Genomic DNA, 57,168 nt, shown 5'->3' on the forward strand with positions numbered 1-57,168 from the left:
TGTGTATTCAGGGCAGCGCTCTGTTGGAGAATTACAGATATTGGGACAGCTTTTTCTGTACCGCATGCAGGTACTTGAATAATGCTTATCAAAAAACATTGACATACATGCAAATTGTATGATACTATATACGTGCAAAATACATGTATAAGGGGGTGAGCTTTTGCCACGAAATAAGTATCCAGAAGAAACAGTTCAAAAAATATTGGACGCTTCTTTAAAATTATTTTTAGAAAAAGGATATGAAGAAACAACTGTATTAGACATTATAAGTGAAATGGGCGGTCTGACGAGAGGAGCTTTTTATCATCATTTTAAGTCAAAGGAAGAAGTATTTGACGCTTTATGTGAAAAACTTTTTTATGAAAGCAATCCCTTTGAAAAAGCAAAAAGGCACAAAGAACTGAATGGATTAGAAAAGTTAAAGTGCGTATTAAGAACATCTTTTGATGAAACAGAACATCATCAGTTAAGTATGGCGTCCATGCAACTTATGGGAAGTCCAGCTTTTCTAAAAAAACTGATTGAAAGTAATCAAGAACTAGCACCTATGTATCAAGAATTGATAGAGGAAGGAATACAAGACGGTTCTATTCAGTCTGAACAGCCAAAATTATTAGCAGATTTATTTGTTCTTTTAACGAACTTCTGGTCGATACCTACTATATATCCCATGACTGCTGATGAAACATGGCAGAAATTTTTAATGATTAAATCAATTATGGATAATTTAGGTCTTCCAGTAATTGATGACGAAATCGCCAAATTATGCAAAGAAAACGCATAAAGTCGCACATGAAGATAAAATTGTCGAAAGGCAATTTTATTTTAAGCAAAATACATACACGCAACATGTATAATAGGAGGTTATTATGAGCATCTATATTAGGAAAAACAAGTTATTATTTATCTTAACAATTTTAACCAGCATAATCGCTTCTTTGGGTTATGTTTTTATAGCTGTCCTGCTTCAGCAACTATTAGATATAGCTATTGATAAAAATTTCCAGCAATTTTTAAGATTGGTTGTATTTTCGATTATCTATTTTGTAGTATTGGGATTTTCTCTTTATCTTCAATCTCTGCTCAGCAAAAAAGTAATATGCAAGATTATGTTTCAAATCCGTTCAGATGTTTTTCGGGGAACAATCAATCATAACATAGAAGATTTTGAAAAGAAAAATACCGCTGATTACATATCTGTCGTTACAAATGATGTGAAAATGTTGGAGGACAATTTTTTACTTCCTCTTTTTGAAGTAATACAATACACAGTTATTTTTATATCGTCTTTCGTGCTGATGATTTATTTTGATATCATTGTTACAATTTGCGTAGTAGCCGCGATTGCAGTTATGATCCTTGTTCCAAGCCTGCTCGGTGGAACACTGGAAAAAAAACAGAATATGTTTTCTTCAAAGCTGGCAGATTTCACAGCCAACTTAAAAGACATTCTGTCTGGATTTGAAATTATTAAATCATATTCCATGGTAAAAAGCGTAATACAGCGATTTGATAAAGTAAATACTGAAACAATCAATTCTAAATATAGTGTTGATAGATTATTTGCACTAAATGAGGGGCTCTCTGCTTTTCTAGCCCTTATGGTCCAGATTGTGGTTTTATTTTTATCTGCTTATTTTATTATCACGGGACGCATAACTGTGGGGACTTTATTAGGAATGGTACAAGTAAGCAGTAATCTGGCAAACCCTCTTATTATGATATTTACAAATGTTCCTAAAATGAAAAGTGTCCGACCTATTGTAGAAAAGTTGGAAAATATATCAAAACATTCCTTAACGCCACCCAAAAAAGAGAATATAGCCACATATAAATCTCATATATGCGCAAAGGATTTGTCCTTTTCCTATGACGGGAAAAAAGAGGCATTAAGCGGAATAGACTGTCTTATTGAAAAAGGTAAAAAATACGTTATTGTTGGAAAAAGCGGTTGCGGAAAAAGTACACTGATTAAACTCTTATCTGGTTACTACTCCACATACACCGGAGAAATATTGTATGACGATACGGAATATCATATGCTGGATAAAGATAACGTGGTTCAGTTGTCCTCAATAATTCATCAGAATATCTATATGTTTGATGAAACCATATACGACAATATCTGTTTGCATGAACATTATCCAAAAGAACGAATTGAAAAAGTTATAGCGGACAGCGGATTGACCGAATTTATATCAGAACTTCCACCTGGCTTGCAATATCAGGTGGGAGAAAATGGATCTAATCTATCTGGTGGACAAAAACAAAGAATTGCAGTTGCACGCGCCTTAATCAGAAATAAACCTATTCTGATATTAGACGAGGGTACATCCGCTATTGATATGCAAACAGCATATGATATTGAAAATAGATTATTAAAAATGGAGGATTTAACACTCATAACGATTACTCATCATCTAGAACCGAACTTGTTGGATAAGTATGATGAACTTTTTTATATGCAAAATGGCCGAATAAAAGAAAAGGGACGTTTTAAACACCTTATCAATACATCTTCTTGTTTTTCAGAATATTTTCATCTAAAGAAATAGAGGACAATATAGCGGATTTCAAAAGCCCATGCAAATATTTCTTTGCATGGGCTTTTTCTACTCTCCGTGTATAAACAGAAATCTTTCATATCTCATAAATCTATATCCTCTAATACTTCCGCAAAGCTTCTATATCTCTTTGTATTCGGGTCTCCGCTAGTACGCTTTGCTTCCTCCATTGCTTCAAGCACTTCTGGCTTATATCGCGGAATTCCAACACTAAAGGAAGTCATCTAATAGTTGCTGTTGCAATACATACAATTATGCCAATTACAATAGCATGTCTCTTCCAGGTCAGCTGAAGATATCCTACAAATTCACGAATCAAAGCATTCAATGTAAAATACCATTTCGTCTTTGCGCCAAACCCTACACATTTTATTCCTTGCTGTTTCGCTAGAATTAAGGCTCTGAAAACATGATAAGCAGTCGTAACTATAACTATTTTAGCATTCTCCTTATCTATCAACTCCTTTGAAAACATCAGATTTTCCTCAGTTGATACCGATTTTTGCTCTGTTATGATTCTTTTGTCATCCACTCCTTGATCGACCGCATAAGCCGCCATAGCCTCACTTTCCGGAATATCTTCGCCTGGCCCCTGCCCTCCGGACATGATCAGTACTGCATTTTGATTGCAGCGCAAAAGCTCTATCCCTCGATTAATTCGGTCCGCAAGCAGCGGCGTGACCTTAGTTCCAATAATACCGGAACCCAGTACAATAATATAGTCCGCATTCCTCTTCTTTTTCAGGTGAATAAGATTAAGAATTGCAGATAGTGAATACATTGCCATCAATGACAATACATATATTGCAGAAAAGCTAATAATTACGTAGAGTATTGTACTAAATTTTCCTTTTTCCAGACTCCCGATCACCGGCCAGGCAACAAGATATACAGACAGCAAGATTGAAAATAGCATAGATAATAAATTAGACGGTTTCATTCCCTCATGACTGATGATTTTTATACCTTCTATAAAGAACGTGACAATCAAAACCGCAGGAAATGCAATCACACTGACTACCGTCAAAATAAACAGAAAAACCAGGATTCCGATGATTGCGTCATGTGCCGCGAGCCATTCTGAATATTCGGATAATATAAAAAACAAAAAAACAGCCAGACATGTCATCATCCAGAAAAAGGAGACGCCGCTCCATAATGTCCTGGGATCACATAACATAATTCTCGCAAATATACAAAATGGTATTAAAAAAAGAATGAATGAAATCTGCCACATACCTGTATTACCCCTTTATCATACGATGTATTTTACTACAAATCAAAAAGAAAATCCTCATAATCTTTTACATAGTACCGGATATTCGTTCTTCCTTTTTGAATGATTGTATGGCCCTCTGTCTCCAGTTTTGATTTCTGCGCCTGCACACCGCCTGGATATTTGGGATTTAACTCCCCTTTTGCTTTCAGTGTCCGCCAGTAAGGCGTCTCATCCTTTGTTCTCTGATGGCTCGCCCATGCCGCAATAGAAACGAAAATACCTGCTGTAATAGGCTCCGTAAAATCTGCGCCACTTAACTTAGCAAAATGTACACGAATCTCTCCTACAGTGGTCACCTTCCCGTAAGGAATCTTCTTCATAATTTTATCATACTCAATTGGCGGCGCAAAATACATTCTGTCCCCACCATATTTTTTAATACTTTTCTGATCCGTAATCACTTGAATCTTCGGCATATCCTTACTTTCATGTAACATTGCATTAAAATCTTTTTTATCTTCATTCGCCATATTTCATACCTCCTGTCTAAATCATAGTACAATTCCTTTCCCTATGCAATGAGACAGTTTTAAAAATTATGTTTAAAATAAACTGTCTCATTGCAGAATGAAAAATATTCAAGTATGCTTATAAAACACGTGGTCGATCACTTTTTATTATTTTAACGCAAGGAGAAAAGAATTATGATATATTCATTTGAAATCAAAAAAAATGCCCCCATCCAAGCCGTTTCCATATCTTTTAAAGGCCAATACTGTGATATGGGGAAATATATAGGAACTCTTTATAAAGCTATAAGAGGACGTGCAACAGGCGCACCCTTTTGCTGTTATTATGAGCCTGGAAATCTGGAAAATACAGAAATTGAGTTATGTGTTCCTTTTATCGGTACTATTGCAGGCAATGACGTTACTGTTAAACAATTTCCTTCCACCAACACATTATGTACCCGACATATCGGAAGCTACGAAACACTAAACCAGGCATACCAGCAAATCCTTAAGTATGCAAAAGAAAATGGATATAAACTGCTGTCTCCTTCAAGGGAAATCTATGTAAAAGGACCTGGCAGATTTCTGAAAGGAAATCCCCAAAATTATATAACGGATATCGTTATTCCCATTTCGTAAGTCTACATTCCACATATAGAGACAAATTATTTCTGCCAGACAACATTTGTACCCCTGTTGCCTGGCAGATACGCACTGACTTTCCTTATTCTATTGTCTCAATAGAATCCACGATACTCATTTTCGCAATCCGCCTCAATGGTATGCACGTTGCAATCAGGCAGGCAAGCACAGACATTACAGCAGCCTCTGCCATGGAAACTGCAGGAATTGAAACAAGCTGGATGGTATCCGTACGCGCGGCTTCCACAAAAATAGTACAGATATAACCCGTCACACATCCGATAAGGGCAGCAATGATTCCATAATATGCCCCTTCCCACAGGAAGGTCTGATAAAGCACCTCATGACTCATACCGATCGCCCTCTGCATCCCAATCTCCGTTACCCGTGTATGGATATTCGTATAGACCGTATTCACAATATTCAAAAGGCCGATCAACCCGACAAAAAGGATCAATCCCCATGCCAGCATCCGTATCTGTTCATAGCTTTCCGCCAGCTGACGGTCCGTATCTTCATAGGAAAGATATGTGGTGCCCGGAATTTCCCGGCAAAGCGCTTCTACCGTCAGGTCAAACTGCTCCCTGTCCGCCTCCCTTTTCAAAACAGGACATATCTCCTGATATTCTTTTCTCCCTGTTAGTTCCGGGTAAAGCCGGTCAGACACAATTACCTGGATTCCGTTCGTGAACCCCTGATTCCCCACACTAGCAAATCCGTCTGTCCCGTCAAATGCCTCTATCACCGGCAGCTCTCTTCCATTTATAGAAACCGTTTCGCCTGCCCGGAATTCCGAATGCTCTAACTCTTTCCCTTCATAAACAATGGGGAACGGATTCTTTATAACGCAGCCTTCTCCTGCGTTGAGGCGCTTCATATCTTCTTTTGAAATTCTCCCCTGGGTATAATAATCCATATATGCTTCATTGAGGCCGACAACCTGGAGAGTTTCCCCCGGCTTTAATTCAAATCCCGGCGACATTCCGGAAATCAGTTCTTCCGTATCATAAAGGGAAAACTGAATGGCTGCTGCCGAATCCACCGCTTCGTTCCCCAGTAAGTTCTCTAAATCCGCACTGGTAAAGCCTGCCGTCTCATTTATAATGGAGTAATCCCCCAGCCGCATTTCTTCCATTAACTCCGCGGCATTTAAAAGGGCCGTAAAACTCTGCGTGGCAACAAATACAGTAATACTCATCACAAGGGACAAAATGGTGATAGCCGTCCGGCCGCGGCTGCGTTTCAGGTTCAGCCGGGCATAATATGCCGCGAAGTTTCGAATCTTTTTTGTTCTGCGGTTTCTGCGCCTGATTTTTGTGTCCCTTCCGGACATGGCCACAGTCGGCGCCACTTTTCCGGCATACCGGACAGCCGGAACAGCCGCGGCAAATGCAAAGAACAGGGTAAAAAGCGCCCCCACAGCGAGTAACAACGGTTTTCCAGAACTGTTCTCCTGTATCAGTTCCTGTAATCCTGCCGCATCCTGCACCATGAAAATCTCTGGAGATACAAGTCCTGTCGCCATCGAAAAGATCGTTTTTGCCGATAAAAACCCAATCAGCATCCCGATTGGAATCCCAATCAGGCATAGAAACAGAATCTGTAGGGAAACAATCCCGTAAAGCTGCCCTTTCTCGCCTCCAATGGCCCGCAGCACCCCGTATTCTTTCATACGTTTCGATACTGAAATCTTCAGCACATTGTAAATCACAAGGCCCGATGCCAAAAGAACGAGACCGCCGACCATAATACCGGCCAGTTGAAGAAACGAAACATCCATTCCGCTCTCCCCGGTTTCTTCCGTATCATCATACGGAATTCCTGCAGCAGACAGATAAACTATGTTATAAGTCACATCCAGCTCCGGAATCTGCAATCTTTCCGCCACATCCTCTACTGTACTCTGCATACTTTTTTTATCTGCCGTCCGAAAATTCACTACATAATACACCTGCCCGGACGGGAACAATCTTTCTGCCGTCCCCTCTCCCACTATCCCTGGAAGCATGCCGTAAGTATACGCCACATAATTACTCTTCGTAATTCCTGTCAGGATAAATTCCTCCGTATAATCCACTGCGGGCAGAATCCCATGCCGCCATGCTTTCGAAGCCGTCAGGGAAATCTTATCCCCGACTTTTCCCTGAAAGCCAAGAAATTTTAGCACATCCTCTGACAGCGCAATCTCCATCGGGCGTTCTGGAAGCCGTCCTTCCAAGAGTTCTGTAAAAGCCGGATACATCTCATAACTATGATCCAAATATTCTACAAGGCTAAGTCTAAGCTGGCTGTTCAGCTCTATCGTCCCCAGGTCAATCGCCGCGCCAATATAGGAAAAACGGGAATCAGATTTTATTGCGGCAAGCTGTTCTTCTGTGAGCTGCACAAAGGAACCGTACTTTTCCCCTGCAAGGGCAATTGCCTGTTGTTCCTTCATTGCATTTAAAATGCCGATGGACTGCCCGATTACAGTTGTTATGATCGTAGAGAGAATCACAGCAATCAGGATTAATATGGAAGTAACTTTCTGGGCAAGCAGTTCTTTCCACGCCAAAACACGATATGATTTCATGCTGCCACCTCCGAGAGAATACCATCTACGATTACAAACTGCCTGTCAGCCATCTTTGCAATCCGGTTATCATGGGTAATGACCACCAGTGTCTTATCCATCTTTCTTTGGACGTTCTTAAGGAGTTCCATGACCTCGCTCCCGCTTTTGCTGTCAAGATTCCCTGTCGGCTCGTCTGCAAAAATGATGTCGGGCTGCGCCGCCAGGGCACGGGCAATGGCAACACGCTGCTGCTGCCCTCCTGAAAGCTCATGGGGAAGATGGGCCAGGCGTTCCTGAATTCCAAGCAGTCCCGTAAGCTGGTCCAGATAGGTCTCTTCCGGCTGCTTCTTATCCAGAAGAATCGGCATGATAATATTTTCCCTTGCCGTCAGGACAGGCAGGAGGTTAAACTGCTGAAAAATAAAACCAATCCGTCTGCGTCGGAACGCAGAAAGTTCCTTATCATGAAAGCTATAAATATCCTTTCCATCATAAGTCAGGCTCCCAGACGTAGGCCGATCCAATCCTGACAGCAAATGTAACAATGTACTCTTCCCACTGCCGGAAGGCCCTATTATTGAAATAAAATCTCCCTGTCCAATCTTAAGTCCTGCCTTATCAAGCGCTACTACACGGTTCTCGCCACTGCCATAAATCTTCGATAGTTCTTTTGCTTCAATAACCATAAAAACACTCTCCTTATCAATGATAAGATGAGTATAATGGACAATTCTCAAGAAACGCTCAAGATTATGAAATGAATAAAATCAATTTATCCGAAATATTGCCGTTGCTGATGCCCCGCCGCCTGCCGGATTCTTTAATTCCAGTGAGCCTCTATGTTTCAGGCATAGTATCCGGGCGCTGTATAACCCCATCCCAAAATGCTCCGTTTCCTCACTCATCTTGCCAAAAGGCCTGGGGCCATCCCGAAGCAGCTTTTCCGGATAGCCAGGTCCATCATCTGCTACCGTCAGAAGAAGACAGCCTTCCCGAGCCTCCAGATAAACAGACAGGTTATTCTGGGCAAACCGGGCCCCATTTCTGATCAGGTTCTCAGCAACATTTAAAAATATTCCATGATCTAGCTTCACGTGCCCTGTCTCCGGTACAATTACCGACGTTTCCATTGCTGGCGCCAAAAATTTCACCGTATCCAATAATTCTGCATGAAGCTGGGAATATGCACATTCCCTTTCTTGGAACGGAAGCTGCTCCAATCTCTGGATTCCACTCATTGCCTCCACATAGTTCTCAATACGAAGCACATAATCCTCCAATCTTTCAAAAGCTTGTCCGTCCTCTTTGCCTTGCCGTATAAGCTTAATGGTTCCCTTTAATACGGTAACCGGATTGCGCAGGTCATGGGAAAATGCCGCATTCAACCGCTTCCTCTCCTCTGCCTGCTCCCATAACTCCTGATTTGCCTTAAGAAGCTCTGCACGCATAGTCTCAAAACCTCTGCAGATCTGTCCCAGTTCATCTTTTGAAACCTCTGGAACTGAAAAATCCAGATCATGGTTCAGGATACGTTCCGTCCCCTTTTGTAAAACAGCGATTGGCATCTTCAGCTTTATGTGGTAAAACAAAACCCCCGCTGCTCCCAATCCTCCGGCCGGGAGCAGGATACAGGCCAATAACTGAAGCACATCTATTATCTTTAAAATCCTTTGCTGGTCTTTTGTCGGCCCCTCCAGCATTATCGTTGTTCCATCCGACCGGATCTCGATTCCTCCGGCAGGATAACTGTCACGGATATTTCCACAGAATACGAGGAGCAGCAAAAGAATCAACAGGGAAACCATGATACAACAGACCGACAACACAAAAAATGCTTTTTTTAAATCCATATTTTTCAGGCGTTCCATTTATATCCACACCCCCAAACAGTTTCAATATAGCTGTGAAATGTGTATCCGGCCAGTTTTGCCCGAATCTTTCGGATGTGCTCCATCACCGTGCCACTGTTTCCGTCACCGTCAATTCCCCATATTGCTTCATAGATCCGTTCCCGGTCAAAAACCTGCCCTGCATTCATAGAAAGAAGTTCCAAAATGTCAAACTCTCTTTTTGTCAGCGAAACTGGCTGTCCACTTACTGATACGGCTCGGTTTCCATAGTCAATGGCCAGCTCACCAAAAAAGCGGACGGTCCGATTCTCCATCGAACGCTGTTCTCTCCGCAGGTGCGCCGCAACCCGTGCCCCAAGCTCATCTAAGTCAAAAGGCTTTACAATATAATCATCTGCCCCTGCCCGAAAACCTATGATCTTATCAGCTGATTCAACGCGTGCCGTAAGAAACAGAATCGGACTCGAAACAAACTGCCGAATCTTCTTGCAGACCTCCAGACCATCCATCTCCGGCATATTGATATCCAAAAGAATCAAGTCCGGCTTCCCTGCCAGCTTTTGGAGCGCTTCCCTGCCACTATAAGCTGTAAGCACATCATATTCTGACGCAAAATAGCTTTTTATCATATCAGTAATTCCAGGTTCGTCATCCACAATCAAAAGAGTATACCGCCGCATCCATCTATCCTCCACACATTTAATAAACCCATTATAACCAGCAAATTCCAAGAAATGCTCAAGAAGTGACATACAGCTGTTATTTTTGTGGATAATATCTGCCGCAAGGCATTTTCTATACACTTTATACATTCTCATATTTGACGGACTGCCGTCCTCACGGAATCCGAATCTCCACCTCTGTCCCCTCCCCCGGCGTGCTGCTGTATTTCAGACCATATTCCATACCGTACATGAGCTGCAGACGCCGATGGGTATTGTACACCGCAATATTGGTCCCAGAGCTTCCCTCCGCAATCTTTTTCTCAGCCAGAATGTTCTCCAGTATATCCGGCTGGATCCCCACCCCATCGTCCGAGATCAGGATCACAATCCCATGCTCTTCCTCCCAACCGGTAAGCACGATGGTTCCCTCCTTCTCCTCCTTTTCCATGATGCCGTGGAGGATGGAGTTCTCCACCACCGGCTGGAAGGTCAGCTTCGGGATCGGGCGTTCCATCAGGCTGTCCGGCATATCCACAATAAAATCAATGTTATCCGCAAACCGCATGTTCAGCAGTTCCACATAGATCGACACATGCTCCAGCTCATCCTGGATGGTGCTTAAGGACTGCTTCCGGCTCAGCGTCAGCTTGTAGAACCGGGACAGCTTCTGCACGGCCATGGTCACCTCCTGGGAACGTCCCTGCTGTGACAGCCAGTTGATCATATCCATCGTATTATACAGGAAATGCGGATTCATCTGTGCCTGCAGGGAATTGAACTCCGCGATCCGCAGGTCCTCCGCCGCCTTTGCCTGCTCCTCCACCAGGTCATGGATGATATGGGTCATATAGTTGTAGGAATCCACCAGTTCCCCAATCTCGTCCTGGGCATCCGAATCCGGCAGCGCCGCCGGAAGCCCCAGACGGCACTTTGACATCTGGTCGATCACTGCCGACAGGCGATTCGTCAAAGACCTGGACAAAAGCGTGGCGATCATAAAGGACGCCAGGATGCACCCCAGATAGACCAGCCCGAACAGTCCGATAAAGATCCGGCTCTTTTGGATCAGCGGTTCCGATGGGACCGCCACCACCATAAACCAGTCCGTATTGCGGATCCGGTTAAACCCGGCATACACATCCTCACCCAGAATGTTTTTGGAGATGAAATTGTTCGAGGACATGACCGATTCCTGCACCACATCGTAGCTGAAATGGTACGTCCCTGACAGTGCGATATCCGTCGTGGCAACCATGCTGTCCCGATTATTGATGATATAGGCCACACTGCTGTTGGAGCTCATATTATTTTTCAAAAGCTCGTCCAAGTGCTCCTGTGAAAAATAAACGGCAAGATAAAACGTGATCCATCTTCCTTCGTAGACTGTCCGACCTCTGGTAATATAGGCAATATCCCCGTATACACTCTTCTCATAGGTACCCAGATAAAAGGACGGGCAGAACAGCTTGCTGGTGGAAGGCTCTCCCGCAAAGATCCCGTACCAGTAAGTCCTACGCACCCGGTCCATGGGTTCCGCCAGAGGCCCCAGGGCGCTTTCCGAAAAAAACTCTCCGCCGTCAGGGATATCCACATAAAGGCGGATATCTCTGATCATTCCCCCCGTTGCCAGGCCCTCCGCTTCCTTTCTGAACGCTTCTGCTTCTTTCGAATCTACAAAGGACTCCAGATCTTCCGTTCGTGCCGGATTGACCAGTTTATTGTAAAATTCATGCTCTGTAAGCTGTCCATTGGCAGCTAGGATATCCGCCACTGTCTCCTCGATCAAAGGCGCGGTCTGAATGGCTGCCTCCTGCTCCTTCCGCACGGTATCGGCAACGATCATGTCATAGAGCTGTGTAAAAAACAGCACCGGTATTGCCACCATCGGTATCGTAACAATGACAAGATGCGTGATCGTCAGCTTGGTCTGAAGCCGTAGATTCCTGTAAAAACGCGTGATTTTATGAAAAAGAATTCCCATTGTCCGGCCTCCCGATGCCCGTATCCATTTGTGATAATCACCCCAACATCTTTTCCCTGTATTTCGAAGGCGTCAGCCCTGTAAACTTTTTAAAGCTCTTGCTGAAATAATTTCCGTTGCTGTATCCCACCTTGGCGGAAATGTCCGCGATCTGGTTCCTGGCGTCCTCCAGCAGGCGCATCGCCTTTTCCATACGGTATTCGGTCAGATACTGGTTCAGCGTCTGCCCGGTCTGGTTCTTAAAATATGTACAGACATAGGATGCGGACAAATGCACATAATCGCTGATCTCCTTGATGGATAGCAGATCGCTGCCGTAATGCTTTGCGATATATTCTTTGATCAGAAAGATCACATTATCCTCCGGAACAGAAAGCTCCAGCCGCTGGAACATCAGCCTGGTCCGCTCCTCCAGAGTATGATGCAGTTCCTCGTAGGTAAAGCAATTTTCCAGATATTCGATGATGCTTTCGCTGGAATCCGTCCCTGCGGAATCTGCGGAAAGCTTCCACTTCTGCCGGCAGTCATTTAAAGCGTTGAACAGCCGGTAATATGCGTCCTTGATCTGATTCGGCAGCATTCCGTAGTTCTTATAGTATTTCTGATGCAGACCGTCCAGGAAGCTCTGGCATCGGTTCTGATCCTTTGCCTCCAGCGCCTCGGCAAAGCTTCCCGTATCATTTTCCAGCCCCGCCGGACCTTCCGCCGCAAATGTATATCCCCCTCCTGTATCCTCAGATGTCAGCAGTGTGCCTGCGTGAAAGAAAAAGCTGTTCTGGATGGCGACCACCGCCGAAGCATAGGAATGATATGCCCTTGCGATTCCATTCACCGTGTCTCCCCGGCTCATGACAAACAGTCCAAAGGGTCTGAACTGCTCTTTGAAGAAAAAGTCAATAGAAGACAGTACGGCCGCGGACGGCACTCCGCCCTCTCCAAACACATGGAACACATGATGCACCGCATGCATCCGGATATAAACCGAATTCATGTGGAAATTTTTCAGGAAACCCTTCAGATTCTCCCGGATTCCCTTGATCAGCACCGAGATAGGTTCCTCGGTCCGCAGCTTCACGATATACGTCACAAAGCCGCTTTCCGGCGACAGACGAAGGGAGAGTTCCCGCAAAAGAGCTTCGATCTCTCCGCAGTGATCCCTATAAGGCTTCGTCAGCAGAAGCGCGAGATTGGATTCCGTTTCCATGGACAGCAGATCCTCATTCTGCCTGGACCGCAGCACCTGCTGACGGCGGCGGATGGCCTCCGCCACCGTTTTTTGAACCTCCTCCGGGTTCAGCGGCTTTTCTACATAATCAATGGCTTTCAGCTTAATCGCGGCTTTCAGATATTCCTTATCTGAATAGCCGCTCATAAAAATAATGCTGGTGTCAGGCAGCAGCTCCGTCAGCTTTTCCACCAGCTCGATCCCGTTCATCCGCGGCATACGGATATCGGATAAAATGATATCCGGCTCCTGTAGCTTTGCGATATGTAAGGCACGCAGGCCGTCATCCGCCTGAAAGATCTGATAGATCCCCATGCTTTCCCAGTCGATTGAGGACGCCAGCCCCTCTCTTGTCAACAGTTCATCATCCGCAATTAACAGCTTCATTCTATTCCCGTCCCCTTTGCACACAAAAGCCCTTCCGGGCATTCCGCCAGCCAGTTCATTTTTTCATTTTAGCAAATCCTCCGGAAAATTGCCACAAAAAAAATTTACCCTTAATCGAAGAAAATTGCTGTTTTATGTCAATCCGCCTGCTGATAGAATAGACTCATACGGAAAGCCTGCCTCAATCAGTCTTTCCGCATATGTGAAGGCATACGGGAAATCTGCCGCCGGCAGCTTTTCCGCATCCTATGGGATCAAAAAGAAGGAGGGTAAAGCAGGTGTCGGATTATGTTTTGGAATTAAAAGGAATTACGAAAATATTTCCCGGCGTAAAGGCATTGAACAACGTGCAGTTCCAGTTAAAAAAGGGCGAAGTTCATGCGCTGATGGGTGAGAACGGTGCCGGAAAATCTACATTTATAAAAGTCATCACCGGCGTTCACAAAGCCGAAGAGGGCGAGATGTTCTTAGACGGCCAGAAAATAGATTTCAAAGGGCCCAGGGACGCGCAGGCCGCGGGAATCGCGGCCGTATACCAGCATCCCACATCCTATCCGGATCTGAGCGTCGCGGAGAATATATTCATGGGTCATGAGATCATCAAAAACGGCATGATCCAGTGGAAAAAAATGAACGAAGAAGCCGCCGCGCTTCTGGACCAGTTAAACGCGGATTTCAAATCCACGGATGAGATGGGGGCACTCAGCGTCGCTCAGCAGCAGATGGTAGAGATCGCCAAAGCGCTCTCCACCAATGCGAGGATCATCATCCTGGATGAGCCTACGGCCGCGCTGACCAAGAATGAATCGGAGGAGCTGTACCGGATCGTGGATAAGCTGCGGGACGACGGCGTGTCTATCATCTTCATCTCCCACCGTTTTGAAGATATGTACCGCCTGGCCACCAGAGTCACCGTATTCCGGGATTCCCAGTATATCGGAACCTATGACGTAGACGGGATCACCAACGCAGATCTGATCAAGGCCATGGTGGGCCGGGAGATCAAGGACCTGTTCCCGAAGCCGGAAGTCAAAATCGGCGCGGAGGTTTTGAAGGTCGAAGGTCTTTCCAGAATGGGGTATTATAAGAATGTCTCTTTCAGCGTCCATGCGGGCGAAATCATCGGGCTCACCGGACTGGTCGGAGCCGGACGTACAGAAGTGGTGGAGAGTGTATGCGGGATTACGAAACCGGACGAAGGAAAGGTGTATCTGGAAGGGAAGCCGATCCAGATCAAGCAGCCCTCCGACGCCATGAAGCAGGGCATCATCCTGCTTCCTGAGGACCGGCAGAAGGAAGGACTGATCATGAGCTGGGGGCTGGGAAGAAATGTAGTCCTCCCCACCATGGGCAAATATGCGAAGAACGGTTTCAACGATGAAAAAAAGGAACGCGAGATTTCCAAGCAGCTTCTGGAGGACGTAGATACCAAGGCTGTGACCATCTTTGACCCGGCCTCCTCCCTGTCCGGCGGGAACCAGCAGAAGGTAGCGGTCGCCAAGGCGCTGGGGCAGGAAATGAAAGTGGTCATCATGGACGAACCTACCAAGGGCGTCGATGTCGGCGCAAAGGCTGAGATCTACCAGATCATGGGCGACCTGGCGAAAAAAGGATATGCCATCATCCTGATCTCCTCCGAAATGCCGGAGATCTTAGGCATGAGCGACCGGATCATCGTCATGTGCAACGGAAGGGTAACCGGGGAATTGAGCAGAGGCGAGGCAACCCAGGAGGGCATCCTGGAGCTTGCCATGGAAAAATCAAAGTAAGGGGGAAACAGGGAAGATGAAAGAGAATAAATCAGTCTTAAAGAAGATTACCGATTCCCGTGAAGCGAGCCTGCTGATCGTACTGATCGTCCTTTGTATCGTGATCTCGCTGCGGAGTCCTTCTTTCATGACATTAAAATCCATTTCAGATATGTTGAAAAATAATGCGGTCATCATGATCATGACCCTGGGAATGCTGGGAGTACTGCTGATCGGCGGAATTGATATCTCCATCGCTTCCACGCTTGCATTTTCCGGTATGTCGGTGGGTATGCTGATGAAATACGGCATGGTGCAGAATACATTCGTATTATTCCTCATCGCCATCGGGATCGGCGCACTGTGCGGGCTGCTGATCGGGCTGATCATTTCCAGAGGAAAGGTACTGCCGATCATTGCCACAATGGGCTTTATGTATATATACCGGGGGCTTGCCTACATCATCGCCAACAGCCAGTGGGCCAGTGCGGAAAATCTGGGAACCTTTAAGGACTTTGCACTGGGAAGCGTACTCGGAGTGAACAACGTCATCATCGTTATGGTGATCTGCTATATCATTTTCTTCATTGTCATGAAGTGGACCAAGATCGGAAGAATGGTCTATGCGGTGGGAAGCAACCGGGAAGCGGCCCAGATCTCCGGTATCAATACGGCAAATGTGGAGCTGCTGGTCTATACGGTGATGGGTACGCTCTCCGGACTGTGCGGCGCGCTGGCGGTTTCCATTTACTCCTCTGCGCAGCCAAATATGCTGTACGGCAGAGAGATGGATGTCATCGCGGCCTGCGTCATCGGCGGCGTCAGCATGACCGGCGGCCGGGGAAGCGTAGCCGGAGCACTCTTAGGCTCCCTGATCCTGGCGATCATCGCAAAGGCGCTTCCGCTTGTAGGAATCGAAGCGATCGCGCAGAACACGGTAAAGGGCGTCATCATCTTGGTCGTGATCGTGCTCAATGTCATCACGCAGCGCATGATGGATAAGAACAATCTGAAAGGGAGGGAGATGTAACTATGGCTGGAAAATCCGGAAGAACGATTGCCAATGTCCCGGAGAAATCTCTGAAAAAGACATTATTCTGCTGGGAAGGCATGTTAGTCGTATTGTTTATCCTGATCAATATTTTTTGCGCAGGTATCTCCCAAAGCTATCAGTTCAGCAACGTTTTGAGAGAAATGCCGAAGTACCTGACAGAGATGTTCCTGCTGTTTCCGATGGCATTCATCCTGGTACTCGGTGAGATTGATATCTCCGTAGGCGCTACGGTCTGCCTGTCCGCTACGATGACCTGCATGGCCTCCAACAAGGGACTTCCCTTCGGGATGGTAATCCTGGTCGCGTTACTGGTAGGTACGGTGTGCGGCCTGGTGAACGGGCTGATCCTGACCAACTTTCAGGAGCTGCCGCCCATGATCGTAACGCTGGGAACCCAGATCGTATTCCGCGGGATCGCGGAGATCGCGCTGGGAAGTGGCGGATCCATTTCCCTGACCAATGCGGACGGCTTCCGCATGATCGCCGGGAAAGTCGGGATCATTCCCTACATTTTCTTTGTCGTGATCATCATGGCCGTATTGTTCAGCGTGGTCCTGGCAAAGACTACCTTCGGCCGGAGCGTATATGCCATCGGTTCCAATCGGCTGGCGGCATACTATTCCGGAATCCATGTGCAGACCATCCGGCTCATCATCTATACCGTGATGGGATTCATGGCCGGGCTGGCAGCACTGTTTTTGACTTCCGTCCTTTATGGGGCGAACACCACCACCGGAAACGGATTTGAGATGGATGCCATTGCGATGGCAGTATTCGGCGGGATCTCCACTTCCGGCGGAAAAGGAAGGCTGCTGGGCGGAATCATTTCCGGCTTTACCATCATCTGCCTGCGGATCGGCCTGGGCCAGATCAACATGAACCCACAGCTGATCCTGATCATACTGGGAATTCTGCTGATCCTGGCGGTACTGCTGCCGAACATCTCAGCAAAACTAAATGTAAAGAAGAAAGCATAAAGATCATCTGTTGTATTATTTGTTATATTGAAACCTTTTTATACCAGTTATTTCATGATACCAGGTATCCGGGCCTGATTCGGCGGATAAACTGCTTATATTCAGAAGTCCTTGCCAGAATACCCACAGGGAATCCTTTCATGCATACCCTGTGTGGCGGGCGGGCTTCATTCGATAAGGCAGATCTGCCGGACAGGGGATACTTTGTATAAAAAATCATATTCCAGGGAGGAAAGAAGCATGAAGAAAAAATTATTAAGCGCTTTATTGTGCACAGCTATGGTCGCTACATTGGCAGTCGGATGCGGCGGCGGAAACAACGACAGTGGGAATGCTGACAGCGGCAGCAGCAGCGAAGCTACTAACGATGCAGGCGACGACGCGGAAGAAGCCGGTGACGACGGCGGAGAAAGCGGCAGCGGTACATATGCGATCGTTACAAAATCCGCGGGAAACCCGTTCAATGAGAAGACAGCCGACGGTTTCCAGGAAGTCATCGAAGCAGCAGGCGGCACGGCAATCGTAAAGCATCCGGAAGCTCCGACAGCGGACGCGCAGGTTTCCGTAATCCAGTCCCTGATCTCCCAGGGTGTGGACTCCATCTGTATCGCAGCAAACGATGAGAACGCGCTGCAGGCAGCTTTGGAAGAAGCAATGGACGCAGGCATCAAGGTATGCTGTGAAGATTCCAAGACCAATCCGGACAGCCGCCAGGTATTTGTAAACCAAGCAGGTGTACAGGAGATCGGACAGGCTCTGATGGATGCCGTACTTGATATCTCCGGCGGAGAAGGACAGTGGGCAGTTCTGTCTGCTACATCACAGGCGGCAAACCAGAACGCATGGATCGACGCAATGAAGGAAGTTATGGAAAGCGATGACAAGTATTCCGGACTGGAGCTGGTAGAGGTTGCTTACGGCGATGACGAGCCGCAGAAATCCACCGACCAGACACAGGCTCTGCTTGCAAAATATCCGGATCTGAAAGTGATCTGTGCTCCGACTACCGTTGGTATCAATGCGGCAGCTAAGGTTCTTCAGGATGAAAAGTCTTCCGTGAAGCTGACCGGCCTCGGACTTCCGTCTGAAATGGCTGAGTACATCGGCGACGATGACGACCACTCCTGCCCGTATATGTATCTGTGGAATCCCATCGACCTTGGACGTCTTGGAGCTTATACTTCCATGGCACTGGTTGACGGAACCATCACAGGCGCAGAAGGCGACAAGTTCACCGCAGGCGACATGGGCGATTATGAGATTGTTGCGGCAGATGACGGCGGTACAGAAATGATCTTGGGCGCACCGTTCAAGTTCGACGCTGACAATATTGACGAGTGGAAAGACGTATATTAAAAAGCAGAGGTTTCAGGAACATTTCTGAGATATGAAACAGAACGAAGAACGCAGCGGTCATGCCTGCGTTCTTCGTTTTAATACCTGCCAATATGCGGATTACTGCCGTACATCCACAAGTCCGGTCTCTATCATATCCTCGCCAAATTCCATCATTCCGCCGGTTACACATACATTCAGATATATATCTTCCAGATCCGGCTCATTTACGATCCAGGCATGCCGGGTCTGAACAGATTCTCCCGGTTTTAATGCGGAAATATAATTACCGCCGTTCCCATAATCCGCATGGGGCGACCAATATTTCTGACTCCAGGCAGCTCCGCTCTGCACGATATCGTCGTATGCCTGGCCGGATTCCCCGCAGGTACCGCCTCCGGCAATGTCACAGAGTCCTTCCGTATCATAATAGGTATAGATGCGGTATTCACTGCCCTGCTCTCTCAGGAGCAGAAGGTTCCCCTGATAAAGTACGTTGTGCAGCTCCTGATCGCCGTTGTTGGTATACGTTGTTGTCACAAGCACCAGCTTCTGGCTGACCTCTTCGGTCCCCACAACTTCGTCCAGCGTATTCACCCCATCCCCCTTCTTGATATAGGATAACTGGTTTTTCATCAACTTTCCGTTCTCTCCGACTGCATCTTTCCATTCGTCCGGGATATATTCCGCTTCCAGAAGGGACAGGTCGTCCAGAACTTCTACAGAATCCACTTTAGCCGTGATCTCCATCCCCAGCTCCGAAGCCCATACGTGATTTCCATTTAGATCCTCGCCTGCCATATCCAGCGGAAAGGCGTTTCCAACCTTATGAAGCTTTAGATCTTTTTTCAAAACGGCAGTCATAATCTCGTCGGAATCTCCGACCGGGTTCTGCTGGCTGATATATTCGCTCCAGCTCCACACTTCGGATGTATCCAGCATTTCCCCTGTCTCCTGCAGCGTGATGCCGGAAGCCACCTTATATGCGTCTTCCCTGGATACTTCTTCGCTTATATAAAGGATCAGGATTCTGTACAGCTCCGGATAAAGCAGATAGATCCTTTGTGAAAAACCGGAGTCCATATTATAGCGCATATAAATTCCTTCATGTTCTCCAAATTCCTGCTTTTCCTTCTCCACAACATTCGTATCCGTGATGTTCAGCCCGTCGCTTTCTTCATCAAGCAGAAGTGTGCTAAATGTAATTCCGCCTGATCCCGGGCTTTCCTCAAAGTCCAGGTGGCTTTCGTCCCTCCAGCACATCCCCTTTGGAATGTAGTCCGCCTCAAGCCTGACATCCGCAATCTTTTCCGGCAGAGAAATGCTTTTCTCCTCGTCCGCGTCATGGATCACGCGGGTTTCAACACTGTATTTTCCTTTCTCTTCGATTTTCAGATGATACATACTCACCGCCGCAAACGCAGCCGTACCGATGATCATACAGGCCGCCAGCACCGCGGCTGCTGTCCGTCTGATCGTCCATGGGCGTTTTCTCTTTCTCCTGATTCCTGCTGTTTCTCCATGGTTTTCCGTATTACTTTTGATCTGTTTTTCTACCTCATTCAGGATCATCTGATGGATAAATTCCGGCGGCTCCGGATACTGCTGTTTTAAATCTTCCAATCTCACCATTCCACCTCCATATAATTGAGTGTATTTCTAAGCTTTACCCTTGCACGTGCCAGACGTTTCTGGACAGCGCCCTCTGATATTTCTAAAATTGCCGAAATTTCCCGGATACTAAATTCCTCCACATAATACAATGTGGTTACGATCCTCAGTTCCTCCTTCAAGCGTCTGAGCGCTTCGTACAGCGGGCCGTAATCCTTCCTCTCCGGCGCCTCCATGGCTGCTGCTTCCGGGCAAGCCTCCAGAGACACCTGCCTGCTTCCTTTGCGGAGAATATTGTAGCATTCGTTCATCAAGATCCTCATCAGCCATGTTCTGGCATACTTTTCCTGTTTCAAACCATCCACCTTTCCAAAAGCCTTGACAATTGCCTCCTGTATCGCGTCTGCGCAGTCTGCATCCTGTTTCAGGATGGACTTTGCCGTAGCATACATTTGTTTTTCAGAAGCAAGGATCAAGTTTCCCAATTGTTCCTTCGTCACGCATTTACATCTCCCTTCCGCCGGCCGGCCTCTCATTTGTATTACACCTATTAGACGTTTCCGTGACAAAAATATCCCCACTTAAATGAAAAAAGAGACCACTGGATTCAGCAGTCTCCGCTTTTCTTTTTTTATCTTTTTCAGGCAAGTCTCTCATTCTCCTGCCAGCGGCACAGTATCCCATTCATTCAGTCCCAACGCCTGCCTGTCTTTCGCCTGCTGCAGTGTAAGGACGGGAAGCTCCTCCGACAGATACTCCATCAACTCGTCAATCCCCTCTCTGGTCACGTTATTGATCAGAAAGATCCGTTCACACCCTGCATTAACCAGCCATTGCCTGACCATCGGAATATTGGCATAGGGCGAATCCACCTTCGTAATAATCCCTATGAGCGGACGCAGGATAAACGAACGGCCTCCAGGCCCGAACAGATTGTACGGCTCATCTGCCGCCTGAACCATCGCCACCACATCGGCCTCAAAGGAAAAGCAGGCAAGTCCTACGCTGAAGCACTTCGACTCCGCGTATTCCCCCGGAGAATCGATCGCGTCCTCGCTGGTATTGGTGTATTGTGTTTTTACATAATGAAGCTCTTCGCCCTTTAATGCCTGTGTCAGAGAGGTTTTTCCCGCTTCGCTCCTGCCCATCAAAAAAAGTTTTTTCATATTGACTTCCTGTTCCTGTCATCTTAATTTTTATGGACTTCGCAGATCCGAAAGCCCAGTTCTTCACCGAAAAATCTGACCACCTCTTCCACCGCGGTCTGAACCTGTGACAAACCTCCGGTGAGTATCAGAGAACCGCAGAAGCGATCCATAAATCCAACCTGCACATCCGCGCTTTTTACCGCTATATCCGCTGCAGCCACCACCGCTTCCCATGGGGTGAAACGAATCAGGCCGATGGATTCACCGGTATGGTCTTCCCCTTCATGGACGCCGATATGCAGGGCCAGATTCTGATAGATACATGTCTCGGACGGGCTGAGCACATGTGCCAGACAAACCTCCTTGCCCGGAACCCGCACACGCGTCATGCGCAGCCGCTTTCCCTTTAGATGTTCATAATCGTTATGGAACAGCTTTTCCAGCAGTTCCTCCTTTGTAATTCGAGCCATCGCGTCACTTCCTGTCCCGTAGCTGCCTTGTAGTTCACAGATACGCCCTTGATCCTGTTCTCAGTCATCAGAGACTTTTTTTGCCTCTGTCTTATCTCTTCGTAATGCCGCAGACTACATACCCCAGGGAATCCCGGAAATAGTCCACGATCTCCGTCATTGCGGAAAACACCTCCGAGATATCGCCTGTAATGATCAGCGTCCCGGTAAAACGGTCTGCGAAGCCGAGATAGACATTCCCGCTTTTCACCGCAATATCCGACGCAATGACTGCCGATTCCGGCGGTGTCATGTTCATAATCCCAATCGCAGATGAGCGGTAGTCCACCTGCGGATTTAATCCCAGTTTCTGATATATGATCGGAGCCGGGCTTCCCATCACATGGGCAAAGGTGATTTCCTTGCCGGCTACGGTTTCCTGCACGATCCTGATCTGTTCCTCATGAGTACTTGCCATTGATTTGTTCCTCGCTTTCAGAAATGAACTTTTTCTGTCGTATCCGTTGATTTTTCAGATACTTATCCTATTAAAAATGATACTCTCAGAGCAAAAATATGTCAAGCATAAGAGCGGGAAATCCAGGATAAACTTATAAAGCCTTGATCATATCAGATATCTGTTTAGGAAACATTTTTATAATTTTTTCAATATTTCCTTTTGTGATATAATTCGGATTGAGCTTTCTCTTACTATAAGCATATATTGTATTCTTTGTTAAATCTTCTAGCAAATGAGTAAAAAATCTTTCCCACGAGCTGTATTCCCCGCTTTCGATAAATTCTCCAGGCGCCTGCATAATTTCCCCCAATCCTTCTGCCTGTACAATCCCTGATTGTAAAATTAAGTATTCAAATGACTCTGGAGTCCAAACGTGGCTTCCCTGACATAATTCCAATGCATGTATTACACTTTGCATGTCAGCGCCAAATGCCGCACCGTCTATAATTGCAAATATCCGCTTTTGCCTATTGGCAAGAATGTACTTTGCGATATTCGATTTTCCTCCTGCGGAAACGCATCTCACTTTTTCCTCCCTGTAGATTGTTTCATACATTTCATAACCGGCATTGGAGTCTTCTGTCAGAACAACAGACGGTTCGATTCTCTCTGCCATACCCATCTCCGGATATACCTGATGCATGGAATTATACACCTGCCTGGTATTCTGATAATAACCGCTGTTCTTAAGGTAATAAATCTCATTCACACTATACGGCAGCATATTCAGCCCGTCTCTTGCAATAAACACAAAATAACAATTTGAATCTAACACAGTCTCTGCAAATACCTTCGAATACAAAAATCGTTCCTGTTCATCTACAAATACAACTGCATCCGCCAGTGCTTTCAACCGTATCACTGCACTCTCTGTATCTCCTGATAAGACAGCACATTTTTTGTCACATATCACTTCTGTTCCAGGTCCTGTCCTTCCGGATAAATAATCGCTTACAATCTGAACCAGAGTGGTCTTCCCTGTAGCGCTGTCTCCCTGAATCACCGTAATATTCCTGCGCAGATTTAACTCATAACGCAGCTTTTTGGTGGAGACAATCACTTTGATATTACCCTTCAAAAATCTCCACCTCCTGAAATTCTTTTAGAAAATCAACGTAGCTATGAACCACTTTCCCACTGTTTTTGATACAGATTTCAAAAGGCTCTTCAAACTCCATCTCATATCCGAGCCTGATGGTAATATCCTGTATTTTCCCAATCTCTAATATCCATTTTGCACAATTATTCCCGCAGGAAGAGGCGTTCACTATTAAAGACGGCTCTTTGTACATGATAATAAGGGCTTTCACACCGCCTGACAGTCTTTCCGGAGCGATCACCCCAAGAACTGGACTGTCAATTGCATGCGCAGATATTACCGATGAACTGTCTACGTCCAAAACCATTTTCTTCACCAGTTCATCCTCAAACCATTCTTCCTCATAGTTATATTTAAAATAGGTGTCCGGGCTAAACACATAATTCCTGTTTTCGATGTCCCTTGTGCCTCTGTTGAAAATGATGTTCAGCATAATTTCTGCCCTCCGAAAGTCATAACTCTCATAACCAACCGCATGATAAATACCTTCCCAGCATCTGTTTCACCTTCTCCAAAATCTCCTGCGCAGCGGCTTCACAGTACCTTTTCCCCAGCCCAGCCACTGTTCCCACTGCCAGGATTTCCCTGATTCCCGGAGAAGCCCCTTCTCCGTCCACGGTTGTGGTATGCTCACCATAATATGTCGTACTGTAAGTCAGATCGTATGCCGGACTCAGCCTCCAGCAATCTTTCTCTTCATCATAAAGAAACGAAAAATTTTTCGAATGGTCATCCCGGTTGTGGGCAAACACATTAAAACACATCCTGCGGAACATATTCTGCATATCTTCCTGGTTATTTCTTGTTAAAATTTTTGTCAGCTTCATCAGACTGTGATAATCCAGATCCAGGCCGCTCCCCTCCTCTGCCACCTGTATTTCCGGCTGATAGGTCAATACCCCCATTCCGGAACTCCCGACGATTGCCAGCCGATCCAGTATATCCATCTGATCCGCATTGATCCCCTTTTTCTTTAAAAGCCTGTTCAATAGAATATTTCCCCACGCATCCGGCAGGCTGTCCGCAAATACGCCGAACAGGCCGTGAAAATAGTCTTTTTGAGGGATGAATACCTGTTTTTTCAGAGGAAGGGAAAACGGACTGATGGAAAAACCGTCCTTCAGCCATTCGTCTGCATACTCGAATGCCGCCTTTTTCTCCGGTGTAAGGGCCAGTGTACCTGCCAGCCTGCCTTGATACAGCACCTTAAGATATCTATCTGCCTTCACGAATAACCTCCTCTATATTCCGATATGGAATCTGTGTAAACATATTTCGGATCTCATCCCCGCAGTCAAGCGCAACCGCAAGCTTTGTCAGGGAAAGCAGGGAAATCTTTCCTGTCGTTTCAAAACGCTTGATTGATCCAAAACTGACTCCGCTCATCTGGCTCAGCTTTTCCTGTGAAACTAAACGACGCTTCCGAATCCTTCGTATTCTCTGCGCCAGGAGCAGATCCATCTCTTCCGGCGTCTCCCATACATATTCTGCCGCCACCTTGCTACACCTCTCCTTTGCATATACAATTTCTTTTCAGTATAGATAATATATGATCTATTTTATGCATTTTTCCATAAAAACAGCTCATATATTATCTATTTTTATTATACACTTTTCCAATATTTTATTCAATGGCCCAGGCAAAATTCTTTTGTATAAGGTGTTTCCATCAAATCCAATGCAGCATTCTTTTGAATCATTTGTGAGTTTGCAAAAAGCCTGATATAATAAAGAAAAACAAATCACGAAAGAAGGAGCCGCCTGTGAAAATAAAAGAAGTAGAAAATCAAACTGGAATCACCAGTCATAATATTCGTTTTTATGAAAAAGAGCATCTGATCTTTCCGCAAAGAAATCCCATGAATGGTTACCGTGAATACACCGATGCTGATGTAAAGCTGCTAAATCGAATAAAACTGCTGAGAATACTGGACATTTCTGTTTCAGAGATTCGTGAATGTATACAAGGCAGAAAAAATTTATCAGATGTTCTGAGAATACATATGGATGACCTCAAAACCGAGGAGCAAAGAATCAGACAAAATCAACTCTTATGTGAACAGCTTGCCGATCTGGAATTAGATATAAACGAAGTGCCGGACAACCTGTTAAAACAAATATTTCATAATAAAGAGGCTTACTGCAGACAATTAGAGCAGCTAAAAAAGCAGGATCGCATAAAGAGTCTTATTTTTCTTTCCAGGCAGTCAATCTGCATTTTAGGATGGCTGTTTGTCATGATCCTGTGTTTGTATTTTTATTTCGAGCTTTTTACTGCTTATATGACTTTGCCGTTTCAGTTGATTGCACTTTCAATGATAACCGTTGTGTTCGTCTGCATGATCCGAACGATATATTACAATGAAAAGGCATAGTTCTTTAGATTATACAGAAAATCTTTCTTTTTTCTTGACCTTAAACCTTGTCTAAGGTGTAAGATCAAACAAAAAAGGGAGGAGTTACAATGCATGTTAAGGTAGAGAATATCAATTTTTCTTATACAGAATTGCCTGTCCTGCAAAATGTAAGTTTTCAAATTCAAAGTGGTACAATAACAGGTCTGATTGGTTCCAATGGTTCCGGCAAAACGACCATGCTGAAAATAATGTTCAAAAAATTAACACCATCCAGCGGAAATATTTTGGTAAACCAAAGCCCTGTATCCACTTTGTCAAATATGAATCATCCGTTTGCATTTGTGCCGGATACACCTGTATATTATGAAGAGCTTACCGTTTTGGAACATTTGCAGTTTGTAAAAGCGCTGTATCCGCAAAATCCTCTTTCCATTCAAGGTCTGATCAAACAATTAGAGTTACAGAAGCATCTGCACAAAATCCCCTGCGCCCTGTCAAAGGGGAATCTGCAAAAACTTATGATTGCACTTGCGTTGCTGCGTCAATATGAAATATTTTTGGCAGACGAACCCTTCACAGGGCTTGATCCCCGACAACTCCATATATTTAAGCAGATTCTGCAGAAATTAACGCATCAGCATAAAGCCATACTCATTTCAACTCACTTGCTGGATCTGGCAGAAGCCATCTGCGACAGATTTGTTTTTCTCCACAACGGGCAGGTTCTTGCGGAGGGCAGTAAAGAAGAAATCACTGCGCAGTACCATGTGAGCGATGCAGTTTCATTAGAAGAACTTTACCTGCACCTGACAGATCGCTGTACATCCGATACAGTCAAACCGTGATTCTGATAAAATGAAGGAGGCATGAAGCATGTATATCTATAAAATGTTGTGTCTGAACAGGCTGCGGGAGTGTAAAAGAATGATAAGCAATCTTTTATTCCCCTCTCTATTTTTCGTTTTCTTCACCGCTTACATCTTGTTCCTCTTTACTGCTTTCGCTGTTCCTGCAATCGGAGACATAGAGGGCTTCCGGCCTCAGATCTATGACGGCCTGATTTCCGCTCTGGCAGTATATTCTTTTTGCTGCTGTTTTTTCAGGGTTAAGCCTCTTATTATTGTAAAGCCCGCTTCTATTTCCCTGTTTTGTGAAAAAAGGCTGAAAAAACTGATCGGAATAAAATTTATCGGAATCGCGTGCAGGCAGTTTTTACAGGCCCTGTTCCTTGCATTGTGTATAAATGGGGTAAATTGGAACCGTGATTTTGCATACACCCTGTTTTCTGTTTTATATTTATTAAATTCCGTAGGATTGCTCCGATGGAAAATCTATCATAAAAACAGAAAAACCTTATTTGATTTTGGTATCTTGCTTTTATTATATTTATCTGTTTTTTTCGTCTGGATACATCCCTTCTTGTCCGGTATTGCTTTTTTACTGTGGTGTTTCATGCTGTACCGCTATTTGCTCACACTTCATCTAAATATGGAAAAGTACGAAGATGAAATGCAGTTTATTGAAAAAATACATACTGCACAAAACAATCATAATACGGTTTTATTAAATCAATACGCAAAAGAAAAAAAGCTCCGCAATCTTCCTGTTCGAAAAAATGCACCGAAACTGCTGGCCAGATTTCCCCTGGTCTGGAAAGCAGGAACCTCCATTTACAGATTAAGCAGGGAATTTATTTTAACCGGATTGCTCTTCTTTACATTCAGTCTGACCATCTGCCGGGTTGAACTATTTTGGACGATCCCGATTTTGGATCAGGAATCGACACGTCAGCTTCTGCTGACCGGAAGTATCTTTGCGGTATTTCAACTGACTCTTCGAAGTATGCTGCTGCAGTTGGACAGCATTCTTGAAAAAGCACAGGACGGCCTGTTGATTCCATTATCAGAAAAGCAGATCGCAGTACAGTTTGCCGTGATTCCAATGATCGTAATTGCAGGGGAGGGGATGCTGCTGTCCTTGATTCTGCATACCGATATATTCCGAATTTTGACCGTATGCATCATCCTGGCTGCAGCAACTGTTCTGATTTTTTGGTTTGATATCATGCATAAGGAACTATTATCAAAAGGATATTTTATTTTGAGTACTATATTTTTCATCTCTTCTCTGATGATTTCTTTATAAGCCGGTCAAGCCAATTAATTCAAAAAATATGAAACCTTTTCCCCCTTTATTTTATCTTAATATGTGTAATGCTGCAGCAGCAAAGACGAAAGGAGCGGTATACATGAACCATTCGCTGATTGAGCAGGCCCAGAGCGGCGACGGTGAGGCGCTGATCACGCTGATCGAAAACAACAAGCAGGAAATGTTCCGTATTGCGTTCGGAATTTTAAAAAACGCCCCAGACGCGGCCGATGCCATCCAGGACACGGCGCTGACCTGCTATGAAAAAATAAGCACATTGAAAAATCCTTCCGTATTCAAAGCCTGGATGTTTAAGATCCTCATAAACCACTGCCGCAGAATCCTCAAAGAACGGCATAAACTGGCATCAATCCAGGAACTGCGGGAGCACGATGAGAACCCCGGCCCGGAAAAAGAGGTGACAGACAATATTGAATTTTCCAGGCTGATGGAGCAGATCGACGCAAAATACCGGCTCGTACTGCTTTTATACTATGCGGAGGAATTTAGCGTCAAAGAGATCGCCGAGCTCCTGGGTCTGAACGAAAATACAATCAAAACCAGGCTTTCCAGGGGCAGGGATCTGTACAGAAGGCTTTATTTACAAGAAATGACCTATTCCGAATCCAGGCAGGCAATGCCCCGCAGATAACAGGCAGAAAGTCCATTTTCTATGCAAATTGGTTACAAAAATTTGGAGGTGTAATTAATGAATTTAGAACAAAAAATGAAACAGGAGCTTTGCCGGGAGCTGGTCATTCCCGATGCGGTAGATGAAAAGCTGAACGAAGCATATCGGCAGATTTTAAGCCGCAGGCCCCAAAAGGAACGTACCGTGAAGCAAAATACAGAGCAAATAAGTGCAGAACAAACAAACACAGCGCATACACGGCAGGGAAAGCGGCGGATGGCAGCATGGGCCGCAGCAGCTGCGGCAGCCGTGATTACAATAAGTGCCGGCGGTCTGCTTTTCAGCCAGCCGGCACTTGCAAGGGATCTTCCGATTATAGGAAATCTCTTTAAAAAAATCCAGGAAACCAACATCCGTACAGATCCAAAGGACAAAACCGCATATGAAGAGATTGAAAAATATTCGAAAAAAGCAGAAGCTCCGCAAAGTGATACAGACGGAAGCTCCGCAAAATCTGGCAGTGATACAGACACTGGTTCCGCAAAATCCGGAGTCAATGCAAACGGCAGCAGTACGGAGCCTGGAACCATTGCCGATGACAGCGGTGTAGAGGTTATGATTTCCGATGTATACTTTGACGGCTATGACCTGTACTATACACTTTCCATACGGACAGAAGACGAAGAATTGAACAGCTCTGAGTTCCTTACTCCGCTAAACTTTATAGAGGGAGATCCGCTTCCCTTCTTTGCTCCGGCCTTCATAAACGGAACAGAGGTGACATCTGTATTCATGCAGCCTCGGAAAAGCGATGACGGCTCTTTTGTCCAGCTTGTACGCATTTCCATGGATTCCGCGGGCCTCACTTCCGCGGATAGCCTGGAAGTCAGACTGGATTTTAACGCAGTCGGAGGCACAAGGCTGGAAGATATCGGCACCTATAAAGGGGCGTACCATGAGGCGATGGGGCATAAGACCATACGCGGAAACTGGAAGCTGGCCTTTCGTACATCCGCAGACCCGTCCGGCAGCAGAAGCTTGAGCAGTCCGTCAAAGAACCAGGGCTTCACCGTCACAAAGGCCGCTGCCACCCCCAGCAGTCTCCACCTTACAATCCTTGTCCCCTTCGGACGGGACACCCATGCGCTGGTTCCTCAGATTTTTGATTCCGCCGGCGCAAAGGTTGAATGGGAGCATATTTCTTACGCATCCGATGAGACAACCGGACAGCCCCTTTTGGAGATCACTGCAAATGCAGCGGAAGCTTCTCAATTTGTGGTAAAAATCGTGGATAAGACTGCCGGCACTGATGATGCGCCCCAAGTGATCGCGGAAATTCCGTTTGAACTGCAGTAATGTTTTTTCACGGGACTGACGGTCCATACCGTTTTTTCCCTGATTCCCAAGGAAAAGGGAATCCCTTGTACTTTATGCCTTTCTCAAAGTCCTGAAATACAAGGGGATTCTCTCTTTCCTCCGGATATCCGGCCGTTTCACACGGTTCACTTTATACTAAGTCCTTCCCGTCAAATATCTTTTTCGAAATTTCAAAAGAAATGATCCAAACTGCCAATCCGGCAGCAAACAATATCATAGCTGAAGTCCCCGTATTGGAATGGCGCAAATACCCGAAGCTTTCAAACAGCCGCATCTGTTTCATTACATCTACAGCAAAAGGATACAGATAAAACAAAAAGCATAAGTATCTTGTTTTTTCATAGCCAAGTTTGTACTGTATTGGCAGGAAAATTCCCATCCCAATCGCCTGAGAGAGAAAAACAAACGCCGCAGATTGAGCAAAGGATTCCACCCTGAGTTCCGGAATGAATTTCATTTCAGCGAACGACACAATACAGCAGAACAGATAGATTATAATGTATAAGATGTATTTTGCCGCAACCACCCTATTCCTCATATATGGGGTAGATGAAAGCAGAGCGGTCGCTTTCGGATATTGATTTTCCTTTCCCGAAACCGCCAGGTTAAAGGTTAGTGAGACAATCAAAGTCGCCATCAAAAGTCCTGTCATTCCGCCCATTTGCGGCTGCCTGTTTGCGATTATCAGAGGGATTCCGACTGCAATTGCAATTTCTGCCAAAGCATATCCTTTTATAATCATGATGTCTTTTTTTACCAATGTCATTATCATTTTGATTCACGCTCCTTTGAATCTGATTGTTGTATACCACACCCAACCTGCACAGATGCATCATTGCCTGTCTGCGAAAAATATGCCGGCTGTGCGGTTGGACAGGCGCCGTTTCCATGTCATTTACTTAAACGATTCTTTACGCTACTTTATATATGCAAGCATAATATTCTCTATTGCAGCTCTTTCGATCAGAACCTCCGGATATGCTGCTTTGATTTTTTCAGCTTTGTCCGTAATGCCGGTAAAACCATAATTACTTTTGTCAAAACTCAGCATGAAGGGCTGTATACCCGGCAGCAGTTTTACATCGCCTTTAACGATTCTGAATTTCTCCAGCAGCGCATCTTTGTTCTCTTCAAATAAAATAGTTCCTGCATGTATCATGATCAGCATATCCGCGGATTGATCTAAATCTGTCGTGTTGTGCGTGGAAGAAAAGACAGCCCTGCTTCCCGCCTCCATATATGTTTTCAAAATGCGGATAAACTGCTTCCGCATAAAGGGATCGAGTCCGCTTGTCGGCTCATCCATAATCAGCAGCTCTGCGTTGTGCGACAGAGCAAGTGCAAGAGCGTATTTCATTTTCATGCCTTTTGACAGCATTCCTATGATATGTTCCTTCTGCAGCGAAAACATATCTAAATACTCTTGATACGCACGCTGATTCCACTCAGAATATGAGGGCGCAATCAATGAGGTCATCTCCTGAATCGTCAGCTCATCATAAAAGCTGCTGCTGTCAAAAACAACACCGATTTTATCCTTGAACAGTCTTTCGTCTGCAGAAATATCTTTTCCGCGAAATGTGATCGTTCCTGCCTCTCTGCGGACCAGATTCAGCAGAGAATAAATGGTTGTGCTTTTTCCCGCGCCGTTTGCACCTATAAAGCCTGTGATACAGTCCTCCTGAATTGTAAAACTGATATCGTTCAGTTCAAAATTGCCGTAACTCTTTCTCAATCCGGAAACCTCTAAAATTGATGCCATGTAGTCATACCTCCTCATAAAGAATATCCATCATTGCATTCAGTTCTTCCTTAGTGATATCCAGTGCTTTTGCGGTCTGTATCATGTCCTGCATTTTCTGCTCTACAAGGCGGCGTCTGGAATCTCTGAGCAGTTCAATATTACTTGCAGATACAAAGGTCCCGATACCAACCTGGCTTATCACAAACCCTTCTTGTTCCAGTTCTTCATAGACCCGTCTTATCGTCAGGACACTGACTTTCAAATCATTGGCAAATGCACGGATCGAGGGAAGCGGATCATTTTCAACCAACTCTTCTTTCAGGATAGCATCCTTAATCTGGTCTTTGATCTGTTGATACAATGGGATGTCAGAAGTGTTCGAGATTAATATTTTCAATGGTCCTGTCTCCTCTTTTAATGTGATGCATCTATATACACACTATACACTATATACACTTATATGTCAATAGAATTTTCTATACATAAAAGCCGCAGACCTCTTTCATCAGAAATCTGCGGCTTTCAATACTATATTCTTGCTGTTCTAATTCCACACAGTCATTTAAAAGTTTGCTCACACCATAGGGATGTAAATATTTCGGACATATTTTAAAAGCTGCAGCCGCATCTGCTCACATACGAAGCAGACACGATTGCAGCTAAGCTTCACCACAATGCTTCATAAATTTTCATAATATCCGCCTTGCTCGGCACCCGCGGGTTGGTGGCGGTACAGCCGTCGGCCAGCGCGGCATCTGCCATACGGTCGATGGCGGCAAAATATTCTTCTTTGGATATCTTCTCCATCTGGGAGATGGACAGCGGGATATCCATTTCTTTCATCATGAACTGCACCCAGTTCACCAGGGAGCGCACGGTCATGATTTTATTATAGCTGCTCAGGCCCAGAATCTGCGCCACGGTGGAGTAACGCTTTACCGCAGGCAGATAGTCCGTCTGGCTTTTGCTGTGCTTATTGATATCACTGTTAAACTCAATGATATGCGGAAGCAGCATGGCATTGGCCCGCCCGTGGGGGATATGGAAGGCAGCGCCCAGTTGGTGCGCCATCCCGTGGTTCAGCCCCAATGATGCGGAGTTAAATGCCAGACCTGCCAGGCAGGAAGCCGAGTGCATCTTCTGTCTGGCGTGGGTATCGCTGCCGTCTAAGTATGCCCGAAGCAGGAACACGCCGCAGATCTCGATGGATTTTTCCGCCAGAGCCGTGGAAAAATCGTTCCGGTTCGTACTCACGCAGGCTTCCAGCGCATGGGTAAATACATCCATTCCCGTATCTGCCGTCACCGCAGGCGGCACGCTTTTCACCAGCTCCGCGTCCAGAATCGCCTCATCCGGCGTCATATCCCGGGATACCAGCGGATACTTTCTCTGTTCTTTCGGATCTGAAACCACCGCAAAGGAAGTCACTTCCGAGCCCGTCCCGCTGGTCGTTGGGATTGCGATCAGCCCAACCTCCCCATAGCGGTCAACCCGCAGCGCAAATTCCCGGATAGACTTGGAGGAGTCAATGGCAGAGCCGCCGCCCACCGCCACAATCACGTCGGGCCTGTATTCCAGCATTTTTTTCACGCCTTCGGAAATCTTTTCGATGGGCGGATCCGGAACCACATCCTGGAAAATCTCAAATTCCTTGCGGCCCTTTTTCAGAGGATCGGTTACCAGATTGATCATACTGCTCTGAGCCATGAACGGATCCGTGATGACCAGCACCCGCTGGTAGGGAATTTCCGAGAGCCGGTCCAGCGCCTGATCGCCGAAATATATTTTTGTCTTTATATCAAAACTTTTCATTTGACCGAATCATCCTGTCGCATTATTTACTCCGGATAGATGCATTCTGTCCCTGCAGCCTCCATCGCCTGCAGCCACTGCTCGTCGGGCTTTTCGTCTGTGACAACGGATGTGATCTCACCCAGCCCGGCAATGGTATTGAATGCCACCTTTCCAAATTTACTGCCGTCCACCACCAGGATTTTTTCTCTGGCGGATTCCAGCATGGTTCTTTTGTTGTCCGCATGAAGCTCATCGGAATCCGTGATCCCTGCCTGCAGGTCGATCCCCTTGCAGGAGATCACTGCCTTGTCCACATGGTACGACCTCAGCATCCGATCCGTCTGGGGGCCTACCAGGGCGAATGACCCTTCCCTGGACACGCCTCCGGTGGAAAGGATCTTCCAGTCCGGCACATCCAGCAGTTCTATGATGATCTCCACGGAATTGGTGATCACCGTCAGATTCTTTTTATCCTTCAATGCTTTCACGACATAGACAGCGGTGGAGCTGGCGTCCAGCATGATGCTGTCGCCGTCCTTCACCATCTTGTTAAACAGTCCGGCGATGCGCTGCTTGCCGATCACGTTATGGTTCTTCCGGACCTTAAAAGGCAGATCAATATTGGTGTTTTCATTGATCACCGCACCGCCGTAGCTCTTAATCGCATATCCGTCATTGACAAGCTTCTCCAGGTCACGCCGTATCGTCTCCTCCGATACCTTGTAGAACTGGCTCAATTCACTCACTACCACGCGGCGTTCTGCCTGTAGCTTTTCCAGTATCTCATTCCGTCTCTCAATCGCAAGCATCGTACCGCCTCCCAACTGTTTATAGTATCGCATTCCTGATCTGTGCGTCCGGATGTGCGATCACGGAGGAATCCAGGAACATCCCGTCCTTTGCAGTCACTGATTTTGCCCGTTCGATGGCTGCCTCTACGGCTGCCACCTCCCCGGTCAGCATCAGGTAGGATTTTCCGCACATTCCTCTTGCGATCCGAAGCTCCACAAGATCTACAATCGCTGTCTTAGCCGCTTCATCTGCTGCCACTATGATCGAAGTCGCATCGTATGTCTCCATGATTCCCAGGGCCGAAACCGCTTCTATCTCGGCTGCCCCGTAGATAGCCGGGAAAATAGATTCGTGCGGGTTTCCGAGTACAAAACTGTTGATCAGATGCATTCCATGCAATGTTTTTGCCGCTTCCACGGCTGCATTGACTGCGCTCAGATCTCCTGAAATGATGACGATATACTTTCCCGGACATACGGTCTGTGCTTCGATGATACTGACTTCAGAGGTCTTCACCATGGCGTCTGCCGCCACGACACCTGCTGAAACAGTCTTATATTCTACCATTCCAATTGCCTTACTCATTTCCCTGCACGTCCTTCCTGCGTCTCAATGATCACATATTTCTCACTTACTTCTTTTATCACACCGTCAATGGATGCATGGATACCCACGCTTAAGCCCTTGGCCGGTTCCGCGATCATCTGTCCCGCGGTGACGGTATCCCCCTGATTTACGATTGGGGAAGCCGGCGCGCCGATATGCTGGCTGAGCATGATCTTCACCCTGCGGACCGGTACCGCCGATTCATCCAGCGGTGCTTCCCTGTTGTACTTCGTCAGATCCAGTCTTGCCATGAGACGTTCCATCGGAACCTTGCGGTATTCCCGCTCTTCCCCTACCGGCTTGGGTACGACCTGCGGGGGCTTTAACCCATGGCTTCTTAAGCCTGCCTTATACTCTGCCATCAGCGTTCTCGGAGACAGTCCCTGGAAACAGGAATACATCTCACATAATCCGCAGGAACTGCAGAAAAACGTGTTGACAAAGATATCCGGCTTCTGCACATCCTTACAGGTCGCCGCACGCATGAACAGGTGGGGCTGGATCGGATGGCCCAGACGGTTTCGCGGACACAGATCCGTACACATGCTGCACTGGCAGCAGCATGCCGCCGCCCGTTTCAGGTCTATAGAAACTTTCTGCCGTTTCCTCTGGATGATATAGTGGGATTCCGGCAGCACCAGCACCGCATTGGTCGTCTTGGTCACCGGCTGGGAACCGCTTCCGATAAATCCCATCATCGGGCCGCCGATAAAATACACCGGGTTGGGTGTGGTCACTCCTCCGGCAAGGCGCACCGTCTCCTCAATGCTTGTACCAATCGGCACGCGCACGGTCATCGGATGCTCTACTTCCGCCACCACAGACACCAGCTTATCCATCACCGGGGTCTGCTGGTTCATGGCCCTGTATACATTGTAGACCGTCTCCACGTTGAACACGGCGACGCCGCATTCAATGGGAAGCCCGCCCGGCCTTACGACTTTTCCGGTCACCTCGTAGATCAGCACCACTTCGTCGCCGGCAGGATAGACTTCATCCAGGAGCCCTAACCGAACCTCCGGATAAGCGCCGATGACTGCATTGAGCGCCTCGATCGTCCTGGTATATGCTTTCTTGATTCCGATGATGACCTCTTTGGCCCCCACCGCCTCTCCGATCAGATGGAAGGTATCCACAATCTCCTGGGCATATTTTTCGAGTAATTGTCTATGTAATCTCAGTAGTGGTTCACATTCTGCGCAGTTCAGAATAATTGTTTCCGCATTCTCATTCAGCTTCGCATAGGTGGGAAAGCCCGCGCCGCCGGCGCCCACGATCCCGTTTTGCTGCATGAGCATGCTTAATTCTTTCATATCCATAATCTTTCACTACTCCAGTCCTGTTCCATCGTCAATAATTCCAACGATCGCCGCATCCACAGGGGCATCCGGCATGCCGCTTCCGATCCTGGCCGCGCTGCCCTGTGCCACCAGTACGTATTCTCCTACTCCGGCGCCGATCTTGTCAATGGCAATGAGCTGTTTTGCGCCGTTCTGCATATGCTCCAGAACATCTACGATCATGAATTTATTACCGACTAAATTTTCACTTTTCCGTGTTGAAACAACACTTCCTACTACTTTTCCGATTAGCATATGATCCTCACCGTGTCTCCTGTCGCAATTTTCGATGCATTTGCCTCGTCCGTATCAATATGCATCTCCAGTGTAAAGCTGTCGTCTACACGGATCTGCACATGGTTAAATACAGTACCGCGCTCATTGTCTGCTTTTACGGAAACAATATCGCCGTCATGTACTCCGGCTGCCATGGCATCCTTCGGCGCCATGTGGATATGTCTCTTCGCAATGATACATCCCTCGTTCAGATAGATCACGCCCTTCGGCCCCACAACCGCAACTGCCGCGGAGCCGGCGATATTGCCGGATTCCCGGATCGGCGCCTTCACACCGAGGCGGATGGCGTCTGTAGCGGATACCTCTACCTGGGATTTGCTTCTGACAGGTCCTAAGATCCGGACATTCTCAATGGCACGAAGCTTTAAGCCGACAATGGTCACTGTCTCGTTGGATGCGTACTGTCCGCCCATCAGCTCTTTTTTCTTCGTCAGCTGATAACCTTCCCCGAATAGAGCCTCCACATGCTCCTGAGTCAGATGGATGTGTCTTGCGGATACCCCGACTGGTACGAGGTAACCATTTTCCGCCGAAGCTTTCTGCTTTTCGATTGCTTCTAAGACCATTTTCGTAATTAATGCTACATTACTATTGTCCATATCAATTCTCCTCTTGGTGATGCAGGATTTATTGCTGTTCACACTTACGGTATCCGCAGCAGCAAATCCTGCATATCTTCTGAGGGACGCATCCTGACGGAATACCCCTCAGCTGGCATCGCTCGTACTTATTTGATTGCCGGAAGAATCTTCTCTACATCGCCGTGAGGTCTTGGGATCACGTGGGTCGCTACTAACTCACCGAGTCTTCCTGCCGCTTCCGCGCCGGACTCTACTGCTGATTTAACAGCACCTACGTCTCCGCGTACCATAACGGTTACAAGACCGGATCCGATCTTCTCTGTTCCTACCAGTACAACATTTGCTGCTTTGAGCATGGTATCTGCTGCTTCGATTGATGCTACCAGACCTCTAGTTTCCACCATTCCTAATGCTTCCTGTGACATTCTTTTTTCCTCCTTCTGGATTGTCTGCTCTACAATAACCTCTTCTGCCTGCCGCGCCGCCTGCTTCACTCTCTGAACTGTCTTGGCAGGCGCTTTGGCTGTTGTTTCTGCTTTCTTTGCGGACGCAGCTTTTGATCCTGCAGTTTTCTTTGCTCTGCCTTTTTTGGCCGCGCCTTCCGCTTTGGAAGAATCTACGTTCTTCTCCTCGCCTGTCGGCTTCTTCTCATCTGCCATGGTCACTGCCTCCTTAACTTACCCGGTTCGCGCTCTGGTTCACCATCTTGATGATCTCCTCGTGGGGACTTGCGATCACCGCGTATGCCGCCGGTTCTTTGATCCCGTTCGCGGCAGCGGTTTCGATCGCCTGTGTCACTGCGGACACATCCCCGCGGATGATGATGGTGACAAGACGCCCGCCCAGTTTTTTCTCCCATGTGACCAATTCCACCTGCGCCGTCTTGCACATCATATCAATGGCGACTACAGCTGCCGTCACACTCGGGATTTCAAAAAATCCATATGCCTGTCCCATGAGACTGCTCCTTTACTTATCAATCTGAGGGATTCTCCTGTTACGGCCCGCAGCCCTTTTTTTAATCCGGACCGCGGATCACAGCTTCTCTCAAATTAAACCGTAGGGAGAATCTTCTCTACGTCGTCATGCGGCCTCGGGATCACGTGTGTCGCAACCAGCTCTCCAAGTCTTGCCGCAGCGTCCGCTCCTGTCTCGACAGCCGCCTTCACAGCGCCTACGTCTCCGCGTACCAGAACAGTTACAAGACCGGATCCGATCTTCTCTGTTCCTACCAATGTAACCTCAGCCGCCTTTGTCATTGCGTCTGCTGCTTCGATTGCTGCTGTCAAACCTCTGGTTTCTACCATTCCTAATGCCTGCTGTGCCATTTTTATATCCTCCTAGACTTCTTTTAAATATTTTTTATTTGGTGTTCCTTTATCTAAGCCGCTCAGTTTGAGCATCTTCTCCGTATCCTCCGTGGGCCTTGCGATCTTGTATTCCGTTACGATTCCCGCAAGCTCTTTGGCCCTGGCGCTTGCCGCCTCTAACGCAGCCTGGACATCGGATACGCTTCCGCGAAATTTCACCATCACGATCAGCGGTACAGGTAATTCATCCGCATTCGCCGGTTTGTTTTTATCAAAGGTCTCCAGCCGGACATTGCCTGCCTTGCACCCGGCATCTGCCGCGGCGTAGGCGGTCGCCAGCCCGAATACCTCCAGCATTCCTACTGCTTCTCCCATAACCACTCTCCTTCGCAGGTAATTTCAAAGATCACGTCAATGTTCACGACGGCAGACCACAGAACCGTCCGCTGCCGTTCTGAATCATCACTACTGATTCACGATCGCGATCTTGAGGCCTTCCTGCTTCAGATTTGTTACATGTGCCTCGTTGATCTGCTCCAGCGGAAATTCATGTGTGATCAGGTCATCCATCGGAAGTCCGATCGCCTTCGCCCGTTTCAGGAAGTCAAATGTAGTCGCGTAATCTCTCAGGGTGTATACCCAAGAGCCGACCAGCGTGATCTCCTTGGAGCAAAGGTCAAAGTGCGGATTGATGGTCGCGTCTCCGCCGTTGATGAAGAATCCCAGCTCGCAGAGTCCGCCGCCGTTGCGGATGAACTTGTAGATATTCGCGTGAGCCACCGGAGATCCGGTACACTGGAACGCAAAATCCGCTTCGTATCCGCCGAATGCTTCCTTCACTGCGCCGCTGAGCGCTTCGATTCCCTTGTGGTTCATGAAGTTGACGGAATTGTCTGCTCCCATCCTCTTCGCGAAATCCAGCCTTTGCTGATTGCCGTCTACTGCCACAATATTTTCAATCCCCATGGTACGGAGGATCGCGATACAGATCAGTCCGATCGGTCCGCAGCCCTGAACCACAACCCTGCTGTTGAACCGCAGGATGCCGGTTGTCTTCGCCCTCTCAACCGCGTGGATCAGTACGGCGCAGGGTTCGATCAGGATACGGGACTTCAGATCCAGATCGCTGACATTGAATACGGTGGAACCCTTCCGGATCAATATGTAATCGGAAAACCATCCGTTCAGATGAATATCATCGTCCGGAAGCAGTCCATATACATCCGCGCCGCCCACATTCTGCTTGTTCAGGTCGAACATGGTAATATCCGGGTTATCCTTAAAGATCATACAGGTTACTACCTTGTCACCTACCTTCAATGGCTTTCCGGCACTGTCCGCCTTGACATCCTTACCCATCTTCACGATCTCGCCGGTGCCTTCATGTCCCAGCGCTACCGGAATCAGGCCGAACGGATCTCTCTTAAATTCATGAGCGTCTGTTCCGCAGACGCCGCAGCCTTCTACTTTTACAAGGATATCTCCGTCGCCGACCTCCGGCATCGGAAATTCCTTTACATCATAATGCTCCAGAGCCGTCAGCATCGCTACATGCGCGGTCTTCGGAATCGCCTGGCCTGCTGCCGGTGCAGCTGCCGGGGCCGAAACCGGCTGGCTCAACATGCTTTCCAGAACCTGCTTTACAACGGCTTCTACATTTGCAGAATTCATTTCCATTTTATATTGCCTCCTCAACTTACGACCAGCCTGCCTTTATACTGCCGCGGAACCAGTCTCATTTCCATGGCTGCCTGTTCCGCTGCAGGCTGATCTCCTGCTTTGCTTTTATCGAATACACAGGCTGTCGCACATTACGCAGCGTCTCCTCTTCGTAAATGCGCTTGCGCTTGTCAGTCCTTCTCCTGTCCGGCTGGCAATGGTAAAGGTACAGAAGCCCTCTCCGCCGAACCCGATCGCCGCATAGGACGGTCCGTTCTTTACAAGGATCGCTGTGTCGATCGCCTTTGCATATTTGGTGATATTGTCCACATTCTTGGAGTGGATGTGGGCAGAATGACGGTTGCCGTGCTCCAGCCATACGGCCTGCTCTACCGCATCGTCAAAATCCTTTGCCCTGACTACCCCCAGGATCGGCATCATCAGCTCCTCCGCGATCAGCGGATGCTCCTTCGGTCCTTCAAAGGTAATGCACCGGATATTGTCCGGTACGGTTACGCCGATCATGCCCAGCAGAGTCTTTGCGTCTCTTCCGACACATTTTCTGTTCAGGCGTCCGCCCTTTAATACCACCTCTGTCAGCGCATCCTGCTCTTCCTTGGAAGCCAGGTAGCAGCCCTGCTCGGTGATCATGTAATGCATCAGCTCATCCGCAATGGAATCCACCGCTACGATCTCCTTCTCCGCGATACAGGGAAGATTGTTGTCAAAGGTACATCCATTGACAATGTCCTCTGCCGCCTTGCGGATATCTGCTGTCTCATCCACCAGCGCAGGCGGGTTGCCTGCCCCTGCGCCGATACCTCTCTTGCCGGAGGACAGCACAGCCGTTACCACACCCGGGCCTCCGGTCGCGGCGATCAGCGGGATATCCTTGTGCTTCATCATAATGTTGCTGCTCTCCAGGGTCGGCTTCTCTACCGTACATGCAATATTGTCCGGGCCTCCGGCCTCCAGTGATGCTTCGTTTATCAGGTTGACGGCATAGATCGATGTTTTGATTGCTGCCGGATGGGGATTGAATACGACCGTATTGCCTCCTGCCAGCATACCGATTGTATTACACAGCACCGTCTCGCTTGGATTGGTACATGGAGTGATTGCGCCGATGACCCCGAAAGGTCCCATCTCGATCAGTGTCAGCCCTCTGTCTCCTGACCAGGCTGTTGTTTGAATATCTTCTGTTCCGGGTGTCTTCTCAGCTACAAGCTGATGCTTTAAGATCTTGTGTCCGACATTTCCCATGCCGGTCTCCTGTACTCCCATCCGCGCGAAGATCTCCGCATGCTCTTTGATCTTTCCGCGGATATTGGAAATAATCTTCTCTCTCTGGTCCATGGACATCCGGGCAACGATCTTCTGTGTTTTCTTGGCTGCCTCAATGGCAGTGTTCATATCCTGGAAAACACCGTGGTTGCCGGTCACGTCGGAAGCAATCTGCATCTTCGCCACCACTTCCTGCACAATGTCCTGAACCATCTGTTCATTTACAGACACGCTATTACCTCCTTAAATACTTCCCTGCCGTAGGCCGCAAGCTCGGTATCCTGCTCTGCGGTACCGCCGCTCACCCCCAGGGCTCCGATCATTTTCCCCTCTGCTTCCAGCACCTCTCCGCCTCCAAAGATGACGATCTTGCCGTCATTGGTAAACTGGATGCCGTACAAGGGCTGTCCCGGCTGGCTCAAATGGCTTAAAGCCTCCGTTGACATGTTCAGGCTTGCCGAGGTAAATGATTTATTTAACGCAATGTCAAAGCTTGCTATGTAGGCTCCGTCCATACTCTGGACCGACACGGGCCTTCCGGCCTGGTCTGCAACCGCCACCACCGCACGGACGCCCATCTCCGATGCCTTCGCCTTGACCTTCTCGATCAGGGCATTGGCTTTTTCCAGAGTCATCTTATGCTTTTTGCATGTGCAGACATGTCCGGCTCCATGTGCGAAACCCGTATTTTTCATTCTTTCCAGTACAGCCTGCACCACACCGGAAATCTCCTGTTCATTCATAGCAGTCCTCGTTTCTTTTCTGCCGGGCGCAGGCCCTTACGCCCCATACGCCCCGGCCCTCTGCGGTTTTTCTTACATTCCAAGCTGGCTCATGACCTTCTTGGTGATCTCTGCTACCAGGTCCGCGTCTGCCTTCGGAGCCGCTCCGCCGCTGCAGTTTCCACCGCATGTATGGCAGCTCGGCTTTCCAGCCTTTGCATTCGGGCATACGTTTGCAGGATGCTTTCCGGGAAGTCCGAACTGTCTTCTGATCTCATACAGCTTTTCCACCTGCTCTTTGTTCAGCTCCTGCGGTCCGCCGATCTGCATGGTCTGCCATAACAGACGCGCGTAGAACTCAACAGATTCCATCTTATGATATGCATTCAGCAGAGAATCGGAGTAGGTCAGCGCGCCGTGGTTCTCCAGCAATACAGCGTCAAAATACTGCAGATGCTCGGATACCGCGTCCGGAATCTCCATCGTGGAAGGTGTGCCGTACTTCGCGATCGGAACACATCCGAGAGCGATCACTGCTTCCGGCATGATCGGCTGTGTCAGCGGGATCCCTGCGATCGCAAATGTAGTTGCATACAGCGGATGCGCGTGTACTACGGAATTTACGTCCGGTCTCTCTTTGTAGACACGCATATGCATCTTGATCTCCGATGACGGTCTGAAGCCCTTATTTGCCTGAAGTACCCTGCCTTCCGCATCTACCTTGCAGATGTATTCCGGAGTCATGAAACCTTTGCTGACGCCGGTCGGTGTGCACAGAAATTCATTGTCATTGAGCTTTACGGAAAAGTTTCCGTCATTTGCCGCAACCATTCCGCGGTTGTAAACACGTTTGCCGATCTCACACATCTCTTTTTTGATTTCAAATTCGTTTTGCATCCTTTTTTCCTCCTTGGATTTATAATGATTCAGGTCCGCAGACCTTAATGCACCCATTTTATACTATATATTTCTCTCTATGTCTCTTTTATCTTACCCGCCGATCTGGCATTCGATCCCTGCTGTCTGCTCCGCAGCCGTGAGCAGCTCCCGCATTTTCTCGTTGGCCGGCGGCTTCACATCGCCCATCAGGTATTCTCTCCCAAGTCCGGCATATTTATCCTGCCCAAGTCTGTGATACGGCAGTAGATGGAGCCGCTTTACATTGCCGAGCGCTCTGGTATATGCGGCGATATCCCGGATCTCCTCCGGTGTGTCGTTAAAACCCGGAATCACCGGGACACGGATGCTCAGCTCTGTCATATGGGAAGCCGCGATCTTCTTTGCGTTTTCCAGCATCAGCTCATTGGACCTGCCGGTAAATTCCCTGTGCTTGTCCGGATTGCAGTGCTTGATATCCAGCAGATACTGATCCAGATAAGGAAGCACTCCTTCGATCACTTCCCACTTTGCGCAGCCCATACTCTCCATGGCCGTATTGATGCCGTTTTCCTTTGCCGCGCGCAGAAGCGCCGCCGCAAATTCCGGCTGGCAGAGACTTTCCCCGCCCGAGAGCGTCAGTCCTCCTCCGGTCCGGCGGTAATAGGGGCGGTCCTTCTCCACGGTCTCCATGACCTCGGCCACGGTCACATCTCTGCCGATGATCTTCGGCTCTCCCTGGACCATCATGGTCTGTATGGCATATTCCTGAGATTCCGGATTGCAGCACCAGCGGCAGCGAAGCACACATCCCTTCAAAAACACAATGGTACGGATTCCATTTCCATCATGGATCGAGTACCGCTGAATGTCAAAAATGCGGCCCTTTGTCTTCTTATAGTCTTCCATGGCGCTACCTCCTGCCCCGCTTACGCCTCATTTCCGAAGCCCTGCTCTGTCCGGCGGATGATATCATCCTGCAGCGACTTGGACAGCGTCGTAAACAATGCGCTGTAGCCTGCCACACGCACTACCAGGTGTTTGTACTGCTCCGGATGCTTCTGCGCGTCCAGAAGCGTCTCTCTGCTGACCACATTGAACTGCATATGACTGCCCTTCTGGTCGAAGTAGGAACGGATCAGGCCTACAAAGTTGTCAAGTCCTTTTCGCCCGCTCAGTGCAGACGGATGGAACTTCTGGTTGAACAGGGTTCCGTTGGAAGCAATATAATGATCCAGCTTGGATACCGAATTGGCCGCTGCCGTAGGACCGTTCACGTCCTTGCCCGCAGATGGCGATACCCCGTCTGCCACCGGCATATGTGCCAGTCTTCCGTCCGGTGTTGCCCCTGTCTGCGCGCCCAGCGGAACATTAGCCGATACCGGATACAGGCCGGCCTGGAAGATGCCTCCCCTTGGGTTCCTGTAATTCTCCAGCGGTCTCGTATAGGTATAAGCCACGTCCCTGGCAAATGTATCCACCTCCGCAATGTCATTACCGAACTTCGGAACCTGATCGATCAGCTTCTGAAGCCGTTCTCCGTTGGCCTTGACCTCCGGTGATTCAGATGCCGCGACCACGGTTTTCAGGATGGCTGCGATCTCCGCTTCTCCCACGGCCTGTCCGGCTGCCCTCATTTCATTGGCCACATTTGCCGTAACAGCCGCAATATCTTCGGCGTCAAGTCCTTTGCCGTAATTAGTCATCAGAGCGGTCTTTATTTCCTTCATAGTTACTTTCTGTTCGTCGTACACCAGCTTCTTCACGACATACAGGGAATCCGCCATATTGGCAACCCCGAAGCCCTGGGGACCAGTGAAATTGTAGACAGCGCCGCCTTCCTGCACGGTCTTGCCGCGGTTCATACAGTCGTCTATCATGGACGATAAGAACGGCAGCGGACAGCGCTCCGCATGAGCCATATCAATGGCATTGTCTGCGTTGACCAGCAGCTTGATGGCATAATCCATCTGCATCTTGTATGCATGATAAAATTCCTCGAAGGTCTTCATATCCTCGACATTGCCTGTCTGCGGTCCTACCTGTACCCCTTTATCCACGCCGTTGGTAAATACCAGCTCCAGCGGACGACACATATTGAAGAACGCGGCGTCATGCCATCCTTCGGTCTTGCCCGCCTTCTGGGGTTCCACACATCCGATGATGTTGTACTCCCGGGCATCCTGCAGCGTCAGTCCTCTGCTGACCAGGGACGGAATGATGACTTCATCGTTGTAATATGCCGGAAGCCCGATCCCGGTACGTGTCAGTTCCGCTGCCTTGACCAGAAATTCATGAGGCGAACCGTTCCACACACGGACTGATAAAGACGGCTGCGGAAGGAATACATGCATAGACGCCTGGATGCACATGAAGGACAAGTCATTGGTCACGTCAATGCCCTCCTTGTTCTGTCCTCCGGCGATCAGGTTCTGGAACAGGCTATAGCCTGCAAATCCTTCTGCCGATGCAGCGTCACGGCACTTGTTCAGGTCGTTCAGTTTCACCCAGATGCAGTCCATCAGTTCCTGAGCAAATTCACGTGTCAGCTTGCCGCTGTCCAGATCCTTCTTATAATAAGGATACATGTACTGGTCAAATCGTCCCGGCGAAATGGAGTGCCCGCTGGATTCGATCTGCAGAAGCTGCTGTACAAACCAGAATGACTGGCATGCCTCATAGAATCCGTTAGCCCCTTTCTCCGGCACATTGGCACAATTCTGCGCGATCCGGAGCAGTTCCAGTTTTCTTGCCCCGTCGGTGCATTTCTCCGCTTCTTCCAGCGCCAGCTTCGCATACCGTCTGGCATAGGTCACAGCCGCGTCGCAGCTGATGATGACTGCCTGCAGGAAACGGGACTTCCTCTGGTAGTCTCCGTCTGTCAGGCTTAAGGTAGCCATCTGTGCCTCCGCTTTCTGCCGGATTCCGGAAAATCCGATGGCGAGCACCTCCTCATACTTGACCGTCACATGCCCTACACCATTGTAGAAATAATTTCCCGGCGTGAACATGTTGTGTTCCATAGCGGTCAATGTCTCCGGTTCCATATAAGCCGTTGCCAGCTCACTGGTGGTCCTGCCCTTCCAGTAGGCATTCGCTTCCTTCAGTTCCCGCTTGGTCTGCTCCGATATGTAAAATGGATCGGCAGACCTGGTCTCTACCGTGTCAAACTCTGCTTCCAGCCATTCGTAAGAGAACTCCGGGTAGGTCTGACAGCCCCTTGGAGCGATGGTCGTGCTTCCCACGATCAGCTCCAGGTCACGGATGATGATCGGAATATTCTCCAAAATGTGCTGAAATGCCTTCGCGCGGCGGATGACCATGGGTTCATTTTCCGTCTGGCGGTATGACTCCGTGATCAGGACAGCTCTTGCCGACTCAATCTCCGGCAGCTTTGCGTACAAATGCTCAACCAGCTTTGGAATCCGGTCAGTCTTCGGGATATCCGTACTGTTATAAGTATATAATCCCATCTGCTTGTTACTCCTTTCTTATCTATAAATCACATTGCATCACAAGCCGAAAAAGGAATCTCCCCCCGACAGGCCCGCCGGAAAACGAACCCGTAAATGATACATTTTTATTATGTAATTCACAGATATATTTTAACCTTGTAGAGAGAAAATATGAGACTCCCCATCCAGTTAATTGCATTATACTCCTAAAACAGGTAAAAGTCAACAAAAACCAACACATTTTATTTGGTTTTTCATCTGATTCAAATAAATCTCAACATGTATTATATTTGGTTTTATGTGGTACTTCCTCTGATAATCCGATAAAAGCGCATCGGCATTTTACCTAATCCCAGCATAAAACCACGCTTTTCATTGGCAAACCTGCACAATTCAAGTCTTCGTAATACTTTTCTTTCGGGCTGCTGTAACAGTTGATGTCTGCTTATGCAGATATGAACTTTCTGATATGCTCCGCCACAATGTCCATGAGATTTGTACGCGCCTCCATGCTGGCCCATCCGATATGTGGAGTGATCAAAAGCCGTTCTTTTTCTTTCACCTTCAGCAGAGGGCTGTCTTCGGACATCGGCTCCCCGCAGAGAACATCCAGGCCTGCCGCCGCGATCCGGCCTTCATTCAATGCATCCGCAAGAGCCTCTTCTGCCACGATCTGTCCCCGGCCCAGATTTAAAAAGATGGCATGCGGCTGCATGGATGAAAAAGCTTTCCGGTCCATCAGCCCTTCCGTGTAGGGATTCAGCGGGGCATGAACCGACACGATATCCGAGGTTTCCAGCAAGGTCTCCAGATCCACCTGACGATATCCTTCCTGCGCCGGCGCACCGGATGCCGAATAGTAAATGACCTCTGCGCCGAACGCCCGGGCAATCTCGGCCACTCTTCTCCCGATCGCTCCCAGGCCAATGATTCCCCAGGTTTTTCCGGTAAGCTGGCGAAAGGTCTTTGCAAAGTGGGTAAACATGACATCATTAATGTAATGCCCCTCTTTCACATAATCGTCATAATACCGCAGGTGTTCCATAAGGTAGAAAAGCATGGCAAAGGTATGCTGGGCCACGGACTCCGTGGAATAGCCAGCCGCGTTCCTCCACTCGATCCCCCGCTCAGCCAGATAGTCTTTATCCAGGTTGTTAGTTCCTGTCGCCGTCACGCAGACCAGCTTCAGATTCCCGGCTGTATGGATAGTCTGTCTGTTTACAGGGACCTTATTCACGATTAAAATGTCTGCGTCCTTTACCCTTTCAGGCGCTTCCTCCGGCTGGGTGAAGTCATACTCCGCCACATCCCCCAGCTCGGAAAACCGGGAAAAATCCATGTCCTCGCCGATTGTTTTTTTGTCAAGAAATACAAGCTTCATAAATATCCTCCCACCGTCCATTATCTGTTGCGGAACATTTCCACGATATCAATCATTTCCTGAGATGGATTGGATATCACCGCAGACTGGAATACCCTGCACGGCGGGTTCTCCTTTACACTCTCCACTGCCGCTGCCACGGCCGATATACTGCCTCCCACAAAGACCAGCGCATGGCCGCCGCACTTCGTATCCTGTGTCACGTATTCCACATCTGCCGCTTTCAGCATCCGGTCTGTCACCAGAACCGCATTTGCCTCTCCAAGGACTTCTACCAGCCCATAAGCACCATATGACATATTATATCTCCTTTCTCCGGCCGTAAGGCCCAATCATGCTGCCTTCCGTATCTGAGAAATGGGGCAGCTTCCGTTTATTTATTGATGGTCATCCTGATCGCCGTTTCCGTTTCCTCCGAAGGAGCCGCAATGATCGTGTGGGAAACGATCTTGGACAGCGGTTCTGCCGTCCGAAGCGCGGCCTCCATTGCCGCATTCACATTGGAGACCGTCCCCCTCATTTTCACGCAGGCTCCTGCGGAGAGACGATTCCTCTCTACAGCCTGGATCTTTACGTCCGCCGCCTTTGCCGCCGCATCCAGCGCCACGAAGCATGCGCATTCGCTATCCAGCTCGAACACCCCGATCGCCATACCTGTGTACTGCTCTGCCATACTTTGTTACCTCCTTCTAAAAAACTGATCCGCCCGTTCCGAGATACCGGACTTTTCTGATTCTATTTCCTGATGGTTGCTGTTCACCTCTGACCGGACGCTCACAGTATCGCTCATGGCACTGTCCCTCCGGCGGGCTTCTTTCCAGTTTTTTGTAAACTTTGAATAATATTATACTATAGAACGTATTCATCTTGCAACAGAAATCACAATTGTGCCGATGACCTCTGCCATTTCAATCAATATTTATGCTTGAATATTTGCTGTATTTTGTGTTACTGTATTTATAAAATGATACCATTACAAATCTAATCATTTATTTGACAAAAGAAAGGAAGGATCCTCAATGTCTTCCATTATATTTGATATCCACACCCACACCATCGCCAGCGGGCATGGCTCCGCGGCGACAATCACGGACATGGCAAAGACTGCCTTCGTCCGCGGCTTAAAGCTCCTTGGAATCTCCGACCACGGCCCCGCCACTCCCGGCGGAGGAAAGCCCTCCTATTTCCGCAGCCTTGCCAATGCCCCAAGGATGCGGCTCGGAGTAGAGATGCTCTACGGCGCAGAGGTCAATATATTAGATGATCAGGGAACACTGGATCTGGAGGATGAGATCTTAGCCAGGCTGGACTATGTGATCGCCTGTATCCATAAACCGGTGAAGAAGCCCGGCACGATTGATGAGAACACGGCGGCTTATATCGCCGCCATGAAGAATCCCTATGTCCGTATCATCGGACATTGCGATGATGTGAAATATCCGGTGGATTATCCCGCCATTGTACAGGCAGCCATGGAAAACCGTGTCCTCCTGGAGATCAACAGCTGCTCTTTGAGTCCCGAAGGGTATCGGGGGGATACTCGGTTCAATGATCTGATGATTCTGAATCTGTGCAGACATTATGATTATCCCGTCATCCTGTCCAGCGACAGCCACGGGACGGAACATGTGGGAGATCTATCCTGCGCGCTGGAGCTTGCCAGGACGGCGGATCTGCCGGACAAGTTGATCATGAATTATTCCCTGCGGGATTTAAAATGTTTTTTGGCATAAAGAACTATTCCTGAGTAAAAAAACGAAATTGTCTTTAGCCAATTTCGTTTTTCAGGGAGAGAGAAAAGGCAAATTTACGGTCCAGAATTATCTGGTATTTTATCTGATCGACCATGCAGAAAAAGCTCTGATCATTATGCGTATTCTGCATGGCGCAAGGGAATACCGTGATTTATTATAATTTTTTCAGCTTGATTACTTAGATACTGAAACCTGCTGCCAGCAGGTTTTTTGTTTCTGTTCGCACCCTTTGGGTGCTCCAGTAACAGTATCCAGCCTATTTTAAGTCGCTTTCGGCGAGAGGCTGGATATTATGTCAAATGTTACTTTATTGGCCGGACACCGTGCAGCGAGGCGCACGACTCCGTGTGAACAGTAACGGTTTTTTCTTTTTTTAAACTATTTTTCTTTTTGAAGATTGACTTCTTTTTATTTTCCTGCTATAGTTCTATACGGTCAGAATGTTGAGAAATCAACATTCTAAATCATTCCTTAGAATGAGGTTCTTATGATTCAACGATTCGAAAAACTAGTTACCGGTATTACAAGAATTTATAAAAGCATCCAGAAGATCAAGAAAAACCAGATGAACATCCTGGGACTCAAGGGCACACATGTTATGTGTCTCCATTTTCTGAGCCGCTATCCGGAAGGTCTCACCGCCGCCAGACTGTCTCAGCTCTGCAATGAAGACAAGGCTGGAATTTCCCGCATACTGGCAGATCTGGAACAAAAAAGGCTGATCCGTTACAGAGATCAGGAAAGCAAGAAAAAGTACCGTGCCAAAGCAATGCTGACAGAAACCGGAAAGAATGAAGCACTGAAAATCAAGAAGCTGATTCTGCGGGCCGTAAAAGCCGGCGGAAAAGGTCTGGCGGAAAAGGAATTGGAAATCTTCTACCGCACTCTATTTACCATTGCGGAAAATCTCGAACAGGTTAGTCTCCAGATCAAGAATGAAAATATTTAAAATACTGTACCGTATTTTTTCATCCAGCGAAATTCTACCTATTTTCAGAGAATTTTTTAAGAAAGGACACCGATCAGCTATGAATTCACTCAGAAAACTCTATTGCAGAACATTTCAGACAGTATTGAAAATCTCCATTCCCTTCCTGCCTTATCGGAAGCCCAAGGTTGTGGGAAGCGTAAAGGCTCTCCCGGACCTGATCAAAAAGAAAAAACGCACTAATGTGTTGATCATCACGGATCCCAGCATTATGAAGCTTGGACTGACTAAGCGTCTGGAAAAGGCGCTCACAGAACATCACATCCCTTATACGATCTACGACGGGACCGTTGCGAATCCTACCACTGCGAATGTGGAAACAGCGGCGGCCCTGTATCTGGAAAAAGGCTGCGACGCCATCATCGGATTCGGCGGCGGTTCCAGTATAGACTGCGCAAAAGGCGTTGGAATCCGGATCGCCAAGCCGAAAAAGCCCCTCTCCAAGATGAAGGGTATCCTGAAGGTACATACCCGTCTGCCTCTGCTGATCGCGGTTCCCACCACTGCCGGAACCGGAAGCGAGACTACCCTGGCAGCCGTCATTACGGACGCAGTTTCCAGGCATAAATACGCCATCAATGATTTCCCTCTGATCCCGCGTTATGCGGTGCTTGACCCCAGGGTTACGATCAGCCTTCCAAAGGCCGTCACCTCCACCACCGGCATGGATGCGCTGACTCATGCGGTAGAAGCTTACATCGGCCGCTCCACCACTCGTGGGACAAAAAAGGATGCCCTTCTGGCGGTCCGGCTGATCTTTGAAAATATTGATACTGCCTACAACGAAGGAACCGACATCGCCGCGCGGCGCAATATGCTCCATGCTTCCTTTTATGCCGGATGCGCATTCACAAAATCTTACGTCGGATATGTGCACGCAGTCGCCCATTCCCTGGGTGGAGAATACAATATTCCCCATGGTCTTGCAAATGCCGTCCTGCTTCCGTTTGTGCTGGAAGCTTATGGAGAAAGCATTCATAAAAAGCTGTATCATCTGGCCCTGGCCGCAGGACTTGTGGAAAAGGGGACCTCATACACAGAAGCTGCCCGTATTTTCATTGAGGCCGTCAAGGATATGAAGAAACGGTTTTTGATCGGAGATACCATCAGGGAAATCAAAGAGGAGGATATCCCCAAGCTTGCCCGCTATGCGGACAAAGAGGCAAATCCCCTCTATCCCGTGCCGGTGCTGATGGACGCCGGAGAACTGGAGCAGTTTTACTATGCGGTCTCAGAGCAGTAAATCCGTTGTAAGGAACTGTAGGAAAATCACTGATGCGTCGCGCAATCTGCACAAGTTGTTTTCCTACAATTCCCAAGCGCACCGAAAAATCAGCTGATACAGCTTCCGGTAAATCGGATATTTTTTCAGCAAGCATTAGATAAAGAAGGGAGAACAGATGTCATGACAGATACAGAGATCAAAGAAATCGTACAGAAGCACCGTACTTATTTTTATACAGGCGCAACCCTGGATGTCCGCCGCAGGGTCCAGGCACTTATGAAATTGAAAAGATGCATTGAAAAATACGAGTCAAAGATCCACATCGCTCTCGAAAAGGATCTGGGAAAGAGCGCATTTGAAAGCTATATGTGTGAAACCGGCCTGGTACTCAGCGAGATCAGCTATATGCTCAAACACATCCACTCTTTTTCCAGGGAAAAAACTGTATGGACTCCTTTGGCGCAGTTTCATTCCAGAAGCTATAAAAAGCCGTCGCCCTATGGGGTGGTACTGATTATGAGTCCCTGGAATTACCCTTTCCTGCTGACTCTTGATCCCCTGGTGGATGCCATTGCCGCAGGAAATACGGCGGTGGTAAAGCCCAGCGCCTATTCCCCTCATACCAGTGAGATCATCCGTATGATCATCCGTGAATGCTTTGAAGAGCAGTATGTATCTGTCGTCACCGGCGGGCGCGCAGAAAACACCTGCCTTCTGAACGAACGTTTTGACTATATTTTCTTTACCGGAAGCCAGGCTGTAGGCAAGGAGGTCATGAGGCACGCGGCGGAGCGTCTCACCCCCGTCACTCTGGAGCTGGGCGGAAAAAGCCCCTGCATCGTGGATAAGACCGCCAACATCCGGCTGGCGGCAAAAAGGATCGTATTTGGGAAATATCTGAACTGCGGGCAGACCTGTGTCGCTCCTGATTATATATACTGCGACCGGGCCGTGAAGGACAGGCTGGTCAAGGAGATCCGGCGGCAGATTCAGAAGCAGTTCGGCAAGACTCCGCTCCATAATTTTGACTACGGAAAGATCATCAACGAGAAGCATTTTGACCGGATCTGCGGGCTTATTGATTCCGGCAAGGTGGTCTGCGGCGGAAAAGTAAACCGAGGGACCCTGCAGATCGAACCCACGGTCATGGACAATGTGACCTTTGCCGATCGAGTGATGCAGGAAGAGATCTTCGGCCCGGTCTTGCCCGTCCTCACCTATGACACGCAAGATGAGGTCATCCGCAATCTCAACACCCTTCCGCATCCGCTGGCGCTCTATGTCTTCACCAGGGATAAGACATTTGCCCGCAGGATCACATCCCGCTGCGGCTTCGGCGGCGGCTGCGTCAACGATACCATCATTCACCTTGCCACAAACGAGATGGGCTTCGGCGGCTTCGGGGAAAGCGGAATGGGGGCATATCACGGAAAAACCGGATTTGACACCTTCTCTCACTATAAAAGTATCGTAGATAAAAAGAACTGGCTTGATCTGCCCATGCGTTACCAGCCATATAAAAGGTTCCACGAAAAACTGGTGCGGTTCTTTTTGAAATAAGAAACTGTTCAGAATCATGCATAAAAAGATTTACACAAGTCAGATGTACAGATCCATTCTTTAACAGTTCCTAAGCATAGGATTCCTGACAAGAATACGGTACTCCGCAAAGAAGGGACTGTCGGAAAATCTGCCATTTCCCGGTAGCCCCTCTTTCTCTTCAGGATACGGGAAAATCCGTCCGCGGCGGCTTCTTCGTATCCTGTTTCACCTTCATATGGTTTCAAAAATGAATTGTTCAAAATACGCTTAAAATTTTATGCCACATCTTCCCTCAGCGTACTTTCATAACCGAGTTTCCTCAGACGTTCCTGAACAACCTCCGCATTTTTCAAATCCGTATTGGCCAGAAGTATGTACAACCTTTCCCCATTCATCAGGCCCATGTAGTCTGTCTGACGTATGTTGCAGGCTACCTGCGTGGAAACATCATCATAGCTTTCATAGCCCATATCGACCTCTACCAGCGCGCATTCCGTCAGTCCCTTCTCCTTCGCCTCCAGGAACGCATTGACCAGAATGGTAAATGCTTCCTCATTCAGCACATTGGTCCCTTCCATATAACGCTGCCTGCGGAACGTCGCCATATAGCGGCTTGCGCGCAGGATCGCGTTCTGGAGCAGCATCTCGATCACCGTCAGACGTTTTATCTCCTTCTGCGTCATTCGCTCAGACGGAATCCCCCAGAACATCAGGAATACACGAATCTCTTCGTGATCGTATACGGCGCTTGCCATGAGCGGGAACTCTTCCGCCATAGACATATTCATATAAATCTGGCCGTTCTTCAGCGTATCATACATTTCTCCCATTGCCGTATATTTTATAGAATTGCCCAGCCTCCGCGCCTCCTGAGAGGTAGCGGAGCACAATCTGGCGTAATCCCGGTTCGCCACGGTATAGATTGCCACGTCCTTTGTATCCATCAGCTCCGACAAAATCTGTGCCGCATAAAAAAGGACTTCCTCCGTCGTATATTTTTCCAGGCCGGAGACAATCTCATAGACCTCCTCCAGGCTGTCCTTACCATGTTCATGAGGTACACGAAAAGCCTGGTCCGCCGCCTCACCGCTGTCATTGAAAAGCTTCTTTAATTCCGCAATCTCCCTGGCTTTTTCCTCCAGGAGCGCTCTCTGCTCCTCAATCTCCTGCTGCATCTCATCAATCTTCTGCTGTACTGCATCCCTTTCCGTCTTCTGTGCTTCTTCCGGATTCAATCCCATCAACCTCCCATATTCCCGCATGCTGTATAAAACTACAGGACATGCATAAAACTCATTTTCAACACCATTATTTTGCACTTCTTTCCTGAAAATGTCAAGAGCTAGTACAGCATTGCGTATATAATGGTGAATAATATGCCTGATATTTTTGTCAGGACAAGGCGGAGGAAAGAGGCGATGCGGTGGCATCGTTGATTGACGACAACGCAGTGCTGGCAGAAATAGCAGGTGCGGTATTCACCGTTAATTACACAATGCTGTACTAGATGGGAATCCGTTTTTCCACCTCATCCAGTACCTTTTGAAGCAGGCACATACATTTCTGTTTTAATGGTTTCTCCATTAAGTTTCTTCATTTACGAAATAACTCTTGCATTGTCAATTTTTCCGTGTATAATGGGGCATACGGGTCTTCTGCGGGATTTGCGGGAGACCCGTATAATAGAATGTAAATGAAAGGAGTCAAACTATGAGAAATGAAAAAATCAGCTGGGTGAATTTCTTTCGGACAGCGCTTACCATCGCTCTGCCTATCGCGTTTCAGAATTTTTTATCCACCACGGCAAGCATGGTAGATACCATCATGATCGGCAGCCAGGGTGAGTTGTCCGTAGCTGCGGTTGGGATCTGTTCCCAAATTTCATCTTTATTCTTTTCCTGCTACTTCGGGTTTGCAAGCGGGGGACTGCTATTTTTCTCCCAGTATTGGGGCGCCCGCAATGAGAAGGGGATCAACCGTGTCTTTGGGCTTGCGCTGGTCTGTATGCTGGCTGTGTCCGTGCTCTTCGGCGGAGCCGCGGTCGCCAACCCGGAGTTTATACTGGAGATCTATACGGATAAGGCGAATATCATCGCCATCGGGGCTCCTTATATCCGAATCGTCGGCTTTGCCTATCCCCTGCAGGTCATCGCCATGATCATCAGCTTCCTGATGCGTTCTACTGAGCGCGTAAAGCCGCCTCTGATCAGTTCCATTCTTGCGCTGATCACCAACTTTATCCTGAACTGGATCCTGATCTACGGGCGTTTCGGCATGCCCAAGATGGGGGCAGCAGGCGCGGCAGTGGGGACTTTGGTATCAGGAATCGTAAATGTATTTGTGCTGTTCCTGTTTCTTGTAAGGGATAAAAAAACAGTTGTGCTGAGAATCAAAGATATGTTTTCCTGGAAGGATGGTTTTCTCAGGGAATACATGGGGAAATGTCTGCCAATCATCTGCAATGAATTATTTTACGGAATCGGACAGATGCTGATCAATATCGTCATCGGACATCAGTCCGAGTCAGCCATCGCAGCCATGGCTGCGTTCCGTGTGCTGGAAGGCTTTGTATTCGCCTTCTTTGCCGGCCTTGCGGACGCGTCCTCTGTGGTCGTGGGGAAGGAGGTCGGCTCCGGCCACCTTATGAGCGGTTATCAATATATGAAAAAATTCGCTCTGCTGTGTCCGGTGGTCACCTTCAGCATCTGCCTGATCGGCCTGCTGCTGAACGGGCCGCTCCTTTCGCTGTTCGGTCTTGGGGCGGAGGCGATGTTTTTCGGCAAATATATGATCCTTATCTATCTGGCGGCCGGAACGATACGTACCTGCAACTATATCATGAACAGCTGCTACCGCGCCGGAGGGGAAGCCGTATTCGGAACATTGCTGGAGATCATCTGCCTGTTTGCCGTAAGCGTTCCTGCAACATGGGCTGCCGGCATGATCTGGCATCTCCCGTTCCTTGCCGTATTCTCGTTCTTGTATACGGACGAGCTGATCCGGCTTGCCTTTGAATTGTGGTATACCAGGAGCGGAAAATGGATCAAGCCTGTGACCGAGATGGGCCGGGAGGCATTGCCGGGATTCCGGGCGGAGCTGGCAGCCAGGAAGGGACGTTCTTGAAGCAGGCTGTACCGTCTTGTTTCTCAACAACTGAGCCAATCGAGTAGGAAGTAGGTGATTAATTCACCTGCTATCCTGCTTGTTCAAGTCATAATAAGCTTTTGATATGCGATCGAATTGCTCTGATTCATCACAGTTCCGCCTCTCAAATACTATATAATCTAAAATGTAATTCATCACGTTCCCTCTCAATGTATTTGCTTAACTCTCAAAAGTTCTGCATATTTTAATAACCGTTTTCGTTGATATTCATTTTTGTATATTTCATTTATAATCTCTGCAATATCTCTTGATTCCAAGCGTACGATATCACAAACACTGCGTTCAATATCATAAATAGAGTAGCGGCCATATTCTGTTTCTATTTTTTTCAGACCAATCTCAAAATTATTTTTGGAGAAATAATGTCGCTTTACGGGAAAATTCATATTCAATACACTTCTGTCTGTTCTTTCTGTAGCTACTGATAAACAACCTGGCTCTGTTGCAATCGCTCCATGATAATAAAACGCACTATCCATACAAATAACAGCTCTTGGCGCACTAAGACATACTTCGATACATTTATAATCTAGCGGCTTATCATACCCTCTTCCGTTGATCCAGTAGACTCCATAACATATTTTTTCCAGATAACCG

59 protein-coding genes (1 of these 59 only partly in view) are annotated in these 57,168 nt (G+C 47.7%); 18 read left to right on the forward strand and 41 right to left on the reverse strand.

What is annotated here, in order from left to right; genetic code table 11:
* Positions 1–163: 163 nt before the first annotated feature.
* Together ACTOY7_RS11860 and ACTOY7_RS11865 are read left to right on the forward strand one after the other, a co-directional pair.
* Positions 164–787 carry a TetR/AcrR family transcriptional regulator gene (locus ACTOY7_RS11860; RefSeq protein WP_482672449.1) on the forward strand — a complete coding sequence of 208 codons (624 nt, stop codon included), beginning with the start codon at positions 164–166 and terminating at the stop codon, positions 785–787.
* An 85-nt stretch (positions 788–872) separates the two neighbouring features.
* Complete coding sequence (locus tag ACTOY7_RS11865) at positions 873–2,558, forward strand: ABC transporter ATP-binding protein (RefSeq protein ID WP_482672190.1); 1,686 nt, start codon at positions 873–875, stop codon at positions 2,556–2,558.
* A gap of 229 nt (positions 2,559–2,787) precedes the next feature.
* On the opposite strand, the gene ACTOY7_RS11870 is transcribed toward ACTOY7_RS11865, so the two are convergent.
* Entirely contained in the window at positions 2,788–3,804 is a 1,017-nt protein-coding gene (locus tag ACTOY7_RS11870; RefSeq protein WP_482670655.1) for a YdcF family protein, read from the reverse strand.
* 35 nt (positions 3,805–3,839) lie between these two features.
* Positions 3,840–4,316, reverse strand: a complete 477-nt coding sequence (locus ACTOY7_RS11875) for an MGMT family protein (RefSeq protein WP_482670654.1) — start codon at positions 4,314–4,316, stop codon at positions 3,840–3,842.
* 174 nt (positions 4,317–4,490) lie between these two features.
* Between ACTOY7_RS11875 and ACTOY7_RS11880 the strand changes: the two genes are divergently transcribed.
* Positions 4,491–4,937, forward strand: a complete 447-nt coding sequence (locus tag ACTOY7_RS11880) for a GyrI-like domain-containing protein (RefSeq protein ID WP_482670653.1) — start codon at positions 4,491–4,493, stop codon at positions 4,935–4,937.
* Between the two features lie 85 nt (positions 4,938–5,022).
* Here ACTOY7_RS11880 and ACTOY7_RS11885 read toward each other — a convergent pair whose 3' ends face one another.
* The 6 genes from ACTOY7_RS11885 to ACTOY7_RS11910 form a co-directional block, all read right to left on the reverse strand.
* Positions 5,023–7,512 carry an ABC transporter permease gene (locus tag ACTOY7_RS11885; protein ID WP_482670652.1) on the reverse strand — a complete coding sequence of 830 codons (2,490 nt, stop codon included), beginning with the start codon at positions 7,510–7,512 and terminating at the stop codon, positions 5,023–5,025.
* Positions 7,509–8,180 (reverse strand): ABC transporter ATP-binding protein, encoded by a 672-nt coding sequence (locus ACTOY7_RS11890; protein WP_300825777.1) that lies wholly within the window; start codon positions 8,178–8,180, stop codon positions 7,509–7,511. Before ACTOY7_RS11890 ends, ACTOY7_RS11885 begins: the two co-directional genes overlap by 4 nt.
* 81 nt (positions 8,181–8,261) lie before the next feature.
* The gene (locus ACTOY7_RS11895; RefSeq protein ID WP_482670651.1) at positions 8,262–9,362 is read right to left on the reverse strand and encodes a HAMP domain-containing sensor histidine kinase; all 1,101 of its coding nucleotides are present in this window, start codon (positions 9,360–9,362) and stop codon (positions 8,262–8,264) included.
* Positions 9,350–10,024 carry a response regulator transcription factor gene (locus ACTOY7_RS11900; RefSeq protein WP_482670650.1) on the reverse strand — a complete coding sequence of 225 codons (675 nt, stop codon included), beginning with the start codon at positions 10,022–10,024 and terminating at the stop codon, positions 9,350–9,352. Before ACTOY7_RS11900 ends, ACTOY7_RS11895 begins: the two co-directional genes overlap by 13 nt.
* A gap of 157 nt (positions 10,025–10,181) precedes the next feature.
* Positions 10,182–11,990 carry a cache domain-containing sensor histidine kinase gene (locus ACTOY7_RS11905; RefSeq protein ID WP_482670649.1) on the reverse strand — a complete coding sequence of 603 codons (1,809 nt, stop codon included), beginning with the start codon at positions 11,988–11,990 and terminating at the stop codon, positions 10,182–10,184.
* Positions 11,991–12,027: 37 nt separating this feature from the next.
* Positions 12,028–13,602, reverse strand: a complete 1,575-nt coding sequence (locus ACTOY7_RS11910) for a response regulator (protein ID WP_482670648.1) — start codon at positions 13,600–13,602, stop codon at positions 12,028–12,030.
* 278 nt (positions 13,603–13,880) lie between these two features.
* Here ACTOY7_RS11910 and ACTOY7_RS11915 point away from each other — a divergent pair, with 278 nt between their 5' ends.
* The 4 genes from ACTOY7_RS11915 (at position 13,881) to ACTOY7_RS11930 (ending at position 18,737) form a co-directional block, all read left to right on the forward strand.
* Complete coding sequence (locus ACTOY7_RS11915) at positions 13,881–15,371, forward strand: sugar ABC transporter ATP-binding protein (RefSeq protein ID WP_482670647.1); 1,491 nt, start codon at positions 13,881–13,883, stop codon at positions 15,369–15,371.
* A 16-nt stretch (positions 15,372–15,387) separates the two neighbouring features.
* Positions 15,388–16,380: an ABC transporter permease gene (locus ACTOY7_RS11920; RefSeq protein ID WP_160281763.1), complete on the forward strand. Its 993-nt coding sequence runs from the start codon at positions 15,388–15,390 to the stop codon at positions 16,378–16,380.
* 2 nt (positions 16,381–16,382) lie between these two features.
* Complete coding sequence (locus ACTOY7_RS11925) at positions 16,383–17,381, forward strand: ABC transporter permease (protein ID WP_160281762.1); 999 nt, start codon at positions 16,383–16,385, stop codon at positions 17,379–17,381.
* A gap of 240 nt (positions 17,382–17,621) precedes the next feature.
* The gene (locus ACTOY7_RS11930) at positions 17,622–18,737 is read left to right on the forward strand and encodes a rhamnose ABC transporter substrate-binding protein (RefSeq protein ID WP_482670646.1); all 1,116 of its coding nucleotides are present in this window, start codon (positions 17,622–17,624) and stop codon (positions 18,735–18,737) included.
* Between the two features lie 99 nt (positions 18,738–18,836).
* On the opposite strand, the gene ACTOY7_RS11935 is transcribed toward ACTOY7_RS11930, so the two are convergent.
* From ACTOY7_RS11935 to ACTOY7_RS11975, 9 genes are all read right to left on the reverse strand, one after another.
* Positions 18,837–20,348, reverse strand: a complete 1,512-nt coding sequence (locus ACTOY7_RS11935) for a hypothetical protein (protein WP_482670645.1) — start codon at positions 20,346–20,348, stop codon at positions 18,837–18,839.
* A complete protein-coding gene (locus ACTOY7_RS11940) occupies positions 20,342–20,827 on the reverse strand; it encodes an RNA polymerase sigma factor (protein WP_482670644.1) in 486 nt (161 codons plus the stop codon). The genes ACTOY7_RS11935 and ACTOY7_RS11940 overlap by 7 nt, the downstream gene beginning before the upstream one ends.
* Positions 20,828–20,980: 153 nt before the next feature.
* Positions 20,981–21,493 carry a EutP/PduV family microcompartment system protein gene (locus tag ACTOY7_RS11945; RefSeq protein WP_482670643.1) on the reverse strand — a complete coding sequence of 171 codons (513 nt, stop codon included), beginning with the start codon at positions 21,491–21,493 and terminating at the stop codon, positions 20,981–20,983.
* A gap of 23 nt (positions 21,494–21,516) precedes the next feature.
* Positions 21,517–21,945, reverse strand: a complete 429-nt coding sequence (locus ACTOY7_RS11950; protein WP_482670642.1) for a BMC domain-containing protein — start codon at positions 21,943–21,945, stop codon at positions 21,517–21,519.
* Positions 21,946–22,036: 91 nt separating this feature from the next.
* Positions 22,037–22,402, reverse strand: coding sequence for a BMC domain-containing protein (locus ACTOY7_RS11955; protein ID WP_004073193.1), 366 nt, complete (start codon positions 22,400–22,402; stop codon positions 22,037–22,039).
* Positions 22,403–22,535: 133 nt separating this feature from the next.
* Positions 22,536–23,522 (reverse strand): P-loop NTPase family protein, encoded by a 987-nt coding sequence (locus ACTOY7_RS11960; protein WP_482670641.1) that lies wholly within the window; start codon positions 23,520–23,522, stop codon positions 22,536–22,538.
* On the reverse strand, positions 23,512–23,976 hold the full coding sequence (locus tag ACTOY7_RS11965) for a DUF4869 domain-containing protein (RefSeq protein WP_482670640.1): 465 nt from the start codon (positions 23,974–23,976) through the stop codon (positions 23,512–23,514). Before ACTOY7_RS11965 ends, ACTOY7_RS11960 begins: the two co-directional genes overlap by 11 nt.
* 28 nt (positions 23,977–24,004) lie before the next feature.
* Positions 24,005–24,772, reverse strand: a complete 768-nt coding sequence (locus ACTOY7_RS11970; RefSeq protein ID WP_482670639.1) for a type II toxin-antitoxin system HipA family toxin — start codon at positions 24,770–24,772, stop codon at positions 24,005–24,007.
* Complete coding sequence (locus ACTOY7_RS11975; RefSeq protein WP_004073198.1) at positions 24,759–25,040, reverse strand: helix-turn-helix domain-containing protein; 282 nt, start codon at positions 25,038–25,040, stop codon at positions 24,759–24,761. The genes ACTOY7_RS11970 and ACTOY7_RS11975 overlap by 14 nt, the downstream gene beginning before the upstream one ends.
* A gap of 266 nt (positions 25,041–25,306) precedes the next feature.
* Here ACTOY7_RS11975 and ACTOY7_RS11980 point away from each other — a divergent pair, with 266 nt between their 5' ends.
* The 5 genes from ACTOY7_RS11980 to ACTOY7_RS12000 all read left to right on the forward strand — a co-directional run bounded on the left by ACTOY7_RS11980 (position 25,307) and on the right by ACTOY7_RS12000 (position 30,035).
* A complete protein-coding gene (locus tag ACTOY7_RS11980; RefSeq protein ID WP_004073200.1) occupies positions 25,307–25,918 on the forward strand; it encodes a MerR family transcriptional regulator in 612 nt (203 codons plus the stop codon).
* Positions 25,919–26,007: 89 nt separating this feature from the next.
* Positions 26,008–26,745 (forward strand): ABC transporter ATP-binding protein, encoded by a 738-nt coding sequence (locus ACTOY7_RS11985; RefSeq protein ID WP_482670638.1) that lies wholly within the window; start codon positions 26,008–26,010, stop codon positions 26,743–26,745.
* A gap of 79 nt (positions 26,746–26,824) precedes the next feature.
* A complete protein-coding gene (locus tag ACTOY7_RS11990; RefSeq protein WP_482672450.1) occupies positions 26,825–28,045 on the forward strand; it encodes a hypothetical protein in 1,221 nt (406 codons plus the stop codon).
* A 103-nt stretch (positions 28,046–28,148) separates the two neighbouring features.
* Positions 28,149–28,700 (forward strand): RNA polymerase sigma factor, encoded by a 552-nt coding sequence (locus ACTOY7_RS11995; protein WP_004073206.1) that lies wholly within the window; start codon positions 28,149–28,151, stop codon positions 28,698–28,700.
* 57 nt (positions 28,701–28,757) lie between these two features.
* Positions 28,758–30,035 carry a DUF4179 domain-containing protein gene (locus tag ACTOY7_RS12000; protein ID WP_482670637.1) on the forward strand — a complete coding sequence of 426 codons (1,278 nt, stop codon included), beginning with the start codon at positions 28,758–28,760 and terminating at the stop codon, positions 30,033–30,035.
* Between the two features lie 151 nt (positions 30,036–30,186).
* On the opposite strand, the gene ACTOY7_RS12005 is transcribed toward ACTOY7_RS12000, so the two are convergent.
* The 22 genes from ACTOY7_RS12005 to ACTOY7_RS12110 form a co-directional block, all read right to left on the reverse strand.
* Complete coding sequence (locus ACTOY7_RS12005) at positions 30,187–30,828, reverse strand: ABC-2 transporter permease (protein WP_004073210.1); 642 nt, start codon at positions 30,826–30,828, stop codon at positions 30,187–30,189.
* Positions 30,829–30,972: 144 nt separating this feature from the next.
* Positions 30,973–31,818 (reverse strand): ABC transporter ATP-binding protein, encoded by an 846-nt coding sequence (locus ACTOY7_RS12010; protein WP_482670636.1) that lies wholly within the window; start codon positions 31,816–31,818, stop codon positions 30,973–30,975.
* A gap of 4 nt (positions 31,819–31,822) precedes the next feature.
* Complete coding sequence (locus tag ACTOY7_RS12015; RefSeq protein WP_004073214.1) at positions 31,823–32,197, reverse strand: GntR family transcriptional regulator; 375 nt, start codon at positions 32,195–32,197, stop codon at positions 31,823–31,825.
* A gap of 269 nt (positions 32,198–32,466) precedes the next feature.
* On the reverse strand, positions 32,467–33,612 hold the full coding sequence (locus tag ACTOY7_RS12020; RefSeq protein WP_305135575.1) for a 1-propanol dehydrogenase PduQ: 1,146 nt from the start codon (positions 33,610–33,612) through the stop codon (positions 32,467–32,469).
* Positions 33,613–33,638: 26 nt separating this feature from the next.
* On the reverse strand, positions 33,639–34,403 hold the full coding sequence (locus ACTOY7_RS12025; RefSeq protein ID WP_004073217.1) for a DeoR/GlpR family DNA-binding transcription regulator: 765 nt from the start codon (positions 34,401–34,403) through the stop codon (positions 33,639–33,641).
* A 19-nt stretch (positions 34,404–34,422) separates the two neighbouring features.
* Entirely contained in the window at positions 34,423–34,971 is a 549-nt protein-coding gene (locus tag ACTOY7_RS12030; RefSeq protein WP_125126024.1) for a BMC domain-containing protein, read from the reverse strand.
* On the reverse strand, positions 34,968–36,311 hold the full coding sequence (locus ACTOY7_RS12035; protein ID WP_482670635.1) for a 4Fe-4S dicluster domain-containing protein: 1,344 nt from the start codon (positions 36,309–36,311) through the stop codon (positions 34,968–34,970). The genes ACTOY7_RS12030 and ACTOY7_RS12035 overlap by 4 nt, the downstream gene beginning before the upstream one ends.
* A gap of 9 nt (positions 36,312–36,320) precedes the next feature.
* Positions 36,321–36,587 carry a EutN/CcmL family microcompartment protein gene (locus ACTOY7_RS12040; RefSeq protein WP_004073222.1) on the reverse strand — a complete coding sequence of 89 codons (267 nt, stop codon included), beginning with the start codon at positions 36,585–36,587 and terminating at the stop codon, positions 36,321–36,323.
* Positions 36,581–37,228, reverse strand: a complete 648-nt coding sequence (locus tag ACTOY7_RS12045) for a phosphate propanoyltransferase (RefSeq protein ID WP_016296393.1) — start codon at positions 37,226–37,228, stop codon at positions 36,581–36,583. Before ACTOY7_RS12045 ends, ACTOY7_RS12040 begins: the two co-directional genes overlap by 7 nt.
* A gap of 128 nt (positions 37,229–37,356) precedes the next feature.
* Entirely contained in the window at positions 37,357–37,635 is a 279-nt protein-coding gene (locus ACTOY7_RS12050; RefSeq protein ID WP_044984887.1) for a BMC domain-containing protein, read from the reverse strand.
* Between the two features lie 247 nt (positions 37,636–37,882).
* Positions 37,883–38,167 (reverse strand): BMC domain-containing protein, encoded by a 285-nt coding sequence (locus ACTOY7_RS12055; protein ID WP_016296391.1) that lies wholly within the window; start codon positions 38,165–38,167, stop codon positions 37,883–37,885.
* A gap of 95 nt (positions 38,168–38,262) precedes the next feature.
* Positions 38,263–38,538: a BMC domain-containing protein gene (locus tag ACTOY7_RS12060; RefSeq protein ID WP_016296390.1), complete on the reverse strand. Its 276-nt coding sequence runs from the start codon at positions 38,536–38,538 to the stop codon at positions 38,263–38,265.
* A gap of 12 nt (positions 38,539–38,550) precedes the next feature.
* The gene (locus ACTOY7_RS12065) at positions 38,551–38,895 is read right to left on the reverse strand and encodes a BMC domain-containing protein (RefSeq protein WP_016296389.1); all 345 of its coding nucleotides are present in this window, start codon (positions 38,893–38,895) and stop codon (positions 38,551–38,553) included.
* Between the two features lie 90 nt (positions 38,896–38,985).
* Positions 38,986–40,197, reverse strand: a complete 1,212-nt coding sequence (locus ACTOY7_RS12070) for a zinc-binding dehydrogenase (RefSeq protein ID WP_300885860.1) — start codon at positions 40,195–40,197, stop codon at positions 38,986–38,988.
* 108 nt (positions 40,198–40,305) lie between these two features.
* Entirely contained in the window at positions 40,306–41,694 is a 1,389-nt protein-coding gene (locus tag ACTOY7_RS12075) for an aldehyde dehydrogenase family protein (protein ID WP_016296387.1), read from the reverse strand.
* Positions 41,685–42,206 carry a GlcG/HbpS family heme-binding protein gene (locus ACTOY7_RS12080; protein WP_394683472.1) on the reverse strand — a complete coding sequence of 174 codons (522 nt, stop codon included), beginning with the start codon at positions 42,204–42,206 and terminating at the stop codon, positions 41,685–41,687. Before ACTOY7_RS12080 ends, ACTOY7_RS12075 begins: the two co-directional genes overlap by 10 nt.
* Before the next feature lie 72 nt (positions 42,207–42,278).
* Positions 42,279–43,082, reverse strand: coding sequence for a class II aldolase/adducin family protein (locus tag ACTOY7_RS12085; RefSeq protein WP_016296385.1), 804 nt, complete (start codon positions 43,080–43,082; stop codon positions 42,279–42,281).
* Positions 43,083–43,175: 93 nt separating this feature from the next.
* Positions 43,176–43,970 (reverse strand): glycyl-radical enzyme activating protein, encoded by a 795-nt coding sequence (locus ACTOY7_RS12090; protein ID WP_160281729.1) that lies wholly within the window; start codon positions 43,968–43,970, stop codon positions 43,176–43,178.
* Positions 43,971–43,990: 20 nt separating this feature from the next.
* Positions 43,991–46,534, reverse strand: coding sequence for a glycyl radical protein (locus tag ACTOY7_RS12095; RefSeq protein WP_482670634.1), 2,544 nt, complete (start codon positions 46,532–46,534; stop codon positions 43,991–43,993).
* A 427-nt stretch (positions 46,535–46,961) separates the two neighbouring features.
* Positions 46,962–47,897: a D-2-hydroxyacid dehydrogenase gene (locus ACTOY7_RS12100; protein WP_482670633.1), complete on the reverse strand. Its 936-nt coding sequence runs from the start codon at positions 47,895–47,897 to the stop codon at positions 46,962–46,964.
* 20 nt (positions 47,898–47,917) lie between these two features.
* Complete coding sequence (locus ACTOY7_RS12105; protein WP_160281726.1) at positions 47,918–48,196, reverse strand: BMC domain-containing protein; 279 nt, start codon at positions 48,194–48,196, stop codon at positions 47,918–47,920.
* 74 nt (positions 48,197–48,270) lie between these two features.
* The gene (locus tag ACTOY7_RS12110; protein ID WP_394683468.1) at positions 48,271–48,570 is read right to left on the reverse strand and encodes a BMC-T shell protein; all 300 of its coding nucleotides are present in this window, start codon (positions 48,568–48,570) and stop codon (positions 48,271–48,273) included.
* A 346-nt stretch (positions 48,571–48,916) separates the two neighbouring features.
* On the opposite strand from ACTOY7_RS12110, the gene ACTOY7_RS12115 reads away from it, so the two are divergent.
* From ACTOY7_RS12115 to ACTOY7_RS12135, 5 genes are all read left to right on the forward strand, one after another.
* Positions 48,917–49,630: a phosphatase gene (locus tag ACTOY7_RS12115; protein ID WP_482670632.1), complete on the forward strand. Its 714-nt coding sequence runs from the start codon at positions 48,917–48,919 to the stop codon at positions 49,628–49,630.
* A gap of 28 nt (positions 49,631–49,658) precedes the next feature.
* Positions 49,659–49,811: a type II toxin-antitoxin system RelE/ParE family toxin gene (locus ACTOY7_RS12120; RefSeq protein ID WP_482670631.1), complete on the forward strand. Its 153-nt coding sequence runs from the start codon at positions 49,659–49,661 to the stop codon at positions 49,809–49,811.
* A gap of 327 nt (positions 49,812–50,138) precedes the next feature.
* Complete coding sequence (locus ACTOY7_RS12125) at positions 50,139–50,600, forward strand: MarR family winged helix-turn-helix transcriptional regulator (RefSeq protein WP_482670630.1); 462 nt, start codon at positions 50,139–50,141, stop codon at positions 50,598–50,600.
* Between the two features lie 79 nt (positions 50,601–50,679).
* Entirely contained in the window at positions 50,680–51,882 is a 1,203-nt protein-coding gene (locus tag ACTOY7_RS12130) for an iron-containing alcohol dehydrogenase (RefSeq protein ID WP_482670629.1), read from the forward strand.
* A 162-nt stretch (positions 51,883–52,044) separates the two neighbouring features.
* Positions 52,045–53,424, forward strand: coding sequence for an aldehyde dehydrogenase (locus ACTOY7_RS12135; protein WP_482670628.1), 1,380 nt, complete (start codon positions 52,045–52,047; stop codon positions 53,422–53,424).
* 257 nt (positions 53,425–53,681) lie between these two features.
* On the opposite strand, the gene ACTOY7_RS12140 is transcribed toward ACTOY7_RS12135, so the two are convergent.
* Positions 53,682–54,647, reverse strand: coding sequence for a hypothetical protein (locus ACTOY7_RS12140; RefSeq protein WP_300886320.1), 966 nt, complete (start codon positions 54,645–54,647; stop codon positions 53,682–53,684).
* Positions 54,648–55,116: 469 nt separating this feature from the next.
* Here ACTOY7_RS12140 and ACTOY7_RS12145 point away from each other — a divergent pair, with 469 nt between their 5' ends.
* Entirely contained in the window at positions 55,117–56,529 is a 1,413-nt protein-coding gene (locus ACTOY7_RS12145; RefSeq protein WP_300886318.1) for an MATE family efflux transporter, read from the forward strand.
* A gap of 188 nt (positions 56,530–56,717) precedes the next feature.
* On the opposite strand, the gene ACTOY7_RS12150 is transcribed toward ACTOY7_RS12145, so the two are convergent.
* Positions 56,718–57,168: the 3' portion of a type IV toxin-antitoxin system AbiEi family antitoxin domain-containing protein gene (locus tag ACTOY7_RS12150; protein WP_482670627.1), read on the reverse strand. 122 nt of this gene lie beyond the right edge of the window; the window shows 451 of its 573 coding nt (coding positions 123–573); its start codon lies beyond the right edge, outside the window — the gene reads right to left on this strand; the stop codon is at positions 56,718–56,720.

The organism is Schaedlerella sp., assembly GCF_056796775.1.

What these genes read in the sequence shown, in the direction of transcription:
- ACTOY7_RS12140 (WP_300886320.1), bottom strand. Translation starts at nt 54,647, where the DNA reads ATGGGATTGAATCCGGAAGAAGCACAGAAGACGGAAAGGGATGCAGTA.
- ACTOY7_RS11985 (WP_482670638.1), top strand. Translation starts at nt 26,008, where the DNA reads ATGCATGTTAAGGTAGAGAATATCAATTTTTCTTATACAGAATTGCCT.
- ACTOY7_RS12125 (WP_482670630.1), top strand. Translation starts at nt 50,139, where the DNA reads ATGATTCAACGATTCGAAAAACTAGTTACCGGTATTACAAGAATTTAT.
- ACTOY7_RS12035 (WP_482670635.1), bottom strand. Translation starts at nt 36,311, where the DNA reads ATGGATATGAAAGAATTAAGCATGCTCATGCAGCAAAACGGGATCGTG.
- ACTOY7_RS11990 (WP_482672450.1), top strand. Translation starts at nt 26,825, where the DNA reads ATGATAAGCAATCTTTTATTCCCCTCTCTATTTTTCGTTTTCTTCACC.
- ACTOY7_RS11945 (WP_482670643.1), bottom strand. Translation starts at nt 21,493, where the DNA reads ATGAAAAAACTTTTTTTGATGGGCAGGAGCGAAGCGGGAAAAACCTCT.
- ACTOY7_RS11995 (WP_004073206.1), top strand. Translation starts at nt 28,149, where the DNA reads ATGAACCATTCGCTGATTGAGCAGGCCCAGAGCGGCGACGGTGAGGCG.
- ACTOY7_RS12060 (WP_016296390.1), bottom strand. Translation starts at nt 38,538, where the DNA reads ATGGCACAGCAGGCATTAGGAATGGTAGAAACCAGAGGTTTGACAGCA.
- ACTOY7_RS11935 (WP_482670645.1), bottom strand. Translation starts at nt 20,348, where the DNA reads ATGGTGAGATTGGAAGATTTAAAACAGCAGTATCCGGAGCCGCCGGAA.
- ACTOY7_RS12070 (WP_300885860.1), bottom strand. Translation starts at nt 40,197, where the DNA reads ATGGAAATGAATTCTGCAAATGTAGAAGCCGTTGTAAAGCAGGTTCTG.
- ACTOY7_RS11965 (WP_482670640.1), bottom strand. Translation starts at nt 23,976, where the DNA reads ATGCTGAACATCATTTTCAACAGAGGCACAAGGGACATCGAAAACAGG.
- ACTOY7_RS12145 (WP_300886318.1), top strand. Translation starts at nt 55,117, where the DNA reads ATGAGAAATGAAAAAATCAGCTGGGTGAATTTCTTTCGGACAGCGCTT.
- ACTOY7_RS11875 (WP_482670654.1), bottom strand. Translation starts at nt 4,316, where the DNA reads ATGGCGAATGAAGATAAAAAAGATTTTAATGCAATGTTACATGAAAGT.
- ACTOY7_RS12130 (WP_482670629.1), top strand. Translation starts at nt 50,680, where the DNA reads ATGAATTCACTCAGAAAACTCTATTGCAGAACATTTCAGACAGTATTG.
- ACTOY7_RS12090 (WP_160281729.1), bottom strand. Translation starts at nt 43,970, where the DNA reads ATGGAAGACTATAAGAAGACAAAGGGCCGCATTTTTGACATTCAGCGG.
- ACTOY7_RS12115 (WP_482670632.1), top strand. Translation starts at nt 48,917, where the DNA reads ATGTCTTCCATTATATTTGATATCCACACCCACACCATCGCCAGCGGG.
- ACTOY7_RS11870 (WP_482670655.1), bottom strand. Translation starts at nt 3,804, where the DNA reads ATGTGGCAGATTTCATTCATTCTTTTTTTAATACCATTTTGTATATTT.
- ACTOY7_RS12045 (WP_016296393.1), bottom strand. Translation starts at nt 37,228, where the DNA reads ATGGACAATAGTAATGTAGCATTAATTACGAAAATGGTCTTAGAAGCA.
- ACTOY7_RS11895 (WP_482670651.1), bottom strand. Translation starts at nt 9,362, where the DNA reads ATGGAACGCCTGAAAAATATGGATTTAAAAAAAGCATTTTTTGTGTTG.
- ACTOY7_RS12000 (WP_482670637.1), top strand. Translation starts at nt 28,758, where the DNA reads ATGAATTTAGAACAAAAAATGAAACAGGAGCTTTGCCGGGAGCTGGTC.
- ACTOY7_RS11910 (WP_482670648.1), bottom strand. Translation starts at nt 13,602, where the DNA reads ATGAAGCTGTTAATTGCGGATGATGAACTGTTGACAAGAGAGGGGCTG.
- ACTOY7_RS12100 (WP_482670633.1), bottom strand. Translation starts at nt 47,897, where the DNA reads ATGAAGCTTGTATTTCTTGACAAAAAAACAATCGGCGAGGACATGGAT.
- ACTOY7_RS11930 (WP_482670646.1), top strand. Translation starts at nt 17,622, where the DNA reads ATGAAGAAAAAATTATTAAGCGCTTTATTGTGCACAGCTATGGTCGCT.
- ACTOY7_RS11880 (WP_482670653.1), top strand. Translation starts at nt 4,491, where the DNA reads ATGATATATTCATTTGAAATCAAAAAAAATGCCCCCATCCAAGCCGTT.
- ACTOY7_RS12020 (WP_305135575.1), bottom strand. Translation starts at nt 33,612, where the DNA reads ATGAAAAGTTTTGATATAAAGACAAAAATATATTTCGGCGATCAGGCG.
- ACTOY7_RS12105 (WP_160281726.1), bottom strand. Translation starts at nt 48,196, where the DNA reads ATGTCATATGGTGCTTATGGGCTGGTAGAAGTCCTTGGAGAGGCAAAT.
- ACTOY7_RS12080 (WP_394683472.1), bottom strand. Translation starts at nt 42,206, where the DNA reads ATGAATGAACAGGAGATTTCCGGTGTGGTGCAGGCTGTACTGGAAAGA.
- ACTOY7_RS12030 (WP_125126024.1), bottom strand. Translation starts at nt 34,971, where the DNA reads ATGAGTAAGGCAATTGGAATGGTAGAATATAAGACTGTTTCAGCAGGT.
- ACTOY7_RS12135 (WP_482670628.1), top strand. Translation starts at nt 52,045, where the DNA reads ATGACAGATACAGAGATCAAAGAAATCGTACAGAAGCACCGTACTTAT.
- ACTOY7_RS11865 (WP_482672190.1), top strand. Translation starts at nt 873, where the DNA reads ATGAGCATCTATATTAGGAAAAACAAGTTATTATTTATCTTAACAATT.
- ACTOY7_RS12055 (WP_016296391.1), bottom strand. Translation starts at nt 38,167, where the DNA reads ATGGGACAGGCATATGGATTTTTTGAAATCCCGAGTGTGACGGCAGCT.
- ACTOY7_RS12040 (WP_004073222.1), bottom strand. Translation starts at nt 36,587, where the DNA reads ATGCTAATCGGAAAAGTAGTAGGAAGTGTTGTTTCAACACGGAAAAGT.
- ACTOY7_RS11950 (WP_482670642.1), bottom strand. Translation starts at nt 21,945, where the DNA reads ATGGCTCGAATTACAAAGGAGGAACTGCTGGAAAAGCTGTTCCATAAC.
- ACTOY7_RS11955 (WP_004073193.1), bottom strand. Translation starts at nt 22,402, where the DNA reads ATGGCAAGTACTCATGAGGAACAGATCAGGATCGTGCAGGAAACCGTA.
- ACTOY7_RS12005 (WP_004073210.1), bottom strand. Translation starts at nt 30,828, where the DNA reads ATGATAATGACATTGGTAAAAAAAGACATCATGATTATAAAAGGATAT.
- ACTOY7_RS12025 (WP_004073217.1), bottom strand. Translation starts at nt 34,403, where the DNA reads ATGCTTGCGATTGAGAGACGGAATGAGATACTGGAAAAGCTACAGGCA.
- ACTOY7_RS12110 (WP_394683468.1), bottom strand. Translation starts at nt 48,570, where the DNA reads ATGGCAGAGCAGTACACAGGTATGGCGATCGGGGTGTTCGAGCTGGAT.
- ACTOY7_RS11925 (WP_160281762.1), top strand. Translation starts at nt 16,383, where the DNA reads ATGGCTGGAAAATCCGGAAGAACGATTGCCAATGTCCCGGAGAAATCT.
- ACTOY7_RS11920 (WP_160281763.1), top strand. Translation starts at nt 15,388, where the DNA reads ATGAAAGAGAATAAATCAGTCTTAAAGAAGATTACCGATTCCCGTGAA.
- ACTOY7_RS12095 (WP_482670634.1), bottom strand. Translation starts at nt 46,534, where the DNA reads ATGGGATTATATACTTATAACAGTACGGATATCCCGAAGACTGACCGG.
- ACTOY7_RS12010 (WP_482670636.1), bottom strand. Translation starts at nt 31,818, where the DNA reads ATGGCATCAATTTTAGAGGTTTCCGGATTGAGAAAGAGTTACGGCAAT.
- ACTOY7_RS12050 (WP_044984887.1), bottom strand. Translation starts at nt 37,635, where the DNA reads ATGTCACAGGAAGCATTAGGAATGGTGGAAACTAGAGGTCTGGTAGCA.
- ACTOY7_RS11905 (WP_482670649.1), bottom strand. Translation starts at nt 11,990, where the DNA reads ATGGGAATTCTTTTTCATAAAATCACGCGTTTTTACAGGAATCTACGG.
- ACTOY7_RS11900 (WP_482670650.1), bottom strand. Translation starts at nt 10,024, where the DNA reads ATGCGGCGGTATACTCTTTTGATTGTGGATGACGAACCTGGAATTACT.
- ACTOY7_RS11885 (WP_482670652.1), bottom strand. Translation starts at nt 7,512, where the DNA reads ATGAAATCATATCGTGTTTTGGCGTGGAAAGAACTGCTTGCCCAGAAA.
- ACTOY7_RS11890 (WP_300825777.1), bottom strand. Translation starts at nt 8,180, where the DNA reads ATGGTTATTGAAGCAAAAGAACTATCGAAGATTTATGGCAGTGGCGAG.
- ACTOY7_RS12085 (WP_016296385.1), bottom strand. Translation starts at nt 43,082, where the DNA reads ATGCAAAACGAATTTGAAATCAAAAAAGAGATGTGTGAGATCGGCAAA.
- ACTOY7_RS12065 (WP_016296389.1), bottom strand. Translation starts at nt 38,895, where the DNA reads ATGGGAGAAGCAGTAGGAATGCTGGAGGTATTCGGGCTGGCGACCGCC.